The sequence below is a fragment of the Chryseobacterium sp. 1B4 genome, assembly GCF_036631475.1.
Taxonomy (GTDB): Bacteria; Bacteroidota; Bacteroidia; order Flavobacteriales; family Weeksellaceae; genus Chryseobacterium.
In genome coordinates, this window is record NZ_JAPNUF010000009.1 from 57,672 (window position 1) to 115,219 (window position 57,548).

At 37.4% G+C, this 57,548-nt stretch carries 60 protein-coding genes, 1 tRNA gene and 8 pseudogenes (2 of these 69 cut by a window edge); 20 read left to right on the forward strand and 49 right to left on the reverse strand.

Annotated features, from left to right (window positions below; genetic code table 11):
- The 11 genes and pseudogenes from OWR28_RS19355 to OWR28_RS19385 form a co-directional block, all read right to left on the reverse strand.
- Window positions 1-55, reverse strand: partial view of a VanZ family protein gene (locus OWR28_RS19355; protein WP_332388450.1) — the beginning only. It extends 272 nt beyond the left edge of the window; only the first 55 of its 327 coding nucleotides appear in the window; it begins with the start codon at window positions 53-55; its stop codon lies beyond the left edge, outside the window.
- Between the two features lie 25 nt (window positions 56-80).
- Window positions 81-458 carry a glycine cleavage system protein GcvH gene (gene gcvH, locus OWR28_RS19360; RefSeq protein WP_041461925.1) on the reverse strand — a complete coding sequence of 126 codons (378 nt, stop codon included), beginning with the start codon at window positions 456-458 and terminating at the stop codon, window positions 81-83.
- A gap of 107 nt (window positions 459-565) precedes the next feature.
- Window positions 566-4,023 (reverse strand): annotated as a pseudogene (gene sov / locus OWR28_RS27160) (T9SS outer membrane translocon Sov/SprA).
- A 23-nt stretch (window positions 4,024-4,046) separates the two neighbouring features.
- Window positions 4,047-5,117 (reverse strand): T9SS outer membrane translocon Sov/SprA, encoded by a 1,071-nt coding sequence (sov, locus tag OWR28_RS27165; protein WP_494168492.1) that lies wholly within the window; start codon window positions 5,115-5,117, stop codon window positions 4,047-4,049.
- Window positions 5,078-6,184, reverse strand: coding sequence for a T9SS outer membrane translocon Sov/SprA (sov, locus tag OWR28_RS27170; RefSeq protein ID WP_494168493.1), 1,107 nt, complete (start codon window positions 6,182-6,184; stop codon window positions 5,078-5,080). Before sov (OWR28_RS27170) ends, sov (OWR28_RS27165) begins: the two co-directional genes overlap by 40 nt.
- Window positions 6,181-6,669 carry a hypothetical protein gene (locus OWR28_RS27175; protein ID WP_494168494.1) on the reverse strand — a complete coding sequence of 163 codons (489 nt, stop codon included), beginning with the start codon at window positions 6,667-6,669 and terminating at the stop codon, window positions 6,181-6,183. The genes sov (OWR28_RS27170) and OWR28_RS27175 overlap by 4 nt, the downstream gene beginning before the upstream one ends.
- A 32-nt stretch (window positions 6,670-6,701) precedes the next feature.
- Complete coding sequence (gene sov / locus OWR28_RS27180; RefSeq protein WP_494168502.1) at window positions 6,702-7,643, reverse strand: T9SS outer membrane translocon Sov/SprA; 942 nt, start codon at window positions 7,641-7,643, stop codon at window positions 6,702-6,704.
- A 6-nt stretch (window positions 7,644-7,649) separates the two neighbouring features.
- On the reverse strand, window positions 7,650-8,234 hold the full coding sequence (gene ruvA / locus OWR28_RS19370; protein WP_332388108.1) for a Holliday junction branch migration protein RuvA: 585 nt from the start codon (window positions 8,232-8,234) through the stop codon (window positions 7,650-7,652).
- A 197-nt stretch (window positions 8,235-8,431) separates the two neighbouring features.
- Window positions 8,432-10,719: pseudogene (locus OWR28_RS19375) on the reverse strand (NADP-dependent malic enzyme).
- A gap of 16 nt (window positions 10,720-10,735) precedes the next feature.
- A complete protein-coding gene (locus tag OWR28_RS19380) occupies window positions 10,736-11,587 on the reverse strand; it encodes a BadF/BadG/BcrA/BcrD ATPase family protein (protein WP_332388109.1) in 852 nt (283 codons plus the stop codon).
- Between the two features lie 47 nt (window positions 11,588-11,634).
- The gene (locus OWR28_RS19385; RefSeq protein ID WP_332388110.1) at window positions 11,635-11,934 is read right to left on the reverse strand and encodes a hypothetical protein; all 300 of its coding nucleotides are present in this window, start codon (window positions 11,932-11,934) and stop codon (window positions 11,635-11,637) included.
- Window positions 11,935-12,298: 364 nt separating this feature from the next.
- On the opposite strand from OWR28_RS19385, the pseudogene OWR28_RS19390 reads away from it, so the two are divergent.
- The 10 genes and pseudogenes from OWR28_RS19390 to OWR28_RS19435 all read left to right on the forward strand — a co-directional run bounded on the left by OWR28_RS19390 (window position 12,299) and on the right by OWR28_RS19435 (window position 22,211).
- Window positions 12,299-12,756 (forward strand): annotated as a pseudogene (locus OWR28_RS19390) (GtrA family protein).
- Window positions 12,757-12,759: 3 nt separating this feature from the next.
- Entirely contained in the window at window positions 12,760-13,497 is a 738-nt protein-coding gene (locus OWR28_RS19395) for a lysophospholipid acyltransferase family protein (RefSeq protein ID WP_332388111.1), read from the forward strand.
- Between the two features lie 30 nt (window positions 13,498-13,527).
- Window positions 13,528-14,972: pseudogene (locus tag OWR28_RS19400) on the forward strand (MFS transporter).
- Between the two features lie 144 nt (window positions 14,973-15,116).
- Window positions 15,117-16,022: a DUF3810 domain-containing protein gene (locus tag OWR28_RS19405; protein ID WP_332388112.1), complete on the forward strand. Its 906-nt coding sequence runs from the start codon at window positions 15,117-15,119 to the stop codon at window positions 16,020-16,022.
- A gap of 688 nt (window positions 16,023-16,710) precedes the next feature.
- Entirely contained in the window at window positions 16,711-17,181 is a 471-nt protein-coding gene (locus tag OWR28_RS19410; RefSeq protein ID WP_332388113.1) for a hypothetical protein, read from the forward strand.
- Window positions 17,182-17,305: 124 nt separating this feature from the next.
- The gene (locus OWR28_RS19415) at window positions 17,306-17,713 is read left to right on the forward strand and encodes a hypothetical protein (RefSeq protein ID WP_332388451.1); all 408 of its coding nucleotides are present in this window, start codon (window positions 17,306-17,308) and stop codon (window positions 17,711-17,713) included.
- Complete coding sequence (locus OWR28_RS19420; RefSeq protein WP_332388114.1) at window positions 17,710-18,222, forward strand: thioredoxin domain-containing protein; 513 nt, start codon at window positions 17,710-17,712, stop codon at window positions 18,220-18,222. The genes OWR28_RS19415 and OWR28_RS19420 overlap by 4 nt, the downstream gene beginning before the upstream one ends.
- A 193-nt stretch (window positions 18,223-18,415) precedes the next feature.
- Window positions 18,416-20,603, forward strand: a pseudogene (locus tag OWR28_RS19425) (peptidase domain-containing ABC transporter); the annotation flags it as partial.
- A gap of 71 nt (window positions 20,604-20,674) precedes the next feature.
- Window positions 20,675-20,869: a hypothetical protein gene (locus OWR28_RS19430; RefSeq protein WP_332388115.1), complete on the forward strand. Its 195-nt coding sequence runs from the start codon at window positions 20,675-20,677 to the stop codon at window positions 20,867-20,869.
- A gap of 43 nt (window positions 20,870-20,912) precedes the next feature.
- Window positions 20,913-22,211, forward strand: coding sequence for an HlyD family secretion protein (locus tag OWR28_RS19435; RefSeq protein WP_332388116.1), 1,299 nt, complete (start codon window positions 20,913-20,915; stop codon window positions 22,209-22,211).
- Between the two features lie 380 nt (window positions 22,212-22,591).
- Here the strand turns inward: OWR28_RS19435 and OWR28_RS19440 are convergent.
- The 8 genes from OWR28_RS19440 to greA form a co-directional block, all read right to left on the reverse strand.
- Window positions 22,592-22,665, reverse strand: a tRNA-Met gene (locus OWR28_RS19440).
- 44 nt (window positions 22,666-22,709) lie between these two features.
- The gene (locus tag OWR28_RS19445; RefSeq protein WP_332388117.1) at window positions 22,710-23,663 is read right to left on the reverse strand and encodes a TlpA disulfide reductase family protein; all 954 of its coding nucleotides are present in this window, start codon (window positions 23,661-23,663) and stop codon (window positions 22,710-22,712) included.
- 95 nt (window positions 23,664-23,758) lie between these two features.
- The gene (locus OWR28_RS19450; protein WP_332388118.1) at window positions 23,759-24,001 is read right to left on the reverse strand and encodes a hypothetical protein; all 243 of its coding nucleotides are present in this window, start codon (window positions 23,999-24,001) and stop codon (window positions 23,759-23,761) included.
- 69 nt (window positions 24,002-24,070) lie between these two features.
- The gene (locus tag OWR28_RS19455; protein WP_332388119.1) at window positions 24,071-24,286 is read right to left on the reverse strand and encodes a signal peptidase; all 216 of its coding nucleotides are present in this window, start codon (window positions 24,284-24,286) and stop codon (window positions 24,071-24,073) included.
- Between the two features lie 6 nt (window positions 24,287-24,292).
- A complete protein-coding gene (locus OWR28_RS19460) occupies window positions 24,293-26,275 on the reverse strand; it encodes a T9SS type A sorting domain-containing protein (RefSeq protein ID WP_332388120.1) in 1,983 nt (660 codons plus the stop codon).
- A 72-nt stretch (window positions 26,276-26,347) separates the two neighbouring features.
- The gene (clpX, locus tag OWR28_RS19465) at window positions 26,348-27,535 is read right to left on the reverse strand and encodes an ATP-dependent Clp protease ATP-binding subunit ClpX (protein WP_332388122.1); all 1,188 of its coding nucleotides are present in this window, start codon (window positions 27,533-27,535) and stop codon (window positions 26,348-26,350) included.
- Window positions 27,536-27,576: 41 nt separating this feature from the next.
- Window positions 27,577-27,990, reverse strand: coding sequence for an HIT family protein (locus OWR28_RS19470; RefSeq protein ID WP_332388123.1), 414 nt, complete (start codon window positions 27,988-27,990; stop codon window positions 27,577-27,579).
- Window positions 27,991-28,046: 56 nt separating this feature from the next.
- On the reverse strand, window positions 28,047-28,517 hold the full coding sequence (gene greA / locus OWR28_RS19475) for a transcription elongation factor GreA (RefSeq protein WP_002981731.1): 471 nt from the start codon (window positions 28,515-28,517) through the stop codon (window positions 28,047-28,049).
- 109 nt (window positions 28,518-28,626) lie between these two features.
- On the opposite strand from greA, the gene OWR28_RS19480 reads away from it, so the two are divergent.
- From OWR28_RS19480 to OWR28_RS19490, 3 genes are all read left to right on the forward strand, one after another.
- Window positions 28,627-29,082, forward strand: a complete 456-nt coding sequence (locus OWR28_RS19480; protein ID WP_332388125.1) for a hypothetical protein — start codon at window positions 28,627-28,629, stop codon at window positions 29,080-29,082.
- 8 nt (window positions 29,083-29,090) lie between these two features.
- Window positions 29,091-29,540 carry a D-aminoacyl-tRNA deacylase gene (dtd, locus tag OWR28_RS19485; RefSeq protein ID WP_332388126.1) on the forward strand — a complete coding sequence of 150 codons (450 nt, stop codon included), beginning with the start codon at window positions 29,091-29,093 and terminating at the stop codon, window positions 29,538-29,540.
- 265 nt (window positions 29,541-29,805) lie between these two features.
- Window positions 29,806-31,464: a S8 family peptidase gene (locus OWR28_RS19490; RefSeq protein ID WP_332388127.1), complete on the forward strand. Its 1,659-nt coding sequence runs from the start codon at window positions 29,806-29,808 to the stop codon at window positions 31,462-31,464.
- An 82-nt stretch (window positions 31,465-31,546) separates the two neighbouring features.
- On the opposite strand, the gene OWR28_RS19495 is transcribed toward OWR28_RS19490, so the two are convergent.
- The 12 genes and pseudogenes from OWR28_RS19495 to OWR28_RS19550 all read right to left on the reverse strand — a co-directional run bounded on the left by OWR28_RS19495 (window position 31,547) and on the right by OWR28_RS19550 (window position 38,167).
- Entirely contained in the window at window positions 31,547-32,059 is a 513-nt protein-coding gene (locus OWR28_RS19495) for a hypothetical protein (RefSeq protein ID WP_332388128.1), read from the reverse strand.
- A 60-nt stretch (window positions 32,060-32,119) separates the two neighbouring features.
- Window positions 32,120-32,668: a hypothetical protein gene (locus tag OWR28_RS19500; protein ID WP_332388130.1), complete on the reverse strand. Its 549-nt coding sequence runs from the start codon at window positions 32,666-32,668 to the stop codon at window positions 32,120-32,122.
- Between the two features lie 43 nt (window positions 32,669-32,711).
- Window positions 32,712-33,416, reverse strand: coding sequence for a DUF1361 domain-containing protein (locus OWR28_RS19505; protein ID WP_332388131.1), 705 nt, complete (start codon window positions 33,414-33,416; stop codon window positions 32,712-32,714).
- 6 nt (window positions 33,417-33,422) lie between these two features.
- Window positions 33,423-33,683 (reverse strand): hypothetical protein, encoded by a 261-nt coding sequence (locus tag OWR28_RS19510; RefSeq protein ID WP_332388132.1) that lies wholly within the window; start codon window positions 33,681-33,683, stop codon window positions 33,423-33,425.
- Complete coding sequence (locus tag OWR28_RS19515) at window positions 33,653-34,642, reverse strand: DUF4153 domain-containing protein (protein ID WP_332388133.1); 990 nt, start codon at window positions 34,640-34,642, stop codon at window positions 33,653-33,655. Before OWR28_RS19515 ends, OWR28_RS19510 begins: the two co-directional genes overlap by 31 nt.
- Window positions 34,624-34,791 (reverse strand): hypothetical protein, encoded by a 168-nt coding sequence (locus tag OWR28_RS19520; RefSeq protein ID WP_332388134.1) that lies wholly within the window; start codon window positions 34,789-34,791, stop codon window positions 34,624-34,626. Before OWR28_RS19520 ends, OWR28_RS19515 begins: the two co-directional genes overlap by 19 nt.
- Before the next feature lie 194 nt (window positions 34,792-34,985).
- Window positions 34,986-35,432 carry a Coq4 family protein gene (locus tag OWR28_RS19525; RefSeq protein WP_332388135.1) on the reverse strand — a complete coding sequence of 149 codons (447 nt, stop codon included), beginning with the start codon at window positions 35,430-35,432 and terminating at the stop codon, window positions 34,986-34,988.
- Between the two features lie 49 nt (window positions 35,433-35,481).
- Window positions 35,482-35,814, reverse strand: a complete 333-nt coding sequence (locus OWR28_RS19530; protein ID WP_332388136.1) for a hypothetical protein — start codon at window positions 35,812-35,814, stop codon at window positions 35,482-35,484.
- 28 nt (window positions 35,815-35,842) lie between these two features.
- A complete protein-coding gene (locus OWR28_RS19535; RefSeq protein ID WP_332388137.1) occupies window positions 35,843-36,133 on the reverse strand; it encodes a hypothetical protein in 291 nt (96 codons plus the stop codon).
- Window positions 36,134-36,198: 65 nt separating this feature from the next.
- Window positions 36,199-36,489: a winged helix-turn-helix domain-containing protein gene (locus tag OWR28_RS19540; RefSeq protein ID WP_002981743.1), complete on the reverse strand. Its 291-nt coding sequence runs from the start codon at window positions 36,487-36,489 to the stop codon at window positions 36,199-36,201.
- A 90-nt stretch (window positions 36,490-36,579) separates the two neighbouring features.
- Window positions 36,580-37,197: a hypothetical protein gene (locus tag OWR28_RS19545; protein WP_332388138.1), complete on the reverse strand. Its 618-nt coding sequence runs from the start codon at window positions 37,195-37,197 to the stop codon at window positions 36,580-36,582.
- Between the two features lie 206 nt (window positions 37,198-37,403).
- Window positions 37,404-38,167 (reverse strand): annotated as a pseudogene (locus OWR28_RS19550) (enoyl-CoA hydratase/isomerase family protein).
- 253 nt (window positions 38,168-38,420) lie between these two features.
- On the opposite strand from OWR28_RS19550, the gene OWR28_RS19555 reads away from it, so the two are divergent.
- From OWR28_RS19555 to OWR28_RS19565, 3 genes are read left to right on the forward strand one after another with little or no spacing between them, the layout of a single operon-like run.
- Window positions 38,421-38,972 carry a phage tail protein gene (locus OWR28_RS19555; protein ID WP_312288603.1) on the forward strand — a complete coding sequence of 184 codons (552 nt, stop codon included), beginning with the start codon at window positions 38,421-38,423 and terminating at the stop codon, window positions 38,970-38,972.
- 38 nt (window positions 38,973-39,010) lie between these two features.
- Entirely contained in the window at window positions 39,011-39,628 is a 618-nt protein-coding gene (locus tag OWR28_RS19560) for a T9SS C-terminal target domain-containing protein (protein ID WP_332388140.1), read from the forward strand.
- Window positions 39,629-39,663: 35 nt separating this feature from the next.
- Window positions 39,664-39,831: a T9SS type A sorting domain-containing protein gene (locus OWR28_RS19565; RefSeq protein ID WP_332388452.1), complete on the forward strand. Its 168-nt coding sequence runs from the start codon at window positions 39,664-39,666 to the stop codon at window positions 39,829-39,831.
- A gap of 83 nt (window positions 39,832-39,914) precedes the next feature.
- Here OWR28_RS19565 and OWR28_RS19570 read toward each other — a convergent pair whose 3' ends face one another.
- Together OWR28_RS19570 and OWR28_RS19575 are read right to left on the reverse strand one after the other, a co-directional pair.
- Entirely contained in the window at window positions 39,915-40,601 is a 687-nt protein-coding gene (locus OWR28_RS19570) for an SMUG2 DNA glycosylase family protein (protein WP_332388141.1), read from the reverse strand.
- Between the two features lie 4 nt (window positions 40,602-40,605).
- Window positions 40,606-41,382, reverse strand: a complete 777-nt coding sequence (locus OWR28_RS19575) for a DUF4241 domain-containing protein (RefSeq protein WP_332388142.1) — start codon at window positions 41,380-41,382, stop codon at window positions 40,606-40,608.
- A gap of 173 nt (window positions 41,383-41,555) precedes the next feature.
- On the opposite strand from OWR28_RS19575, the gene OWR28_RS19580 reads away from it, so the two are divergent.
- Entirely contained in the window at window positions 41,556-42,227 is a 672-nt protein-coding gene (locus OWR28_RS19580; protein WP_332388143.1) for a CPBP family intramembrane glutamic endopeptidase, read from the forward strand.
- 101 nt (window positions 42,228-42,328) lie between these two features.
- Here OWR28_RS19580 and OWR28_RS27185 read toward each other — a convergent pair whose 3' ends face one another.
- Complete coding sequence (locus tag OWR28_RS27185) at window positions 42,329-42,493, reverse strand: bacteriocin-like protein (RefSeq protein ID WP_433988098.1); 165 nt, start codon at window positions 42,491-42,493, stop codon at window positions 42,329-42,331.
- 573 nt (window positions 42,494-43,066) lie between these two features.
- Here OWR28_RS27185 and OWR28_RS19585 point away from each other — a divergent pair.
- The 3 genes from OWR28_RS19585 to OWR28_RS19595 are packed head-to-tail and all read left to right on the forward strand — an operon-like array spanning window position 43,067 to window position 45,742.
- Window positions 43,067-43,963, forward strand: a complete 897-nt coding sequence (locus OWR28_RS19585) for a hypothetical protein (RefSeq protein ID WP_332388144.1) — start codon at window positions 43,067-43,069, stop codon at window positions 43,961-43,963.
- 10 nt (window positions 43,964-43,973) lie between these two features.
- Window positions 43,974-44,822 carry a hypothetical protein gene (locus tag OWR28_RS19590; protein ID WP_332388145.1) on the forward strand — a complete coding sequence of 283 codons (849 nt, stop codon included), beginning with the start codon at window positions 43,974-43,976 and terminating at the stop codon, window positions 44,820-44,822.
- 38 nt (window positions 44,823-44,860) lie between these two features.
- Window positions 44,861-45,742: a hypothetical protein gene (locus OWR28_RS19595; RefSeq protein WP_332388146.1), complete on the forward strand. Its 882-nt coding sequence runs from the start codon at window positions 44,861-44,863 to the stop codon at window positions 45,740-45,742.
- 75 nt (window positions 45,743-45,817) lie between these two features.
- On the opposite strand, the pseudogene paaZ reads toward OWR28_RS19595, so the two are convergent.
- From paaZ to paaC, 15 genes and pseudogenes are all read right to left on the reverse strand, one after another.
- A pseudogene (paaZ, locus tag OWR28_RS19600) lies at window positions 45,818-48,311 on the reverse strand (phenylacetic acid degradation bifunctional protein PaaZ).
- A gap of 103 nt (window positions 48,312-48,414) precedes the next feature.
- Window positions 48,415-49,242 (reverse strand): alpha/beta hydrolase-fold protein, encoded by an 828-nt coding sequence (locus OWR28_RS19605; protein WP_332388147.1) that lies wholly within the window; start codon window positions 49,240-49,242, stop codon window positions 48,415-48,417.
- Between the two features lie 365 nt (window positions 49,243-49,607).
- Window positions 49,608-50,201 carry an acyltransferase gene (locus tag OWR28_RS19610; RefSeq protein ID WP_332388149.1) on the reverse strand — a complete coding sequence of 198 codons (594 nt, stop codon included), beginning with the start codon at window positions 50,199-50,201 and terminating at the stop codon, window positions 49,608-49,610.
- A 101-nt stretch (window positions 50,202-50,302) separates the two neighbouring features.
- The gene (pcaF, locus tag OWR28_RS19615; protein ID WP_332388151.1) at window positions 50,303-51,508 is read right to left on the reverse strand and encodes a 3-oxoadipyl-CoA thiolase; all 1,206 of its coding nucleotides are present in this window, start codon (window positions 51,506-51,508) and stop codon (window positions 50,303-50,305) included.
- A gap of 51 nt (window positions 51,509-51,559) precedes the next feature.
- The gene (locus OWR28_RS19620) at window positions 51,560-52,087 is read right to left on the reverse strand and encodes a DUF6624 domain-containing protein (protein ID WP_332388152.1); all 528 of its coding nucleotides are present in this window, start codon (window positions 52,085-52,087) and stop codon (window positions 51,560-51,562) included.
- Window positions 52,084-52,254, reverse strand: a complete 171-nt coding sequence (locus OWR28_RS19625; protein WP_332388153.1) for a hypothetical protein — start codon at window positions 52,252-52,254, stop codon at window positions 52,084-52,086. The genes OWR28_RS19620 and OWR28_RS19625 overlap by 4 nt, the downstream gene beginning before the upstream one ends.
- Window positions 52,255-52,295: 41 nt before the next feature.
- A complete protein-coding gene (locus OWR28_RS19630) occupies window positions 52,296-52,697 on the reverse strand; it encodes a hotdog fold thioesterase (protein WP_332388154.1) in 402 nt (133 codons plus the stop codon).
- A gap of 9 nt (window positions 52,698-52,706) precedes the next feature.
- Window positions 52,707-53,015, reverse strand: coding sequence for a hypothetical protein (locus OWR28_RS19635; protein ID WP_332388155.1), 309 nt, complete (start codon window positions 53,013-53,015; stop codon window positions 52,707-52,709).
- 15 nt (window positions 53,016-53,030) lie between these two features.
- Window positions 53,031-53,498 (reverse strand): hypothetical protein, encoded by a 468-nt coding sequence (locus tag OWR28_RS19640; protein ID WP_332388156.1) that lies wholly within the window; start codon window positions 53,496-53,498, stop codon window positions 53,031-53,033.
- Between the two features lies 1 nt (window position 53,499).
- Window positions 53,500-54,633 carry a 3-hydroxyacyl-CoA dehydrogenase NAD-binding domain-containing protein gene (locus tag OWR28_RS19645; protein WP_332388157.1) on the reverse strand — a complete coding sequence of 378 codons (1,134 nt, stop codon included), beginning with the start codon at window positions 54,631-54,633 and terminating at the stop codon, window positions 53,500-53,502.
- A gap of 82 nt (window positions 54,634-54,715) precedes the next feature.
- The gene (locus OWR28_RS19650) at window positions 54,716-55,516 is read right to left on the reverse strand and encodes an enoyl-CoA hydratase/isomerase family protein (protein ID WP_332388158.1); all 801 of its coding nucleotides are present in this window, start codon (window positions 55,514-55,516) and stop codon (window positions 54,716-54,718) included.
- Between the two features lie 163 nt (window positions 55,517-55,679).
- Window positions 55,680-56,143, reverse strand: a pseudogene (paaD, locus tag OWR28_RS19655) (1,2-phenylacetyl-CoA epoxidase subunit PaaD).
- A 95-nt stretch (window positions 56,144-56,238) separates the two neighbouring features.
- Entirely contained in the window at window positions 56,239-56,757 is a 519-nt protein-coding gene (locus OWR28_RS19660; RefSeq protein ID WP_332388453.1) for an alpha/beta fold hydrolase, read from the reverse strand.
- On the reverse strand, window positions 56,697-56,972 hold the full coding sequence (locus OWR28_RS19665) for a hypothetical protein (protein WP_332388159.1): 276 nt from the start codon (window positions 56,970-56,972) through the stop codon (window positions 56,697-56,699). The genes OWR28_RS19660 and OWR28_RS19665 overlap by 61 nt, the downstream gene beginning before the upstream one ends.
- Window positions 56,960-57,548 carry the 3' portion of a 1,2-phenylacetyl-CoA epoxidase subunit PaaC gene (gene paaC, locus OWR28_RS19670; protein WP_332388160.1) on the reverse strand. Its footprint extends 161 nt past the window's final position, so the window shows 589 of its 750 coding nt (coding positions 162-750); its start codon lies off the right edge, out of view; it ends in the stop codon at window positions 56,960-56,962. The genes OWR28_RS19665 and paaC overlap by 13 nt, the downstream gene beginning before the upstream one ends.

The following is a 57,548-nucleotide window of genomic DNA, read 5'->3' on the forward strand; positions in this document are numbered from 1 at the left end:
TTTCTTCTCCGGGTTTGAGAAGCATATAAGTAAGAAATGCCCAATAAATGGGCAGTATCTTACTAAATATTTTTGAAATCTTATCCAATGATCGCTTTGTAATCATCTGCAGAAAGTAACTCTGACTGATCTGCCCCATCAGCAATTTCCAATTTGATGATCCATCCGTTTCCATAAGGATCTGTATTTAACAGCTCAGGCTGATCTTCCAGGTCTGAATTAAATTCAATAACCTTCCCTGAAACGGGCAAGAATAGATCTGAAACAGTCTTTACCGCTTCTACACTTCCGAAAACGTCTCCTCCATTAAGGTCATCATCTACAGTATCTACATCCACATATACGATGTCTCCAAGTTCTCCCTGAGCAAAGTCTGTAATACCGATTGTAGCAACGTTACCTTCGATTCTGATCCATTCGTGATCTTTGGTGTACTTTAATTCTGATGGTGTGTTCATTTTTAAATTTTTATTTTGTACAAATGTATTCAAAAATATAGTAGCTTCAAATATCGGATATAAAAAAAGTCCTTCAAAACTGAAGGACTTTTAGGTTTGTATTATTTTTAGAATCCACCTGCGGATTCACCGAATGTAAATGTGGCTGAAATACCTGCTCTGATTGTTGACAGCGGGAAAGCTGTGGAAATCTTATACTTTGAGGTCATCTGTTCGTAGAATACTCTCAGGTTCAGATTCTCAGAAACGTTGTAATCTGCAGACAGTTTAATGTTCATTAATCTTTGTCCTCCTGTGACCTGAGCATCATTTAACAGGATATTCATAATGGATGTTTTACTGTCTCTTAATGAAATATCTCCTCTGATGTTAAGATCACTTCCTTTTCCTCTTGTTCCTCTTCCTCTGATATTGGCCGTTCCCAATCTGAAGTTTCTGACAATATATCCAAGTCTTACCACGTATTCCGTATTGGCATCTTCAGTAAGCGTCTGGTTTACCAATCCGAGCACCATCATTCTGGTTCTGTTGTACTGTATCCCAAACTGCATGTTGTTTCTCATGGTAACATCTATTCCAATGAGCGGAGAGAAGGATTCTACATATCCGACCTGTGCAAAGGTATATGGATTGATCTTGTCTCCTGCATTTTTGATTACATTACCAGCATCATCTACAGTCTGATAAAATCCGTTCGGATTGCCATGATAGTCTACATTGCTTTGAATACCTGTTGCGGTATAGGTAGCAGTATAAGCATGTAAGATGTCAAACTTCGTGAACTGTCCGCTGATAATCGGGATATTTTTTAACCCTGAATACGTAATTCTCCAGTTTGGTAACGGGAATCCTGATTTTTTAGGATTAGTCATCGGTGTCACAGACTTTCCTTCCATAGCTGCTCTAAAGGCAGGAATTAATACATAGGCATTTCCGATGCTATAATGCTGGGCAAATCCATTGTTATCCAATACTGCTCCAGGGCCTCCCAATTGCTGGGAAAGCGCTCTTGCATTTTCTCTGATCGCCTGATAAACTGCCTGTCCATCTTTAAACGATGTGCTAAGAAGCGTTGTCGTATTGGAATAGGTTGTCAATTCGCTGGCAAATGTAAAGTCCGGATCAGGAACTCCGTTATTGGTATAGTTAAATCCTGTGTGTGAGAAGTTACTGTTAAAAGTGTGCAATACATTCAGGTCAACTCTTAAATCGTTCATCGGCATTACCTGTAAGTCTGCCCTCAATTCTTTGGTAGACATTCTTACGTATGGATCTGTCATATAGTTGGAACCACTCACCCATCCGTTTTCCATTACTGTTCTTCTGATATCTGCCTGTGATCCTAAAAGGAATCCAAGTGTCGGGCCTCCCAGTGTCTGGCCGTATCCATACCAGTTTGGAGCTGATATTAATCCCGGAAGCACTGTTCCGTTTGTTTCATTATAACTTACATTCAGCTGTTTGAAAGAAGTCAGGAAGAATGCTGCACTTTGAAGTGGAGTAAGCCTGTTTTTAAATTTATACTTTTTGTATCTGTATCTGTTCTTTTCCCATTGTTTTGCATACACGTTATTCAGAGAGTCCATCTCCTGTCTTCGCTTCTGCAGTTTTGCATTGATGTTTTTAAAGTAATTAAACTGACCAAAGAACTTAGGAAGATCTGCTGAAGCCGTTGCCTGAATAACATTGGTATTCTGACCCACTGATCCTAAACTCGCTGGCTGGTTAGTGGTAGGATCCACAAATCCAAGCAATGAAGTAGATCTTGCTGCCCAGTTATAAGTAAATCCATATCCTACTTCCGCATCAATGAAATCCAGATAAGGCAGGTACTGGAACGGCAGTTTATAATTCAGCTGCGCTCTGTGATTGTACAATACCGGTCTTCCTGCTCTGAATACATTTCCGAAGATCGACTTATTGTCCATGGAATTCACATCCAGGTTATCATTAAGGGTTCTGGTTGCGGAGTTGATTTCCAGCTTTAATGATTTTGTGAAATTAAATCCTAATCCATACTGCCATCCAAAGAAGAAGTTTCTGTTTTTGATGGCATCAAAGTCACTGTTCATATTTCCGTTCAGGATTGCCTCCACATTTCTGAACTCTAACTCGTTATAATTTCTGTCGATTTCAGTTCTGAAAGAGATTCTTGTAGGTATTGGATTAAAGTTGAATTCCTTCACCCATCTCAGATACTTTGTAGATTTTGCGGTATCGCTGATCATTTTGTTGAAAGGTTTGATCATCCACGGTTTAAATGTGTAGTTGTAATCAATATATCCTCTCAGATACTGTCTGTAATTTCTTTTGGTATAAATATCCCTGTAATAGTCATCGTTATAAACAGCAGTTACAGAAACGTTTTCGATATCATAGAATTTAGGCTTTTTATTTGGATTTACCCTTTCCTTATGCATATTCACAACTCCAATACTTCTCTGCTGGGTATAAGTTCTCGCTACTTTTTTCAGCTGATCTTTATTAGGCGCCTTGCTGAATTCCACATCGGTGTCCAGAGGATTATATTTCGGATCTTCGATAGTCTGTGAGTAAGAATAATTTAACGGAATTTTCACTCCGGTTTTTCCGGAAGGAATTTGTCTACATTAATCGCGGTATTAATACTGAATGCCGATTGGGTAGACTGAGTTCTTTCTGCAGGTTTTGAATCGATATTACCGAAACCAACAGATGTATAGGAGGCATTGGCGTTCACGGTTGCCAGGTCTCCCATATTAAAGTTTAAGCTGGCGTTACCTGCATATCCTCCATCATTCTCAATTTCAGAAAGACGGATTTCGTTAACCCAAAGAACTCTTGTTATAGTGGATGCCCCTCTTGGATCAGAGTTTCTTACCCCAATCATAATAGTGGTAATATTTCCCAAACTTGGTCTACCTTTGATATAAATATTTTTATACGGTTCCTGATATCCTGTGTCAACTGTTCTATTAGTAATTGCAACACCAGATTTGTCTCTCCTGATTTTTGCATCTACAAAGTTCTGAACATCAAAATCAACTTCATTTTCCATTGGCCAGATCTCCATAGGAGCTGTTGCTGTAGTAGGAGTCATTCTTAGAGATGATTCGTACTCGTAATAGTTATCAGTAGCATCGCTTCCGAAACGGATAAAGAATTTGGTATTCTCATCCAGTCCAATTACTCTGTTCAAAGGATCATGAGCATGGACAAACAGCTTCAGCTTTTTGTATCTTCTCATATCCAAAGTCGTATTTTTAAACACTCCTCTTGCCTCAGTTTTAAGATCTTTCACTTTCATGTAAAGTGAGGCCTCATTCTGTCTCTGAGCTCCTGCATTACCACTCAAAACCTGTCTGTCAATTCCCGGAGGCAATACATATGGAGGTTGGTTCAGTGCATTTTCTTCAATATTTACACTTCCTATTTCAAAATTAGGATCTGTCACAGTTCCCGTTCCTTCTTCCGGATTAGTAACATTTAAACTTGCAATCTTACTGGTATATTTTCTCCAGTCTGATCTTACAAGATCCATTGTTCCGAATCTTAAAGTAGACGTTTGATCAAATCCTGTCAGCATTAATCTTGCAAATCTCACATTATTCAATACTGCATCTTCGTGTGTCCTTCTGCTTTATCATAATTCGCTACCGGAATTCTGAACAAATACCATTTAACATCGGAAGACTGCCCGTTCTGGAATGTTGCTTTTACGGTTTTTACATCTACAATATTATTCGACCCAAGTGACAAACTTGGCTGGTCAAGCTTTATAACATATTGGTTATAGTTTTCACTCTGATCAAGGTTGTAATCCTTGTTGATATCTTCAGCATCCGGAGTCTGTGAAGATACATTCAGAGAGTTCGCTTCTGAGTTTCCTTCCGGGTTTCTGAAATACTTGTAACGTTCCACTACCGAAGCAGCCTGACTTCCTGTAAATTTATCAGAAAGGTAGAATACGAAGTCATCCACTGCCGGGTCAGCAATATTGGTTACCGGATTTACAAAGGTATTCCCGAACCTCATGGCTTCCTGATCAGAAGTAAGACCATCATATCCGGCATCCTGAGTTCTTCTGTCATCTCCTTCTGTAGAGAATGCATATAAAATTGGCGGCTGTTTTGGCTGTACTCCCCAGTTTGAATTCGTTGTAGAAGATGGTGTGCCCGGAGTAGGAAGTCCGTTTTCGTACTGCATTTTTCCATCTTTCAGAACATCTTCGGAAACGTTTCCTAAGTGAAGTAAAAGCTTTGGATCAGTTCCCAGGGTTTTACCGTCTGCATAAGGATCCATCATCCAGAATTCAACGTATTCAATATTTGAACTCACAAAGTTCGGAACGCTGATGGATCTCATAATCCCAGCCCACCTGCTTTGTGCCTGTTCCGTTACCGGATTGACGTTATATGGCCCTTTCTCTTTAGGGAAATAGGAAATATCAAAAGTATTCGTAAAGGTTTGTTCTCCTGCTACGAAATCTCTGTTGTTATAAATTTCGGAATATTGCACCCTTCTGGAAGCGTGGTTGGATACAGACTGTGGTGTGATTCCTGCAGGAGCTTTTCCACCGACACCCCAGAATCGCGGATCGATATTATACCATGTTAATAGCCCTCTTCCATATCCACTTGTTATATCATCATTTGCCGGTACCGTATTAAATGGCGGCAATGTATTTTTTCCGGTTTTGAAGCAAGGCTCCATGCTGCCGGTTCTTTTAATGATATTTTAGAAGTTGTCTGTTCAAAATCGTCAATATAAGACTGGTTATTGGTTCCTTTATTCAATCCCGGTAATAAATAGGCGGCTTCCATCTTGAAGTTTAAGTTGGACGGAGCTTCGGTTTTTACCATCGGAAGCTTGTTGGTAAGCCTTGTCAGGTAAGGAGCCTGATTGTTGTACATCAGGTTGATCCCAGCCATGGTATTGTTTACGGCTTCCTGCCCGAAGTTTACTTTCTGGGTCAATGGAGATTCGGAGTAATTGATTACCGTTCCACCTAAGATAAAGTTTTCACTGAATCTTCTTTCCAGGTTTAATCCTAGGAATCTTTTTCTCTGGGTATTAAATGTCAGCTGGTTTTCCAGTGAAATATTGATGGCCTGTCCGGACTGCTTTACATTTTCATTGATGATGGTAACCGTTCCCAGCATATAGTCTACGGTATAGTCTACTCCTTCCGTAAGCTGTACTCCGTTTGCAGCTACTTTCACCGATCCCTGAGGAACGTTTACTGCTCCCAGAGAAATACCTTGCCCCTGAACACCTTTATAACGGCCTTCCATGGTATACCTTTGTGAAAGGTTACTGGAGAGCGCCTGTTGTTTTTGTTTGGTATAAAGATCCTGGAAAACATATTGAGGATCACTTGTACCCAATTTTGATTCCAGATATTTACCGAAGGGCTGTACTTTGGTAAAGATGACTCTTCCTGTTTCCGGTCTGATGGTAAGACCATTAACAAAGTCGAAGATACCGTCTCCTTTACTTCCATCTTTATTATTCTGGATATCGCCATTCATATTGAGGCGGTCCCAGTTAAATAATTTCAGTAAGTTCTGGTCTTTTACAGGAGTATCCGGAAGATAGTTTACTTTACCTCCTGTTTTCGGATCCCTGTAATAAACGTTAAGGATAAATCCATCCGGAGCTACCTGTCCGGCGTCAATAGAGTAAATATTCTTCATCATCAGATCCCACATCGGAGATTGAGTATTGACTTTGTTATTTACTCTCAATACTTTAGTAACCAGTACAGGGCTTTCTTCAGAAAACTCCCTACTTTGTATACTTTATTGCTCCCGTTAACGGTATAGGAGTATGAAACGGCTAAAAGCTGCTGGTCATTAAGTTTTTGGTTTAATGAAATATATCCAAGCTGCGGCTGAAAAGTATATTCATTAGCATTCAGCTTCCTGGCTTTTGTATTGTATATGAATTGTTCCCCGTTATCATAAGGAGTGGGATCACCAGGAAGTACCTGTCCCTGGAAAATAGTACCATAGTTTTTTCCTGCTTCTCTGGTACCGGCTACTTCTGATACTTTATCATATAATCCGTTCAGAGAGTTATCTGGTAAAGTGGCCCCTCCTGCAGCTTCTCCCAGGTCTCTGATCCCGATAATACTTTTCTGATAGGCAAGATTACTGTTCCCCTGATCCAATACCCAAACTTCCAATCTGGTGATGTTGATTGTGGAATTGATTTGCGGATAATTAATCAAAGCATCGTCATACTTGTTCAGGAAATAGTGTCCTAAAAGAAGTGCTGGTTTTCTTCATAGTCAATAGCATTGACTTTAAAGTTATTCATCACACCACCACCCTGAACTACAATATTACGGGCTTCACCCTGCTGCTGGGAAAGGACAACTGTTCCGAATGTTTTTCCTAACTGGAACTCTGTTTTCACCCCGAACAATGACTGGGAACCACGGATAAGGCTGGTTGAAAGCGGCATGTTTACGTTACCGAACTCAACTCTTTTGATTATTTTATCTTCTCCTCCTTCGTTAGGCTTATCTACATTTCCAAGACCTTTGCTTTGAAGATCTTTCCAGCTTCCTTTTGCCTGCCAGACGAGATTCATCCTGTTTTCGAAAGCAAAACCGCTCTGAGTATCATAATTGGCCTTTAACTGAAGATTTTCACCTACTTTCCCCAATAATCCCAGCTGAATTCTCTGATCTATATCAAAGGTAAAGCTGGTCCTGTTTTGCGGCAGGATCATCGGGTTATCTATTTTCTGGTAAAGCCCTGCAAAATCCAGGGATGCATACCCTGAAGGAATGATTTCAATTTTATTACCTCCGAAAATGGTTTCAAAAAGTCTGTTGTTGATCTGTAATGAAGGAATAAGTCCCTTCTTTCTGGCATCGGATCTGTCTCTTCTGAAGAGAAGGTTATATTTATCAGATTTCTCCTTGTAATAGGCTTTTGTCTGGCTGGCAAGCATATATTCTTTATATTCTTCCGGAGACATTGCTGTAGGAGGACCTGTAATGGTATTTCCGATTTTGGGATACACGTAATACATCCCGGTTTTTATATCGTAATAGGCTTCGTACCTCGTAGGGTCAGCCACTTCATATTGTTTTCTTATGATCGCTGTATCTTTCTGTGCCTGCGCAAAAGCACTGACAGACATACACAGGAACGACAGGAACAAAAATATGTTAAGATGCTTAATATTCGCCACCAAATGTTAAATGTTTTTTAAGATTTGTTTAACCAATTCTTCTACGGAGATGCTTGGATTTTGTTTTATAATTTTATCCGCAATCTTCTCACTGGTTCGTTTAGGAATGCCTAAAACTTCTAATGCAGATAACGATTCTTCCTTAATTTTATTATCCGTCATCACAGAAATGTTCGCGTTAGGATCACTGTATTTCTGTACTTTATCTTTAAGATCTACGATAATTCTTTCAGCAGTTTTTGCACCGATTCCTTTCGCTTTTTGGATCAATGCACTGTTTCCGGAAAGTATGGCTGAAGCAATCTCATCAAGGCTCAAAGTTGACAAGAGAATAAGTGCTGAGACAGCCCCCACACCATTAACACTTATTAACAGATTGAACATTTCTTTTTCTGAACGTGTGTTAAATCCAAAGAGAAGATGAGCATCCTCACGAATGATCTGCTGAATAAATAAAAAGGTCTGCTGATTTAAAACCAGCGTTTGTGAGGTCATCAAACTGATTCCCACATAGTAACCAACTCCTTGCACATTAATGACAGCGTAGGTAGGTGTAAGTTCCTGAACTGTGCCTTGTAAAGAAAATATCATTATTAATTTTTAAAACTCCCAAATATAGCAATTTAAACTAATTAATGTTTTCATTTGATCTGCGAATGATTTTTAACTTAAATTTCAAATAAGAATTCAAGGAATTAACATAAAAACAAAAGACTCCAAAATATGGAGTCTTTTTAGTATCTGAACACCTCTTATGGTGTTATTTTTTTAATAATATTTCTATGTCTTTACTGTTTCTTCTCTCTCCTCTGAGCATCAAGAACGGCAATTGTAGCAAGGTTCACAATTTCATCTACGCTTGAACGCATCTGAAGCACATGTACCGGCTGTTTTAATCCCATTAAGATAGGTCCGATTACCTGTGCCACCTTCATCCCTCTCAGGATTTTGTAAGAAAGGTTGGCACTTTCAAGATTCGGGAAGATGAATGTATTGGCCGGTGTTGTTCCTAATTTTGAGAACGGATAATCACTCAGGTGGTCTGCATTCATTGCAAAATCGGGCTGAATTTCACCGTCCACAACCATTTTAGGATATTTTTCATGAAGAATTCCTACTGCTTTCGCAACTTTCTTGGAAGTTTCAGAGATAGCAGCAAAATTTTCAAATCCAAGCATTGCAATTCTTGGTTCAATAGCAAAAGATTTTACTGTAAATTCTGCCATTTTAGCAATATTCACCAGGTCTTCAGCTGTAGGGTTCTGGTTGATGGAAGTATCTGCAAAGAAAATAGGTTTCTTTTCAGACAGGATCATCATCATTGCCGCTACTTTGTCTACCCCTTTATCTTTTTCAATAACTTCTAGAACGGGACGTAAAACGGAAGTGTAGTTTTTAGAGAATCCTACGATAAGACCGTCAGTATCACCATGTCTCAGCATCAAAGGTCCGAAATAATCTCTCTGGCGAACATATCTTTTCGCTTTGTACTCGTTCATCCCTTTTCTCTGACGAAGTTTCCAAAGTGTTTCTCTGTATTTTTTTCTGTTTTCTTTCTGATCATCATCACTTGGATCAATAATAGGCACATCCAGAGTAATTCCGTAACGCTCCATCTGCTCCTTGATGTATTTTTTATCCCCTAAAAGGCTTGGGTAAGCAATTCCTTCTTCATAAAGGATCTGAGCAGCTTTCAATACATTGTATTCTTCAGCATTTCCAAGGGTAATTCTTTTCGGATTGGATTTTGCACGGCTCTGCATCATTCTTACCAATCTTTCATCTCTACCCATTCTGTCTAAAAGCTGGTGCTCATATTCGTCAAAATCCGTAATGGTTTTTCTGGCAACACCACTTTCAATAGCTGCTTTTGCAACAGCGCTTGATACTTTTGTGATCAGTCTGTTATCAAATGGTTTCGGAATGAAGTATTCTCTTCCGAACTGAAGATTCTGAACATTGTATGCTAAAATTACAGCTTCCGGCACCGGTTCTTTTGCAAGATCAGCAATGGCGTGTACCGCAGCCAGTTTCATGGCTTCATTAATTCCTGTAGCCTGTACATCCAATGCTCCACGGAATATATAAGGGAATCCCAATACGTTGTTTACCTGATTAGGATAATCACTTCTTCCTGTAGCCATGATCACATCTTTACGGGTGTCGAGTGCAAGATCATAAGCAATTTCCGGATCAGGATTAGCTAAAGCAAATACGATAGGATTTTCGTTCATGCTCAGCAGCATTTCAGGAGTCATTACGTTTCCTTTTGATAATCCAACGAAAACATCAGAGCCTTTTACAGCATCTTCCAATGTTTCGATATCCGTCTGAGCGATGAAATCCAGTTTTTCAGGAGTAAGGTTTTCTCTTTTATGGTTGATTACTCCTTTACTGTCACACATCAGGACGTTTTCTTTTTCAATCCTAATGAGATGTAAAGCTTTGTACATGCGATGGCCGCAGCACCAGCTCCGTTCACCACCATTTTCACTTTATCAATATCCTTATTGGCAATCTGCAGAGAGTTAATCAATGCAGCAGCAGAGATAATTGCTGTTCCGTGCTGGTCGTCATGCATCAAAGGAATATTCAATTCCTCTTTCAGTCTTTGTTCTATATAAAAAGCTTCCGGAGCTTTAATATCCTCAAGGTTAATTCCTCCGAAAGTAGGGGCAATTCCTTTTACGATTTCAATAAATTTTTCAGGATCTTTTTCATCGATCTCAATATCAAAAACGTTGATATCTGCGAAGATCTTGAACAAAAGTCCTTTCCCCTCCATTACCGGTTTTGAAGCTTCAGCACCGATATCTCCCAGTCCAAGTACGGCAGTACCGTTAGAAATTACTGCTACCAGATTTCCTTTTCCTGTGTAATCATAAACAGTTTCCGGTTTATCATGAATTTCCATACAAGGCACTGCTACTCCCGGGGAATATGCCAATGACAGATCTCTTTGGGAAGAGTGGGGCTTTGATGGGATTACTTCAATTTTTCCTTTGGGTTCTGCTTTATGATAATCCAGCGCGGCCTGGCTAAAGTTCTTTTCGTCACGATTGTTGTTACTTGACATAAAATTTTGTTTTTTGTTAAAGTATATATTTAATGTGGTAATCTACTAAGCTTTCAATTGGTTTCTGAACTACATGTCCCACATTTAAATTAAGTTCTGATGCTACAGAACGTAGTGTATTTTCATAATAATAAGCGATGGAACCGATGAAATTAATCTCAGCTTCATACGCTTCCTCATAAGGGAGAACCTGGTATTCGAAGAAATTTTTCATTTCATCAAAAACCATATCCCTGAAATAAGGATGATCTTTTCTTTCGATTACAAATTTGGTAAAATTCGCCAGATATGCATTGGGTCTTGGAGTATGATACATATTTTTCAATGCATCTTCCACGGTAAGCTGATAATCTGCCTCAAATTCTTCATGAAGGTCTGCAGGCAGCTTTTTCATAAAATATCTGCGCACCAGTTGCTTTCCGATAGCGCTTCCGCTTCCCTCATCCCCTATCAGGAATCCGAGTGAAGGTAATTCTATCTTCACATTTTCACCATCAAAAAAACAGGAATTTGATCCTGTGCCCAAAATGCACACAATAGCAGGTTTCCCGCTATAAGCCGCATATGCAGCAGCCATCAGATCTTCCTTCACAATTATTTCTGCTTTTCCAAAGACTTTTTTCAGTTCTTCTTCTATGGTTTCGCAGTTCTTTTTCACTCCGCATCCGGAACCATAAAAAAATACTTTGGTAATTGAGTTTTTAACCGATATCAGATTGCTATTTTTCTGGATTTCCGGAGCAATAAGCTCCCTGTTGATAAAATTCGGATTGAAACCGATTGTTTCCGTTTTCAGAAAAACTTTCTTAAAGTCATCAAGAATTACCCAATCCGTTTTAGTAGAACCACTATCTACAATAGCAACCATATTTTAGATTTTAATTTAAAGATGCTAAATTATGAATTTATCTTCAATTAGCATTTAAAACAATCTGGAAGCTGTCTAAAATCATCAATGTTTAATCTGTGCTTTTTTTCGTTGAATTGTAAAAGCCAATCTTCTATTTCATCTTCAAGATAGGAAGTCTGTAATTCCATTGCATTGATAAAATCATCAGGCACCGGCTCACCAGTGGAGTTTTCAAGATTCCACAATTCGTTTGACATATTTTCATATTCGGAATACACTCTTTTGAAGCGGGAATTTTCTTTCTCAAGAGCCTCAATATTTTTCTGTTGAAGCTGGAATTTTCTGTATTTGTTTTGACGTTTCATACAAATATTATTAATAATTGGGTCATAAAATGTAGGAGGATATGCTCTTAGCTGCGCACTACAAGATAGAAAAAACCATCAACACAAGGAGTTGAAAATGAATTTATTATCAGGTCTTAATTACATCATTCTGAATATTAAAATTAGACATATTTTTTATTAAAAAAAATATTTTAACAACTTTTTTCAGTGTTTAACATATAGTTATAAATTTGCATATTCATATTGTGAAGGTATATCATTTTGGAAGTTATAAAACCATTATTACAAGCAGGAAACCGTAAGGTATTTATCTGATGAGCTGTAAATCATTCCGGTACGCTATACAATATGTACAAACATGTTTAGTTTTTATATTCATTAAATGAAAGAAATACTCTTACGCCAGAAGCAGGTTTTGTTCTTCATCATTGCAGGAGGACTAAGTGCTATTGTAGAGATAGGCAGCTTTAAAGTTTTCAGCACCTATCTTCCACATTTCATTGTAAAAGAAACCAACTTTTATGGTGTACATTATCCTCTGAGTAATATTTTCTCTACCAGCTGCGGGATTATTACCAATTATTTCCTGAGTATCTGGTTCGTATTTGAAAGGGGAAAGCACTCAAAGAGAAAAGAGTTTGCTTATTTTATGGTGGTATCCTTTTTTCAACACTGCTCAGCTTAGGTTTTTTCCAGATTTTCTACAGTTTCATATTTAAAGATAATATCAATTTATTTTTTTATACCTTGAGCCCGGAAATGATCAGCAAAATTGCTGCGATATTACTGGTTTCCATTCTGAATTATTCAATAAAAAAGAAAGTAATTTTTAACGGTTAGGCTGTGACAAAAATTTTAAATTATCTCTGGAGATTCTGGCTGCTTCTGCTGGCATTTTTTCTGACCGTTACCATCGGAATCCCCGTATATATTTTATCTTTTAATAAAAAACATTATAAATACGGCTATAAGCTGGTCAGAATCTGGTGTTTCGGAATGTTCTACGGAATGGGTTTCAGATATGACCTTATTAAACTCTCCACTCAGGAAAAAGATAAGAATATACCGTATGTTTTTATCTCCAACCACACCTCTATCATGGATATTATGCTTGTCTGCATTTTGTTTCCAGATCATCCGATATGTTTTGTAGGTAAAAAAGAACTGGTAAAGATTCCGATTTTCGGAACTATATATAAAAGGATATGTGTGATGGTAGACAGAGCAAGTGCGCGAAGCCGTGCTGATGTATACCGACGATGCGCTGAAAAGATGGAAGAAGGTAACAGTATTGCCATTTTTCCGGAAGGCGGCGTACCTGATGACACTTCTGTTATCCTCGATGATTTTAAGGACGGAGCTTTTATGCTGTCCTCAAAACATCATTCCCCTATCGCTGTTTATACCTTTATCGGACTCAAGGAAATGTTTCCTTTTGAAAACTCAAAAGGCTATCCCGGAAGAGTAAAGGTGTATTTCAATGGAATTATCGAACCTACTGATTCGCCTAAAGACCTAAAGGCAGAGGCTTATGAGAAAATAAAAAAAACCTTAATGAGGTATTCCGTTGAAAGTAAATAGTTATATTTGTTTGTGAAATCTATAATAAATATGTCAAATTATTCTAAGCAAACCAATTGGGCTCAATTCATTCCGTTGGTTACTGTATTCTTCTTTTGGGGATTTGTAGCAGCCAGTAATGATATTCTGATCCCGGTTTTTCAAAAAGCCTTCAATCTGTCTCAAACCGAAAGTATGCTGGTCCAGATATGCTTTTATGTAGCGTATACTGTAGGCTCCTTAATTTATATGATTGTATCCAAGAGCCTGAAACAGGACTTGATCAACAAAATCGGGTACAAAAACGGTCTCATTGTAGGACTTTTGATTTCTGCACTCGGAACACTGTTGTTCTACCCTGCCGCCAATATGCATTCTTTTCCTTTAATGATCTCCGGATTATTTATTGTAGGTTTGGGATTCTCTCTTCAGCAGATTGTTGCCAATCCGCTCGCTATTGAGGTAGGCCCTACGGAAACAGGATCACAAAGGTTAACAATGGCGGGGGAATCAATAATTTAGGAACTACTATCGGACCACTTATTGTTTCGTTTGCCATCTTTGGTTCTGCAAGTGCTGCCAATACGGAAGCGAGTGTGGAAAGTGTAAAGGTACCTTACCTAATACTGGGAGCAGCTTTTGCCCTTGTAGCTTTAATGCTTAAATTTTCTTCACTTCCAGCAATCACTCCAACCAACACTGAGAGTACGGATGATGCAACTCCGGGAGAACACAGAACTTCTGCATTCCAATATCCTCAATTGGTTATGGGAATGATCGCAATTTTCGTATATGTGGGGGTAGAAGTTTCTACAGCAAGTAACCTTCCTGCTTATATGGAAAAAAGCCTTGGATTTGAAACGAAAGAAGTAGCCCCTTATATTTCATTGTATTGGGCGTCATTAATGATTGGCCGTTGGACAGGTGCTGTAGAAGCATTTGATGTAAATGCAGGCTTTAAAAAAATCTTAAGGTTCCTGGCTCCTTATCTGGCGTTCGGCGTATTTTTACTGGTAAATGCTATTGCCAACCATGATCTTTCTCCTTTCTATGTATATGGATTTATCATCGTTGCTATGATCATCTGTGATATTTTAAGTAAAGGAAACCCGGCAAGAATGCTTTTAATCTTCTCTTTAGCAGGAATTACAGCCCTACTTATAGGAATGTTCACTACAGGAATGGTATCGGTGTATGCATTTACCAGTGTAGGTCTTTTCTGTTCTACTTTATGGCCATGTATCTTCGCACTGGCCATCAACGGACTTGGAAAGCACACTAACCAGGGATCCGGATTCCTTATTATGATGATTATGGGAGGTGGAATTGTAAGTATGTTACAAGGATATATTGCAGATATTACGAATATTCACTTCAGTTATATCGTAGGGGTTATTTGTTTTGCTTATCTTGCATTCTATGCGATCCGTGTGAGTGGAATCTTAAAAGCCCAGGGCATTGATCTTGATAAAATATCTAAAGGCAGTGGTCATTAATATAACAAAGACAATATATAAGAAGAAAAGATTTTGGGCAGGTATATTACTTGCCCAATTTCTTTTGTTTTACGGTTTCTCGAAATCCAAAATAATGATTTCTTTTTTGAAAGTTTTTTTGAATTTCAAAAAGGAATCCACCAGATGCTGTTCAGCTGGATCCCGTTTTCTGTGGGAGATCTGATTTATATTGTATTAAGCATTTTTCTCTTCTATTATGTAATAGCTTTATTCAGGAAGCAGCGGAGACATGATGCGATGATGAAGATCCTGATTATTATCAATGCCTTTTATTTCATTTACCAGGTGTTTTGGGGAATGCTGTACTTCCAGACTCCTGTTATTAAAAAGCTTTCAAGCCAGGAAGAGCCCGATATAGACAAGGCAAAAAAATTAGCCCTGATCTATCTTGAAAAATGTAAGGTTACCAGGCAATCTGTTCATGAGGATAACAAAGGGATTTTCGTAATCACTGACTTGAATTCTATACAAAAGGAAATCCTGTATCAACAGACCAAATTACCTTCTTATATTTCAGATAAAAAAGCTCCTCAGATATTGGATATTAAACCCAGCTTGTTCAAAAATGTAATGAACTTTACGGGAATACTCGGGTACTATAATCCTTTTACTGCCGAAGCCCAATATAACTCTGAATTACCCCATACTTTCATCCCTTTCACCACAGCTCATGAAAGCTCTCACCAGCTGGGGTTTGCAAGAGAGCAGGAAGCCAATTTTGTGGGATATTTAATAGGAATTCATTCCAGCAACACGGAACTGAGATACAGTACCGAATTTTTTACTTTAAAAAGTCTTTTAAGATTTATTGTGGAGGAAGATCCAGCGTTTGTAAAAAATATTCTTCACCATTATTCTCCGGCTATGCAAAGAGACCGTGCTTATGAAAAGAGCTTCATCTCCAGACATCAGGGCTGGCTGGATGACTTCTTTGGATTTACCAACAATCTGTTTCTGAAGAGTAATCAGCAGGAAGGTTCCGTTACCTATTCTTACTTTATAGATCTTCTCTTAAACTATGAAAAATAGATAAAAAAAGAATCGTATCAGGCGATACGATTCTAAAAACACAAATGATGAAAAAAATTTATTACCTTGACTTGTTCCCTCATTCAAGGCGATGTAAAAGTACGACATATTTTATAAATACAAAAACATTTCCATCCTTTTTTAAAACTTTATGAAAACTTTATGATTTTTTAAGTTTTTTGAGTTCATCCGTTCTTATCACAAAACACATCAAATACTGACATTTAATAAACAAAACAGTGCTACAACTTCATAAAAGCTATTAAATATTTACAAAATCAAACGATTGTTTAAATAAAAAATATTCCAGTTTAACTACTTTTTCCTTCGTTAAAAATTGGAGTTATCTCCTATATTCCGTATGATATTCTTATAGAAAAAATGAGATATTTTTAAATCAATTTCGGCTATTGTCTCAAAATAGGCAATTATATTCTGTAAACTAAAATTTATTGTTCATATCTGACTTCTATTCAAAATAATACCTGAAGTTTTTTCCTGAGAAGAGCTAAATCATTTGCTTCATATAAATATTCAGACTGCAATGTCTGGTTTTTGCAATAAGTTATGCAAAATAAAATACTGAGGATCAAATAAAATCTATCAGCAACCGTTTATATCTCACTAATAAAGGAGATTTTTTTTTGTATATTTAAAACATCTGTGTATTTTAGATAAAAATATTAATATGATTTTTGACAAACTAATTAACCACCTAAAACTAGATAAACAGGAATTTATTTTCCAGTTCAACTCACATCCCAATTACCCATCTGCATTGGCATTCAGTGATACGCTGAACTTTATGGGGGTAAAAAATGACGCTTATGAACTTGACAAAGAATATTGGGACGAACTTCCGGAAGAATTTATTGCTATTGTTGAAAATTCATTTTCCCTTGTAAAAAAGTCAGGAAACAATTATTCAGTATATTCTGAAAAAGCAAAAACCTTCGGGAAAGAGGAGCTTTATAATAAATCAACCGATTTTGTACTTCTGTTTGAGAAAACTGAGAATGCGGAAAACAAACTGACATTCAATTTCAAGCCGGTCCTGTACATCATTTTTGCTGCTGTTCTTGCTTATTCTTTTATAAGTCAAACCATTTATGACGCTATATTTAATCTTCTTTCATTAGCGGGGTTTATATTTCCCTGAAATTTTCAACCAGAAATTCGGAAATACCTCTACCGTTATCGGAAGCATATGCGGAGGAGGAGGTACTGCTGCCAGCCAGACAGCCAACTCATGTGATAAAATTATAAAACAGGATAAAACCAGCATTCTAGGTTTAAAATTCGCGGACTTTTCCCTGATTTACTTCACAGGGCTTACAGTATTGGGTCTGTTTTTACCGGCTACAGCTTATATGGTAAAAGCATTTACATTCGTTTCGGTATTAGCAATCGGATACTCTCTGTATATTCAGGCATTTGTAGAAAAAACATTTTGCAGGGTATGTTTGTTGATTATTTCAATCCTTGCAGGGCAACTTGTAATAAGCAGTTTACTTTTCGAGAATCTTTCATTCAGCGTGGGAGCACTTTTACTGACGGTTATCCTGTGGGCACTTGTTTTCTCTGCTGTTATTTATTTCAACACCCTTCTTGAACAAAAAGAAGCACTTCAAAAATCAAATGCGAAAATCTCAGATTCAAAAGAAATTATGAGCTTTTTAAAGATCAAATGATGCAAAATCCGAAAATAGAATTCCAGGATACTGAAACTTTTGCTGTTGGAAAAAGGGATGCCAAACTTCGCATATCAATTGTTTCCAATCCATACTGTGGTTTCTGTAAAGATGCTCATAAACTGGTAGAGGGCCTTTTGGAGAAATATCCGGACAATCTCTCTTTGCAGATGAGATTCAATTACAGCCCTGACAGAGCTCCTGAAAAATATACGCAGCTTATCTCGGACTTAACTTATATTTATCATAACCAACCTGAAAAAGAGTTTTTACATGCAGTGGAAGAATGGTTTGAAACCAAGGATGAAAACAAAATCAATACTCTTGCAGGAGGAAACATAACATCAGAAAATCTTAATCCATTAGTAGAAATGTCTAAAGAAAACAGTAATGCAGGATTAAGCTTTACACCTATCTTTATTATCAATGGATATCAGTTTCCGGACAAGTATGATCGTGAAGATATTTTATTCTTTATTGATGAATTAATAGAGGATGATGAGATTTAATTATTAAATATTATCCATTTAAAAATTTCCCTATCTTAGGAAAAACAAAATAACCATCTGAAAAGGTGTAAAAGAGTAGAAAAACGGTAACAAACGGGGCTATATCCAGTGTACCATTTCATTGAATTATAATTGAATTAAAGCAAAATGTCGTCATTCACTGGCGGCATTTTATAATGAGTAGTAGTTTTGAAAAAAGTTTCCTTTTTATAAGCAGCCGGATACCAAAGACTGCGGTCCTACATGCCTCAGGATTGTCAGTAAGTATTATGGTAAAAGCATATCCCTGCAGCAGATTCGTAACCTTTCCGAGACAACCCGTGAAGGAAGCAGCCTTCTTGGACTGAGCGATGCAGCAGAAAACCTCGGATTCCGGTCAATGGGAGTCCAGATCGATTTCAATACCCTTGTAGAAGAGGTTCCTTTTCCTTGTGTAGCACACTGGAATAAAAATCATTTTGTTGTCGTATACAAAATTGATAAGAATAATAAAGTATATATTTCAGATCCGAGTTATGGACTCATCACTTACACACGGGAAGAGTTCATCAGATCCTGGATCGGAGAAAATGCAAATGAAAATACAGAAGAAGGAATTGTTCTGATCCTTGAAACAACTCCGGCATTCTTCCAGACAGAATTCGATGCTGAGGAAAGTAAAGCCAGCTTTACTTTTCTTTCCAAATATCTCCTTAAGTATAAAACACTTGTTATACAGCTTGCTATCGGGCTTTTGGGAGGAAGTTTACTTTCCCTGATATTTCCGTTTCTTACCCAAAGTATAGTAGACGTCGGGATTCAGAACCAGGATATAAATTTTATCTATGTGGTTTTACTTGCACAGATTATGCTGTTCCTGGGAAGAATGGGAATTGAGACCATCCGAAGCTGGATCCTCCTTCACCTTTCCGCAAGAATTAATATTTCCATCATCTCCGATTTCTTTATCAAACTGATGAAACTTCCTATAAGTTTCTTTGATACAAGAATGACCGGGGATATTATGCAGAGAATAAATGACCACCACAGAATTGAACAGCTTCTTACAAGTTCTTCACTGAATACATTATTCTCACTGGTCAATCTTATTATTTTCAGTATTGTACTGTTATTTTATGATTACAGGCTTTTCCTTGTTTACCTTGTAGGAGCCGTATTGTATGTAGGTTGGATCAGTTTCTTCCTGAAAAAAGAAAAGAACTTGATTATAAAAGATTCTCCCAGGTATCTCAGGAGCAGAGCAAAGTGATCGAACTCATCAACGGTATGCAGGAAATTAAAATGCATAACGCCGAAAAACAAAAACGATGGGACTGGGAATTTCTTCAGGTAAAACTGTTTAAAATCCGGATAAAATCTCTTTCACTGGAGCAATGGCAGTCTGTGGGAGGTAACTTTATCAACCAGATGAAAGATATCCTGGTGAGTTTCCTTTCTGCAAAACTTGTACTAAGCGGAAATCTTACTTTAGGGATGATGCTTTCCGTTCAATATATCATTGGGCAGCTGAACAGTCCGCTTCTTCAGCTTATCGATTTTATCAAGCAGACTCAGGATGCGAAAATTTCCCTTGAAAGATTGGGAGAAATCCACGATAAAGATGATGAAGAAGATAAGAATGAACAATACGTCACAGATATTCCGAAAAAGATATCGAAATCAAAGATATGTCATTCAGGTATATTGGTTCTGATGTACCTGTTTTTGAAAACCTAAACCTTACGATACCTTATCAGCAGACAACTGCTATTGTAGGTGCCAGTGGAAGCGGGAAAACAACCCTGTTGAAACTTTTGATGAAGTTCTATGATCCAGACCAGGGAGAAATCAGAATCGGGAATACCAATATGAAAAATATTTCCCCGAGATACTGGAGAGATCATTGCGGAGTGGTAATGCAGGAAGGTTATGTATTCAATGATACCATTGCCAATAATATTGCTGTTGGTGAAGATCATATTGATAAGCAAAAACTGAGACGTGCTGTAGAAATTGCCAATATCAAAGAATTTATAGAAAGCCTTCCGTTGAGCTATAATACAAAAATCGGCAACGAAGGTGTTGGGGTCAGCGGCGGTCAGAAACAAAGGTTATTCATTGCAAGAGCTGTTTATAAAGCTCCGGAATATATTTTATTTGATGAAGCTACTTCTGCATTGGATGCCAACAATGAGAAAGTGATTATGGAAAATCTTGAGCAGTTCTTCAAAGGCAAAACAGCTGTAGTTATTGCACACAGGCTCTCCACAGTAAGGCATGCCGATAAGATCATTGTACTAGACCAGGGAAGAGTGGTAGAAGAAGGAAGCCATGCTGAGCTGGTAGATTTAAGGGGAGAATATTACAGGCTGGTAAGAAACCAGCTTGAATTAGGAAATTAAACAAGATAAAGTCAGCATATAGCGGAATCCGAAAAGCTTACAGAGTAGGAAAAATAAAACTAATATTAATCATGAAAAATCTAAAAAAACTTTCGAGAAAAGATTTGACATTTGTCAGCGGAGGTGTTATTATCCCGGACAACAACTGCTGTGGATCATGGTGTCTTGGCAGCTGGGTACCATGCCGCATAAAGCATTTTGAATGCCCGCCGGATGCAGACACTTCGCCGCCATCATGGTATGACGGGAACTGCCCAATTATTTAAACTATATTCCCCCTGAAATTGGGAGAAATTTTACCTCAGAACAATGAAAGAAGACGTTTTAGACAATATTGAACTCCGCTCAGAAAGCGTACAGGATATTCTTACCCAGCCTCCGCATTGGATGATCCGCTGGGGAAATACCGTTATATTTATTATCCTCCTGCTTATCCTTCTGATGAGCTACATTATAAAATATCCGGAATTTGTACCCGCTCCCATTATTGTAACTTCTCAGAACCCTCCTGAGAAAATTGAAGCAAGGACCAGTTCTAAAATTGAAAAAATATTCATAAAAGACCATCAGGAAGTTAAAAAGAATGATGTACTGATGGTGATGCAGTCTGCAGCCAATTATAAGGATATTTTAGCGCTGAAAAAACTAGTGGATTCTATTACACCAGATAAATTATACACCTTCCCTATTGCTCAGGCTTCAAGATTTAAGCTGGGAGAGCTACAGGGTGAATACAACAGTTTCGCCAAAGCATTTCAGGATGAAGCACTCTTTACAAGGTTACAGCCTTATGCTCCTGAAAATCTGGCTGCCAACCAGAGTATCTCTGAATATAGAGTAAGAATTGCTACTTTAAAGCAACAGAAAAACCTTGAGTCTATTAAATATGACCTGACTAAGAAAAATTTCAACAGATCTCAGGAACTATTCAACCAGGGTGTTATTTCAGCGATGGAACTTGAAAATGAAAAGATCAAATATCTTCAGGCTCAGCAAAATCTTGAGAATATTAAAATTTCCATATCACAAGTGGATGAAGGGATCTCCAATCTGAATAAAACCAAAAGCGGAACTGCCATTAATACAGAAAAAGACAGAATTACATACTCTTCACAAACCTTACAGCTTCTTGAGCAGCTGCGAAAATCTTTAAAACAGTGGGAACTTAACTATCTGGTAATTTCATCCACAGATGGTGTTGCCAGTTTTCAGCAGTTTTTCGGCGAGAATCAGTTCGTAAAGGTTGGTGAACCTATCCTTTCTATTCTTCCTAAAAATAAAGAAAAGTTAGTAGGCAGAATGTCTGTTCCTACAACAAACTCAGGAAAAATAACTCCAGGTGAAAAAGTACTCATCAAACTGGACAATTACCGATTCCAGGAATACGGTATCATCGAAGGAAAAGTACAGAATATATCGCTTATTCCTGATGAAAAAGGCAATTATTACGTAGATGTTATTTTACCTAAAGGATTAAAAACAAGCTATAACAAAACACTTACATTTGATAAAGAACTTCGGGGCAGCGCAGAGATCGTAACACAGGATCTGCGACTGATTGAACGATTTTTCTATCAGATCAGAAAACTCCTCGGATACCAGGTTTAATAAACCAATATAAAAAAATAAGAGCCGTTCCGCAGATTGCAGAACGGCTCTTACTTTTTTATTTAATTACAGATACTGAAATTACCGTAGACTGTTTAAACAGGCCATTAGGCGCATTATCCGATTCAATAAAGTATTCTGTCATGAAAAACCAGATATTCCAAAATTAAGCTATAGAAAAGCGAATACGGGGATATTTATGTATACCAAGATAAATGCATAAAAGCCATGACAAAATTAACCGGCGGATGTTCCCTGCATCTTCTTACAAGAAGACTAAAATCTTAAAAAAGAAATCTTCTGAAAGAATTAAAAGATGAATCTACGATACTTTTAAAATTAAAAACCGCAATCATTGATTTAATGATTGCGGTTTATCGTAGCGAAGACGGGAATTGAACCCGTGACCTCAGGGTTATGAATCCTGCGCTCTAACCAACTGAGCTACCTCGCCGTTTTGGTGGTGCAAATATAGAAAATATTTCTTTACCTCCAAAATTATTTTAGCTTAAAATATTCCAAAACATCACCAACATGATCTGGTTTGCTGATTATCTTATTGTTAGCATCTAAAATAAAATACGTCGGAGTTGCGTGAATATTGTACGTATCCGTATAACTGCTGTTCCATCCTCTCAATTCCGAGTCATTCACCCATGGAAATGCAGCAATCTTTTTGGTATAGGAATTCTTATCCACATCCAAGGACAGCCCTACAACCTGAATATTTTTTGATTTAAGATCATTGTATTTTTCAAGAAGCTTAGGAAGTTCACTTTCACAATGTGAACAGGTCGATGACCAGAATACGATAACCTTCTTATCTGCCTTTATATCATGTAAAGATTTTGCAGTGGTATTAACGGGTGACTGAAACTTATAATTAGGGAAAACAGCACCCATTTCAGTGTTTGCATTCGATTTTAAGGTAGAAGCAAGCCTGTCGGTAATGGTACATTTAAGATTTTTAGCAAGCGACAGATATTTGTTCTTGTACTCATCCATCTGATATGCATCAAAGATATCAATCAGTTCTGATAATACAGTCTGCCCTCTTGGAGTTTCTACTTTTAAACGGTCTAAAAGTTTATCAACTGAGGCCACAACATTTGTATTTCCTCCTGAATTAAGATAAGCCACCAAAACAGGTCTCAATAATGACGAGCTTTCAAGCATATCACCTGATTTATCCAGAAAGTTGATCATCTCTTCCTGATCTGCTTTTTTGGCTGAATCGGGTGAGTTAGAAATAAATTTACTGTAGTTCGTATTATAATAAGCAATAAACGGATGTTGTACCGCATCAATAGTGCCTGAAGTTCCGGAAAGCCTGTCAATTTCTGTTTTCAGTGCTTTTCCAAAGTCTGTATTGTCTTTATAGTATTCCTTGATCTGTGTCAAAGCCGGCAAAATAAGTTCTTTCTTTTGTGAACCTTCCTGCTGTTTGCTCATCAGATTATTTGCCTCATCAAGATAAGTAACGTCCTTGACTTTATTATTCTGGATATCCAGTTTAAAACTTACGTTCTTATTCTCAGAAATAAAGCTTACCGTATTGTTAGAGCCAGGAAATAAACTTTCATCATTCCCATATAATTGCTGGGGTATTTAAATGTCCATATACCATTCTTACTTTGTTCCTTAGTAACAATAATATCTTTTGAGCCGTTTAATGTATATAGAATTGCGTCCTGATCTTTAAAATCTGCCGGAGTCTGGATTGTAACCGTAAATTGAGCCTGCAGAGCAAATGCAGCTAAAACCGCAGATAGCGTATAAATTTTTTTCATAGAGTAAAAATAAAAAAACTCCCTGAGTAATCAGAGAGTTTAATATTATTTTAATAAAATTTTATGCTTTTACGGTTTTGTACTTTTTGTAAAGTAAACAATAAGTCCAATTGCTACAATACCAAGTACATATACATACATATCAATTGGTGAGGCGGGCGATCCTGTACCATTTCCTCCGGTACCACCTCCAGTTGGGATTGCTGGTTGCGGCGGGGTCTCTGCATTAACCAGAGATACAACAATTAGGAAAAAGGCTAATACTAGTTTATTAATAGTTCTCATATGTGCTTATTTTAAGATTTTAGTGTTAACAGTTTCTCCTTTATCAGAAACGATTTTTACAATGTAAGAGTTTTTAACTGAGCCATCAAGCTCGATTACAAAATCTCTGGATGCATCAACCGCTTTTTTAGAGATTACCAGTTTACCGCTCATATCATAAACCTGAATATCCGCTTTTTTCCATTTTGGATCAAATCTAACGATGTAATTTGTAACGGATGGATCGTAAACAACAAGTGTTCTGGAAATACCAGTAGCTGTTTTATCTACAGCCAAAGTAATATTACTTGGCTCACCATAATACAAATTAGCTTCCTCATTTGTTACAGGCACAACATCACCTTGTTTAACCTGTACTAAATTTCCATTCTCTGCTTTATAGTAGAAACCAATTCCTGAAGATAACTGGTGTGTACCAGCCGGAATAAGCTCTGCATTTTCTCTGATCTCGAATTTATAAGATTTAACCTGATCAAGTTTATAGTTAACTAACTTAACATTTTTACCTTGGAAGTTATTCTCATTAGCTTCGTTAATATATAACCAATAGTTAGTATGGTTGTTATCATACCCTCCATTCAATGCTTCTTCGTAAGTACCGATAATTCTGCTGCCTGCTGAAGCCTGAACTGATGCAGCTGCAGAAATCTGGTGCCCTGTTGTGAAAGATGGAGAAACAGCATAATATGTTCTCGAAATTTCATTACCATTCGCATCAAGACCAATTACTCCAAGCTGTTTTACTGTATTACTGTTAGTTTTACCAGTAGACATTTTAGCTGCATTTACATCATAGTTAGTTCCTGCTGCTCTTGCTGTAGATTTGAATCTTCTCAAGGTGTTAAAGTTTAAAGTCTGAGCCGTATTGTCTCTTAACTTTATTTTAAACGACTGCATTGGTTTGATTACAACATTATCTACATCCCCTACAGCGGGAGCTACTCCGTCACCTGTTGTTACAAAAGTAACAACCTTAGAACCTGTAGCATATGTAGAACCACCTGGAAGAGTAACGATAGTGCCTGGATCATACTCAACTCCCCAGACATTTTTCACAGCATTACCATCAGATCCTGTAACGCTTTCAGTATATCCAATATTAGCTAAATCCAAATTGGTAAGGAAAGGGTTTCCAAACTGATAGATATTCTGGCCAAATGTTGCTGACCAATTATTACCGTTGGTACTTTCAAACAAATCATCAAGATAAGTATTGTACTTCTCATTGTACTGGTTTACACTATTACCGCCAGTTCCGAATACAACATTAGAAGCGCCGATATTAGATTTCCCTGCATTCTGTAAAGTTATAGTACCAGCATACGGTGCGTATGGCTTTCCATTAATATTGAATACAGTTCCGGATGCTGGAGCACTCGGATTCCAGTCATTATTACTAACTTTCAGCATATAATAGCCTGAACCATCCCAAGTAACTGAAGTTGGAGCTAGATTTAAAGTAGTAACTGAAACGGCATTAGCATTATCCCATTTTAGAATAGGGTTACCATATCTGTTGGTATTAAAAGTCTTACCAAGTTCAGTAGATAATGAATTAAAGGCTTTGCCGGAAAAAGGCAGAGCAACTTGTTGGAAATAATTACCACTACCCTGTCTTGTAGTTCTGTATTCTTTGGTTACAATACCAGTAATGTTGGACTGGGATAATCCGTCGATGTACAACTGGCCATACGTGGAAGTAGCAAAAGAAGCAGGGGTATTAAGTCTTAAGATAATATTTCCGCCATCAGTCTTATCAGAACCGGTAGCATCTATTGTCTTAAAAGCGTCTGTACCAGATCCTACAACCATTATATTTCCATGCACGTCCAAAAGGCCACTCCCTTTTGTTTGTACACCTCCACCGCTATAAACTAGGGTGCCTTCGCTCACATACATATTAGCATTAGTGTCAACATGACATAGTATCTGCGCCTGAACAGAATAACTAATTGCTAAAAGACCTATAGCAAATAAACTTTTTCTCATTGTATAAATTATTTGTGTGTTAATACAATCTTCACCCGCAAAGGTATTATTATTTTTCTAAAAAAAAATATTTTATCTATTAATCAAAACATTATCCTCCGTTAAGATGATCTCTTTCTCCTCTCCTATTGAAAACATATAGTCTTCTAGAACTTTTTCGGTAGTACCTCTAAGGCCTCTCGCCCCTAGTCCTTTTTCGATAGTTTCCTCTACGATTTTTTCAATTGCTCCGTCTGTAATAACCAAATTGGTGCCATCCATTTTAAAAAGTTCCACAAATTGGTTCACGATAGAATTTTTGGGTTCCTTCATAATTCTTACCAAAGTCTCTTTTGTGAGTTTATCAAGGTAAGTGATGATTGGAAATCTTCCTAAAAGTTCCGGAATTAATCCGAAAGTACGAAGATCAATCGCATTAATATTTGTTAATATATACTCATCTTCATCAGTCTTATTGATTTTTTCAGAACTGAAACCGATGGCCTGCTTGTTCATTCTTCTTTCAATGATCTCTTTGATTCCGTCAAAGGCTCCTCCTGCAATAAAAAGGATATTCTGCGTATTTACCTGGATATATTTCTGATCCGGGTGTTTTCTTCCTCCCTGAGGCGGAACATTTACAATGCTTCCTTCCAAAAGCTTCAGCAATCCCTGCTGTACTCCTTCTCCGGAAACATCTCTTGTAATACTCGGGTTATCTGATTTTCTGGCGATTTTATCAATCTCATCGATGAAAACAATTCCTTTTTCCGCTTTTTCAACGTCATAATCTGCCACCATCAGAAGTCTTGAAAGGATACTTTCAACATCTTCCCCCACATAGCCTGCTTCTGTTAAAATAGTAGCATCCACGATGCAGAAAGGAACATTAAGCTCTCTGGCAATCGTTTTTGCCAAAAGGGTTTTACCTGTTCCGGTTTCCCCTATCATGATAATATTTGACTTTTCAAGCTCCACTTCCCTGTTTTCGTCCTGAGCATGAAGCAATCTTTTATAGTGGTTGTACACAGCAATTGAAAGCTGCTTCTTTGCCTGATCCTGACCAATTACATACTGATCAAGAAATTCTTTGATCTCCTTTGGTTTTTTAAGCTCCTCCATATTTTCTGCAGGCGAATATCCTGTTTTGGATGCACTGTCTTTTACAATAGCATGTGCCTGCTCTATACAATTTTCACAAATAAAACCATTCTGCCCAGAAATCAGCATCTGTACTTCATTTCTTTTTCTGCCACAGAAAGAACATTGGTTTGAGTTCATAGGATATAATATATGTATATGTTAAAGAAAATCGTAAAAAATTACTTTTTTACGATTTTCCGGTTGTTAAAATTAATAATTGAGTTTTGAATCTCTGTATATTCTTCGTTCGTTAATTTTAATCTCTCATTTCTGAAATTCATGTCTTCCATTTTGTTTAAAGGAATCAGATGGATGTGTGCATGAGGAACTTCAAGTCCTACCACCGCTACTCCTACTCTTACACATGGAATTGCAGTTTTGATCTTCTTGGCTACCTCTTGGGCAAATCCCCAAAGGTTTTTGTATTCTTCACTTTCAAGATCAAAAATCAAATCCACTTCTTTCTTAGGTACTACTAAAGTATGTCCCTTCACCAAAGGCATTGCGTCTAAGAATGCGATAAAGTTTTCATTTTCTGCAATCTTATAAGAGGGAATTTCGCCATTGATGATTTTTGTGAATATAGTGCTCATTTTGTCAGAAGTTTGGGTTAGATATTTTAGAAGTTAGAAATAAAAGAAATATCAGACTATAAAGAAATGTCTAATACTTCAAAAGACAGTTTGTTTCCGTTCGGTAAAGTGATTTCAGCAGTTTCGCCTATAGCTTTTCCTAACAGACCTTTTGCGATAGGTGTGTTCACTGAAATCTTTCCTGTCTTCAGATCGCTTTCATTATCCGGTACCAATGTAAATACCTGCTCCTGCTTGGTAGCATTGTTTTTAAGTTTCACTGTTGTTAAGATTGAAACTTTTGAAGTATCTAATTGGCTTTCGTCTATAATTTTAGAAGTAGAGATGACGTCTTTCAACTTGGAAATTCTCATTTCAAGCATACCCTGCGCCTCTTTGGCCGCATCATATTCTGCATTTTCAGACAAATCGCCTTTGTCTCTGGCTTCTGCGATCTGCTGAGTAATTTTTGGTCTCTCCACAGTTTCCAACTGTTCCAGCTCAGCTTTCATTTTCTCTAAGCCCTCCTTAGTTACATAGCTTGCCATAATTTTCAAAATTTAGTTTTAGTATAAAAAAATAATCCGACATTTGCCGGACAATGTTTTCGTGTTGTAATCGTTTAATTTTTACAAATATATAAAAATTTAAATTGAAATGAAAAAAACTTTTTCAATCTTATCTATTTTCAGTTTATTGATTTTCAGTAATTTAACCATAAACTCATGTGGAAGCAGAGAAGATACGGTGAACTGCTTCCCGAATGTTCCTATCAATGTATCCCTTAACCTGAACCTGCCGGCGTATTACCCTTTGAACAATATCAACGGCTGGATCTACGTCAATGAACAACAGTCCGGAACCAGAGGATTAATCATTGTCCGAACAGCAAACGGATTTAAAGTATACGACAGGAATGCTCCTCATATATGTCCTGACAGCAATACAACTCTGGAGGTGAAAGACAATATTTCTATTGTATGCCCTCAGGATAATACAAGATGGATTTTAAGTACGGGACAGCCGGAATCGGGAGCTAAAACATCTCTTCCTCCCAAAACGTATCCGTACAGCTATGATGCACCAAGCAAAACTTTAAATGTTTACTATTAGAATATCAAATGAAGATCATTATACAAAGAGTCTCTGAAGCCAGTGTGAAGGTAGACGGAAAAACTGTCGGTGAAATCGGTAAAGGACTGATGCTGCTGGTAGGTGTGGATGAAAATGATGAAAAAACAGATGCAGACTGGCTTGTACAGAAGGTTTTAAACCTGAGAATCTTCGGGGATGAAGACGATAAGCTCAATCTTTCTGTGAAGGATATTTCCGGAGAAATCCTCTGCATCAGCCAGTTTACATTGATTGCCGATTACAAGAAAGGGAACCGCCCTTCTTTTATAAAAGCTGCGAAACCTGATAAAGCAGTTCCTCTTTTTGATTACTTTAAAGAAGAAATAAGCAAATCCGGATTGAAAACAGAGAGCGGAATCTTCGGGGCAGATATGAAAGTATCCCTGATCAATGACGGGCCTGTGACCATTGTAATGGATTCTATTACCAAAAGCTAAGCAGAGAAAGACAAAAGTGTAAAATATATCCAATACGTTTCATCAATTGAAGCGTATTTTTGATGAGTAAGTATAAAATTTGCGCTCTTAAACCTCACAGGTTTTGAAAACCTGTGAGGTTATCACCCAAAAACAAAAAAACCTTTATACAAAAGAAAAGAGTAAAAAGTTTAAAATTAAATTCACAAAAATGTGATTTGTTTTTTATTTTATTACTATTTTTGGTGCAAATCAAAACTGATTCACAACCATTTAACAAAATAGTATGAAAACAAAAATCAACCTTTTCGCATTGTTTGCGTTCTGCTCTTCCCTGTCTTTTGGCCAGGACAGCCAGCACAGGATGGCTAATGATCAAAATTCAGTTATTTATGTATGCTTTTCAAAAGGCATCAATTCTGAAAAAGCAGCGTTCAGCCGAAACGCTGATCTGGAAAGATTTTCAAGAGAGCATCACATTTCGTTTAAGTATGATCTTGATTTTACGGACAATAAGCTTGATGAAATGGCCAGAAACAGTAAAGCCATCGGAAATTCCACAGAATCTGTAGAAAAGCTGAAAAGAATCTATAAGGCTGATCTTCCTCTTCAGAGCACAGAAACAGCAGAAAAAATCATCCGGACTCTGGAAAGGTTTCCGGAAATAGAATATGTATCTGTGATGAGCGCTTCTCCCGTTGAACCTCCTTTGGTCAATACTTTTGTGGCTACTCCGGATCTGGAAAGTCTTCAGACTTACCTGAACGACAATCCGGGTATCAATGCAAAATATGCATGGTCAAGAGGAATTACCGGACAGAATATCCGTGTAAGGGATGTGGAATATGGTTTTTACAAAACACATGAAATGCTTTCCAATCAAAACTCTATACAGCTTGAGCCCGGATATTCTCCTAATGCAGGATTAGCGAATAATAATTACCGTGACCACGGGACTGCAGTGGTAAGTATTTTAGGTTCAATTAAAGATAATATCGGACTTACAGGAGCTGCTTACAGTACTTCTGAAATAAAGGGCTATATGGAATGGACCACTGTGGGATACAACAGAGCTTCTGCAGTGAGCAGATCTATCAACGCATCACAGGCCGGCGATATTATTTTATATGAAATGCAGACTGGCGGAAAAGACGGCCAGTATTGCCCTGCTGAGTATGACCAGGTCATCTGGGACCTTACAAAAGCGGCTACTGATTCAGGAATCATTATCATTGCAGCTGCAGGTAATGGCAACCAAAATCTCGATGATCCGTTTTATGCCAGCTATCTTGCAAGAGGAAACAGCGGAGCCATCATCGTAGGCGCCGGATCTCCCAATACCACCCATTCAAAGCTGAGCTTCAGTACTTATGGAAACAGAGTGGATGTTCAGGGTTGGGGAAGCAGTGTGCTGGCAGCAGGCTACGGATCTTATGCAAAATATGACAATGATAATAACAGAACCTATAATTATTTCAGTGGTACGAGTTCTGCTACGCCGGTGGTGTCTTCTGCAGCTATTCTGATCCAGTCTTTTTACCGCCAGACAACAGGACAATATTTAACACCTACGGCGATGAAGAACCTTTTGATTTCTACGGGAATTCCGCAGGGAGGAACTGTGACCGGCCAAAAGATAGGTCCTCTTCCTAATGTGAAGAATGCCATACTTCAGCTGGAAAGTAAATTTGCCACCCCTGTTAAAACCTTATCTGCATTAGAAGTTAAAATTTATCCTAACCCATCCAGCAATTCTATTGCGATTCAAAGTGTGGAAAATAAAAAGCTGGATTTTGAGATTATCAACCTTCAGGGGCGTACCGTGATAAAAAACTCAGTTTTGCCTGATGAAAAAATTGATATTTCACAACTGCCTGCAGGTCAGTATATCATTAATATCAATGAAGGCCAGAGAAGAGTTGTTGAGAAATTTACAAAACTTTAAAAATTTTTATACATTTTACTTCACATTAAACCCTCTTCCGGAATTCCGGAAGAGGGTTTTTAATATCAATTTTTTATCTGTATTATTGTGCAGGAACGCTGTTGAAGTTAAGCGCTACTTTTATATTCATATCCGAAGAGGTCTGATTCTTCAGTTCATAAACTGTTCTTACCGTCAATCCGGAACTTTTTACAATTTCATCAAGGAATCCTGTATCATTCAGATCCAGATTTAAGCTGGAAGAATTGGTGGATATATTGGAACGTGATGCGACCAGTCTTTCTCCTGTTCCGTTGGATGAAACATAGATCTTAACGGTTTTAAATGCGCTCAGATTACCTCCTGAAGGAGATGCAACAGAAATTTTTGCATCTGATATTCTTACATCTTTAATCTTTGCATTATTATTACCTCCAAACCATGTCTGCACATTGGTAGCTGTAGCAGTGGAAGAGACTTCTTTATCAGCAGGTACTCCCGTAGATACCAAGACATTCGTTGTGTATGGAAATGTATTCTGAACCAGCGACTGTACGGTTCCGCAACTTACGAGTACTGCTGAGGCGGCCATTGCTGTTAGAACTATATTTTTCATAATTTTAAATTTTTAAACTTCAGAGTTTAGTTTGCAGAAATTGTACCAAATTGATTGGTTTTATTCTACAGTTACGGTAAAGCTTCCTTTGGTATTTCCGGAAGCCATATTACTTTTACCTATAATCAGCCATACTTCTCCTTTTCCGGGAGTGTCATAAGTAATTTCCCTTCCGAAGGGACCATCGTAATTCCCATTAGGCAGTCTTATCTGATTGAATCTGATATTGAAATCTTTTTCTTTTGTAGAAATTTTTGCTTTGATATTCGGACGGTCATAATGGGTCAGTTTTAAAACTAAATCCTGATCATCTTTTGTAAATTCTTCCCCTATAGTAAAAGGCAGCTGGCTGGCATCAGCAGTTCTTATAATCTGCCCCTCTTTTTCATCTCTCATTACACCTTTACGAAGAACTTCTTTGGTGGCCGGGGCATTGTTAATAATTGAATCTCTTTTGATCAATGCAGCAGAATCAGTTTTCACAGCAGAGTCCGGCATTTCTGTGACGGCTGTAGAGTCTTTATCCGGAACACTGGTCACGGCAGGCTCTTTTTTACAGGCAACAATCATCAAAGGGATTAACAATAAGCTTTTTTCATAATAATTCATTTTAAAAGTGGTCAACCAATATTCTGTTGAGCTCAATTAAATGCTAAAACTGTTCCAATTCATGCAACGGTTTATTTTCAGTTTCAATTACTTTTTCATTATCTGTTCCCACCCATCTGAATGTGAAGTACATAAAATTGAGCATGATCCCCATCAGAACAGTGACACCCCAAGTCTTTGTATATTCCATCGGATAGATGAACCTCACTACAATATCAGAGAAAAGACCAAAAGGATTATTAAGCACATCCCAGCTGTTCCATCTCAGAAACCTTCCCAGATAAACTCCAAAGCTGCTCATAAAAAGGAAAAATAGGATTAAACCGGTAATGAAATTTCTGCCGGCATAATCTGAAAGACGCTGTTCAATATCGTTAAGACTTATAAAACCACAGATCAGACCTGTCCAGGCATAAGAAAGAATCACAATCAGGTCATACCAGATCGGGATCCCGTTTCTTGCTCTCAGATGAAAAAGATCTGTAAGGATATAGGGCGAATTGGGGAAAAACAAAATCCAGACTATAATGATAAAGGCCAGCGAGATTTTGCTTCTGATAGTAAAAGCCTGAATCAAAGAACTTAATAATAAAGGAATCCATGCCAGAAAGAGGTTCCAGTTGAGGAATAAAAACACTTTTGTATCACTGATGCAGTATCTGAAAACCGAGAGGCTGAAACAAAATACGGTCATCAATATAAGGAGCATACTGATTTTAAATCTTGAAGATCCTGTAAACTTTTTCATGATCAGTTATTGAATGGTTTGATAATAGATAATTCTGGAAAGAAACGTTTTGGATGTTTCATTTTTTACTTTATTCAGCAGTGTCTTTTTAAGCTTCTGATCATTTTTTTCATCTGCATACTTCAACAGGGCTTTTTCACTGAAATTAACGGATGTCAAATGATAGTTCACTGCAAAATCTTTTCTTTTCATATTCTGAGCAGTAATAAAACCACCCCAATTGAAATAGCTGCACACTAAAACGGTTCCGTAAGCATACCAGACCATCGTATTGACAAGGAAAATATTTCTTTTTGCTTTTGAATTTTAATGAAGGTTAAAGCCAGGCCGATCATTGATAAAACAAGGAAAGCAAAAACTCCCAGCCTTTTGTAGGTAAAACCGTAATTAACGATATATTCATAGTTTTTAAGAACTGCAGACAAAACAAGAATAGCATTGAGGAAAATCCAGATTTTAGTTAATATTTTTAATAGGCCGGCTTTCGGATCAAAATTAAATCCTGATTTAAAATAAAACATGATCACCAGAATAGCCATTACAATAGACATAATCACTGCATTTACTCTTTCATGGGTTTCTTCTGACAACTGAACGGGTGTTTTTACCGTTTCATAAAACTGTTCGTAGTTGTACGTAATAATAAAGAATACCAACAGAATATTCAGCAAAACAAAGGAAATCACTCCGCTCATTCTTTCTGCATCAATGTCAAGGAAAGAATAGGTAGCCTTCGGGATCCGGGAATTTTTTGGAAACTCATTATCCAGAACATGATTATTTTTGTAAATCAGTTTTTCTACGGCATAGTTCCAGTAATTGAAGGCAATAAAGAATCCTAAAACAGACAGACAGAATACTTGCCATAGATTAATATCAAGCTCATAATCTGTGAAAAGAGCCGCAAAATGATCGCTTCCTGCAGAATAAATTCCAAAGAAAACGGAAACCAGCACCAGCGGGATCAGAATGAAAGCCAGTGTTTTCTGCCATAACCCGGGAATATTCTTCTTAGGCAGCCATTCATCAAAACTGAAGAAACGGCAGAATGATGTACAGCAATTCACCACAAAAACCGGAATTAAAAAGAGAATTTTTAATCTTCTGTTCCTCAATTTATACCCTAGTAAAAGCAATGAGCTTACGACTGCAATAAAAGACGGGAAGTCTCCAAACCAGGTAAATGCAATGCTGGACAGGATGCTTGTCACAAAAAGGGTGTACAAGGTTCCGGTCCTGTTTTTTCCTCCGTTCTGAACAGAGTCAGTACAGCATAGGCAATCCCAAGAATCCCAAGGTTCAGCCCTACTTCCTGGTCATAGAAGACAATAACAAACAAGAGGGCTGTAAGAAATATATAATGATGTGTTTTCATGAGGTTAATTTTTAAAGATTTAAAATTTAAAGGATCGAAGGATTTAATTTTACAGATATAATAAAATCCGAATATCACGAAAAATCCAGCTCTTGTAATGCAAAATAAAAGCAGTAAAGATGTACCCAACAAAAAGGAGATTAAAATGTCTTCTCCCCGGTGGACTGAATTTATTTTTGCCACTATCTTTAATCTTAATGAAGTGGTATTGTTTCTTTCTGTTGAATGAAATCCTTCACATGCTCAAAATTCTGCCAGAGCAGCCCTTCAAAATCCCAGTGATGAAAAGCCCTCATATTCTGACCCTTTTTGTAGGCTTTGATATAAATTTTCACATATTCCGGAAGGATAATTGTTCCTAATACGATTGCAGCCAGGAGATGTGCATTGAGCTTGCCGTTTCCGAGGAGTAAGTACTGCATGGCAATTTCATCTTCGAAGTTGGTTCCGCAGCCGGTAATCAGATGGTGAACATCATGGTTTTCCATTTTGGGAATCATTGAAAACCCGTGTTTCATGTAAAATTCACCGAGCTTTCTCCCTAAAGAATCATCCTGGAATTCCAGCAGCTGTTTTTCATTGAACTGCCATTGCCTTTTTTCTTTTAAAATATTTTCTGTAGAGTTTTTGAGTTTTATCATACACAAATAGCAGAAACTGAACGCGTATTTTTTTCATAATGTATTTATTTTAATGTAGACTATTAAGTCCTATGGCTGTGTAAAGAATTGCAACGGGTATATTTATCAAAAGAATACCAATAGCTTTCAGACATTCATTCAATCTTGATCTGTATATGCAACCATAGATCAAAAGCCCCAGTATCACCAGTATGTTTAAAAATGCTCCAAAAATTAGCAGCATATATCCTCCTATTGCAAATTCTTCCATCCTTGTTGTCAAATACCCGATAAGGCAGATGCTTCCCAAGACAAAGCACAAACCAAACAGAGACTTTCCGAAGTATAGAATTTCCTGACCTTTCATCATTTTTTGATTTATTATTTCTGAACCTTTCATCATTATTTAGATTTAGTAAGCAAACAAAATTTTAGCTTCCTGCAATCGGACTTCCAAAAATCCCTACTGCCAGTTCGAGCCAGATCAGTGCAAGAGCCAGCACAATGAAAATGCAGATCAGAACTTTCTGACTTTGTTTTTTGATTTTGTGTCTGACCCAATTGATCAAAAATGCTGTTGTAAAGAGTAAAATTCCCGCTATCAGAAAATCTGAAGGCGACCAGTTTACCTCTTTAGAAAATAGATTTCCCAACAACGGAATACTTAGCAAAACCAAAGGAAGGGCATAAATTGCAACTGTTTTTTGTTTTTGTGTCATCATTTTATTTGATTTTAATATTATAAAGCACTTTGTATTTCAAAGTTTATTTTCAAAAAAATATAGAACTACCGTCCCAATAATTTTTCAAGAGCATTAAGATGTTCAGTAAAAGCCTGCCTTCCACTCTGCGTAACACGATAAGATGTTTTAGGTTTTTTTCCGACAAATTCTTTTTTCACTTCTATATATCCTGCTTTTTCGAGTGCGTTGCTATGGCTGGCCAGATTTCCGTCTGTAATTTCGAGCAGGCTTTTCATTTCAGAAAAATCAACCCAGTCATTCACCATAAGAACGGACATAATGCCCAGTCTTACACGGCTTTCGAATTCTTTATTGAGTTGATTTATTTTGATCATTTTACTTTATCTTATTTATTCTGCAATATTTCCTGACACCATTTATGGAGTTTTATACTTGAGGCCAAACTTATAAACTACTTGTTCTGATTACTTATACTTCTTATGCATAATTAATCCATAGATAATATGCAAAACCCCGAAACCAATTGCCCAAAACACTAATCCCCATCCTAAAATAAATAAAGAAATAAGTCCCAAAACAATCTCAAAATATCCCAGATATTTTACATCCGTTAATGTATACCGTTCTGCTGCCACCAGAGCCAATCCGTAAAAAATGAGTGTAGCCGGAGCAATGAAAACGAAAAGATGATGATAAAGAAGTGCCAGGCAAAAAACTCCTCCAGCAATCAAAGGAACCGCAAAGGTAATCAAAAGTCGCTTTGTTGTGGCATCCCACATCTTCAAACCTTTCTTTTTACTTTTATAAGCTGTAAAAATATATCCGCTAAGGACAGCTACCACCAAAATAACGATTCCAATCAGAACAAGTTCTTTCACCAGGGCAGGCCCTAAAATATTCCTGTCCCCATCAAAATAGCTGATTCCTTCTCTCTGGAAAACAAAATACACATACACAGCTCCGATAATTGCTGTTAAGCCTGCAACAACTCCGGATAATCCGCTTAAAGAAATAAATCTGGAAGAACGCTCCATCATGGAACGGATATGGGATAAGTCTTCGTGATAGTTTTTTGAATCCATAAAAAGAACTTTGAATTACAAAGTTATAATTTATTTTCAATTTGCCAAGTTTTTATTTTAAAATTTTGGTATTTATATTCATTTCTTAAAACTCAGGACAATCCAAACAATAATATTATATGGGACAAAAAAATCCGGAGAAACACAATGCTTTCTCCGGATGGTATGTTAGATTTAGAATCTTCTGTTTAAAGTACAATAAAAAATTACTTCGCTCTCAATCTTTCTTTAATCGATTCAATATTTTTCTTTGCAGACTCTTCAAGGATAAGACTGGCACTCATGTGAATTCTTGCAGGCATTAATTCATTGAAATGGTCTGTTCCTTCCCATGACACTTTTTAATTAATACCAATGCATCACTGCTTCTTGAAGCCAAAGTTTGTAAAAATTTTTCCAGCTTTTCATCCATTTCCTGAATAGTATCTGAAACCGAATGGTAGATATTATGCTGTTCAGCCCATTCAGCAGATCTGAAATCAGCATCAATAGCCATTGCAGAAAATTGTGATTTGCCGATTTTTCTTTCCACATAAGGACCGATAACAAAGGGACCAATTCCAAGATTGATTTCGGTAAGTGCCAGCGCTGAATCTTTTGTGGCAAAACAATAATCTGCCCCACAGGCAATTCCAACACCTCCACCGGTAGTTTTACCCTGAACTCTTACAACTACAATCTTTCCGCAGTTTCTCATCGCATTCAAAACTTTAGCAAAGCCTCCGAAAAATTGTGTAGATGCTTCCAGTTCTTCAATTGCTAAAAGCTCATCAAAGCTTGCTCCTGCACAGAATGCTTTCTCACCTTCACTTTTAACCAAAATAGCTTTCACCTCATCTTTCGCTCCTTCTTCAAGAATGGTTGCTGCCAGTTTTTCTAAAATTGCTCCCGGCAAAGAATTACTTTTAGGGGTACCGAAACTGATCTCGGCAATATTATTTTTAATTTCTGATGCTACAAATTCGCTCATTTTTATTTTTATTGGATTCTTACAAAAATACGAAATACAGCTCGTTCAGAGAAACTTAAATCTTATATTTTCTTTTAAACAATGCATAATTCGAGACATTATTACGTAGAAATACGGAGTTTTTAATTTGGTATTTTCTACTCTAGTACCTGCATGCTATTAATCGTTCCTTTGAAACAAGAAATAATAACCCATGGCGGCATCTGAAAAGCCATTAAAAGAGTAAGAAATTTAAAACTAAAAACATATTATCATGGACGAGTACATTGGAATTGTAAAATTATTTGCAGGAAATTTCGCGCCGAGAGGCTGGATGTTTTGCGACGGAAGCTTAATAAGCATTTCAAGAAATTCTGCTTTATTTTCTATTTTAGGAACCACTTACGGCGGAGATGGCATCACAACTTTTGCTCTTCCCAACTTAAAAGGACGTATGGCTTTAGGTGCCGGGAATGTAAACTCCGGTGAAAACTATCCTTTGGGAATAGTATCCGGTACAACACAAAATACACTTTTATCATCAAACCTTCCAAGTATAGGAGCCGGATTCCAGCTTAAAGTAGCCAATAAGAATGCCAATTCGTCTACTCCTACAGCCACCTCAACAATTGCCATCTCAGGAACGCAGGTGGGAAGAGATTTCAATGCAGTACCAAGTTTCGTGAATGATGCCAACCCTGATACAACGATTAATCCGCTAAGTATTTCTTTTACAGGACAAGGTTTACCGTTGAATAATATGCCTCCATATCTTGGCTTAAATTATATTATCTGTGTTGAAGGCATTTATCCGCCAAGAGATTAAGATCCTTTTAACCAACCTAACATTTAAAACAAAACATCATGAAAAGCACTACTTTTTTAGCAATCTGTAGTCTGCTCATTTCAATTTTCTCATTCGGGCAGACCAGTACAGAACTATTTGAAACGGAATCCCACGGGAGTACAAGCTTCACCGATAATGGAGTCATTTTCAATATCATTTCACATGTAAGTGTTTTTGACATCCAGGGGAATTTCCCGGGAACAGGCTGGAGCGGAACAATGAATGATAACCGGTATATTGATAATTCCAATGATTCTCAGTTTCCGCCCTCATTCAGTATTAAAACTACCTCTAACTTGTTTAAGGTAAACCGATTCTGGATGTATCTTTCTGCATTGAATCTGGATCTCAATGTAATAGGAACCCTGACCGTTACCGGAAAGCTGAGTGGAGTAACAAAATTCACACAAACCAAAACTACCGGATTTGCGACAGGCTTAGGGTCCACCAATGGATATACCCTGATAGATCTTACCAACCTAAACGGCCAGAATTATTCAAATATCGTGATTGACGAATTGCAGATCACTGCAGGCGGCGCCTTCCGGTATGTAGGTTTTGATGCCTTTACCTGGGTAAAAGACAGCAATCTGGTATTAGGTACATCAGAAGCTAAAAGCACTCAAAAAACCTGACTGTTTATCCCAACCCAACCAACGGCCCTCTTTCTATCAACACTGAAAAAGCCAATGAAGCTAAAGTATACAGCCTTGACGGTAAATTGCTGAAAACGGTACAAACCCAGAAAGGGAATAATGAAATCAATATTTCAGAATTTCCGAAAGGAGTTTATATTATCAAAACAGCAACAGAATCCACCAAAATCATTAAAAATTAATATCAGGAAATTGCACATAAGTTCCATATCCCTTAAAGATTCTAATTCATAAATGACAAATCCCTTCATCGGAAGGGATTTCGTCATTTTTTCAACGCTAAAATGTATTTGTCTATATAAAGCTGTTTATCTTTTGATTTGTACTGCTGAATATATCTTGGATGTTCCAGAACGGTCATGGTATCGAAGAGTTTGGCTTCTTTATTCAGTTTTGAAAGAAAATCTGCATTCTTTTTACCCAGGATAAAAACTTCTGAAGTGTCCAGATTAAGACTGATATGCTTCTTCAGAGATTCGATCATAAAGTCTTTTACAAAATTGAAGAGCTCCTTGTCATCATAATAATTGGCATTAAGCCATCCGTTTTTGGTTTTCCTCACAATCGCCAGCGGAAAAGGAGAATTGATATAAATATCCTTATAAAAAAGATCTGCACCGCCATATTCTTCAATCATATCATACATGAATACGGAAGAGACTTCATGGGTGTATGCTGACTTCATTTTGATTCCGCAAACACTTTCAAGTCTTTTTGTATCGGTAAACGGAACTCCCGTTACTCCTGCTCCATGACGGCTTGGATTAATTCCAATCATAAATTTCCTTTTAGCCGGGTCATCATAGTATTTATGATAAAATTCCTGCATGACCGTTAATGTTTCCGGATTATCCAGATATGGATTCAGGACTTCAAACCCCTCTGGCAGGTTTCCTGTATAGCTAAGATTCTTATTGAAATGAATGACATGGTCTGCAAAAGTTGTATTCATGAAATTATTGCTTTAAAAATATAAAATTATCCGGCTGTTCAGAATCCTCATCATCGTTGTCTTCTTCCTCTTCTTCGGACAGCATAAGTTCAATATCAATAAAGTGAATATAAAGGCCTGATATTTTTCCCTGAACATCATAAGCAAAGTAAACAGGATAAAGGCCATCACCCAAACCACTTGCAAAGATAGGAATATGGTATTCCGTATTGGGAACCTTCCAGTTGATCCAGTCACCAAGATCTCTCTGATTTTTAGGGTTTTCTTTGTAGCTTTCAGCAAAGAGTTCTGCAAAATAATCATCATAAATATTATCAACATTCAATTCTGAAAGAAACTTCTCAACAAAAGGAACCACCTCAGGATCTGTGATACAGCCTAATCCTGCATCTACTGCAAACCCGAAATACTCTCCTTCACTGACACCTTCAAGATTTTCGGTTCCAATCAATGCTTCCCGGTAAAGTACGGGTTTTTCTTTTGTAAATTCTACTTTCACAGCAGCATACCGGCTTCCCCATCCTTCTAATTTTGCTACAGCAACCGTTACAGGAAAGTCTCCTTTGGGAACATCCACAAAATAAGGTTTCTCATCTGCATTCAGATAAACCAGCGGATCTCTCACGATTACTTTTCCGGAAGGCAGGGAAACATTTCCGATCTCCATGACTTCAATGCTCTGTCCCATAATCACCTCTGAAGTAAAATAACTATCAATATCTACAGGAGATGTGAGAATTTCCTTTACTTCTTCCCATTTTTGCATCCAGCTTTCGTTCATTGTTCTTTATTTTATGATTGAGTTTTAAAAATACTGTTTTTTTGCAAGAGAAGGAAAAGACTAAAGCAAGGAACTGTTAATTAAAAAATTAAATCATTTCATTTCCGGCTTATTTTTTTATTATCTTCGTTTTCAATGAAATAACTCTTTCATTCAAATAAAACTTATAACCAATGATTGGAATTATAATTGAGCTTATCATTTCCTGGATGCTCCTTAAGTTTGGGGCCAAAAAGGATCTTTCTGTTTTAGGATTTAAACCAAGCCAAAGAAGATTAATTCATTGGTGTATCGGTTTTCTGCTGGCGGCAGCGGTCTGCAGCCTTTATCATATCATGACAACAGCCTTTATCAGCAACAGCTGGATCCTGAATAAGCAATTGACATTCTCTGCTGCATTAATAAGCTTGTGGTGGGTTGTAAAGTCGGTGCTGTTTGAAGAGCTACTTTTCAGAGGTGCATTGCTTTATCTTGCTATTGAAAAATGGGGAGCTACTAAAGCCTGTATTCTTTCTGCAATCTGTTTTGGCATCTATCACTGGTTTTCTTATAATGCTTTCGGAAATCCTTTTCAAATGGGAATTATTTTTGTGATGACTGGTATCTTTGGATGGATGCTGGCTGTATCTTTTGCTAAAACGAGATCCATGTATTTTCCTATAGCCATTCATCTGGGCTGGAACCTGGTTAATATTATTGTATTCTCAAACGGTCCGCTAGGTAAACAGCTCTTCATGAAAGCCAATGAGACCCATCTTGAAGGAATTCCATCACTGCTTGTATTTTTGTTCCAGATCTTCGCTTTACCTCTTTTGGTATATAGTTATTTCAAGCTTAAAAAATAAATCTCACAGTATCAAACACAAATAATTTTTAACAAAAGATATAAGAAAAGCTGCAAAACTCAGGGGATTGCAGCTTTATGTATTGTTTACAATTAAAAAATCTAAGAATCAGCGCATATATAACATGCCCTGGCAATATCCGGCCATCTTCCTGGAAGGCAGCAGGTTCCGGGAGGACAGGGATTAAGGGTACAAGACCAGTTTGGTCCGGCTCCTTTAAGAGATCTCAACTCATGTCTTGAAAGTTTTTTTAAGCTTTTCATCATAATTAGTTTTAATGTTGTCTCCTACTCTATATGCTTTTCGGATTACGCTTATTAAAGATAACAATTTTCATCCAGAAAAACATTATAATTAATTGATTAAAAACCGATTCCGGACTTCCTAAATAAGATTCCCAGACTTATTGATCGTAGAAAAAAATCTATCAGCCTGTCGATGTATATCTTAACACTATTTTTTGTAAGTATTTAAAAAATTTTCACTTTTGACAAAAATTTAAAACACTCTGGCTGTGGCACATATATTATTATAATCGAAGATTCTAAAAGCACATTAATGATGAGAAATTAAACTGTTGTTATGCAAGTTATGGTTCTTTTTCAAGCGAGTCTCTTGTCAAATACCTGAGTAGAAATTGAAAAATTCTAAATTTTGTTAAATCCCTCAAAAGCAAAATTTAAGGCCCAAACAGATTTGTACTCATCATAACCCTAATAATCAGCTTCCTAAGACATGTTTACTTTTAAATCCTGAAAACTGATTTTTAGAATGTCATTACTATTTAAAAATAGTGACTTATTAAATTGTATTAATTGCCTAAAATTCTAAATTAAAATATGATCAAAAAAAAACACAAATTATTAATACTTCCTTTTTGTTTCCTTATTAATACACTCAATGCGCAAATAGGTATAGGAACAAATAATCCATTGGGAAGTTTACATGTAGATGGTGCAAAAGACAATCCCACTTCAGGTGTACCAACACCAGCACAACTTTCTAATGACATTATTGTAAATAAGACAACAGGTTTTATTGGAGCCGGGGTTCTAAATCCGCAAGTTCAGTTGGATATGAGATCCGCAGGAAGTGAAAATTCACTTGGGTTAGGGACAACCACTATGTCTGCTGCTGCGGCGGGTGCAGGTGCTACACGGTATGATGTAAACAATATACCGGCAGGAGCTAAAATTCAGGTATCTGACGGCATAGTATGGAACAAGGTTTATCTTGCCCCTCAAAAAGCAGTTATTGTGGTCCGTAAAATAGCAAGCCAGTCAATACCGACAGCAACTCCTACCACTATTACTAACTGGAGCGAGGTACGTGATATGAGCAACAGCTTTGATCCAATCACCGGTGAATTTACAGCTCCCCGAAACGGAACTTATACCTTTCTGTTAACATTTAATTTCACAGGTGCTGTTATTAATGATGGTTCCAGAGTTGAATCCCAATTTTATAATCCTACTACAGGTATTGTTCTTGCCAGCGTATATAAAACTTTCGGCCAATCTATGACAGGTACAGCTGATGATGCAAATTCTACACGTTCTACACAGGCTGGAGGATCAAGTACCGTTACCCTTACTTTAACTGCAGGTACCAAGGTAAGTGCCAGATTGTATCAGAATCTTACCTCAGGAGCTATTCCTCTCAGAGTTACCAGTAACTCATCAGATCCTGCCAATCCGGATGATGGATTTAACAATCTAACTATAATAGAACATTAAGATATAGATCATGAAAAAGAAAATCAATATCACTTATAAGCTATTCTCTTCTATTTTATTTTTTCTGGCCATTAAAACAGCAGCCCAGGTAGGTTTTTTCACCCCTAATCCTGCACAGCCTCTGCATATAGATGCCGGAAAAGATAATGGTTCTGCTCCTGATGCTACAAAAATATCTAACGATGTTGTCATTACATCAGAGGGTCAGATAGGAGTTGGAGTTCTAAATCCGGTTACCAAGGTTGATCTCAGATCTTCAAACGACCAAAGAATTATTGGTTTGGGCAGCAATACACAGAGCCCTTCTTCAGCAGGTGGAGGAGCAATACGTTATAATACCGGTGGATATTTAGAATATTCTGATGGCGAGCAATGGATTGCATTACCACTCACCCCTCCGACTAAAGCGCTGGTAAATGCCAGTAACAGCTCTGCACAAAGTATTCCCAGTGCAACGACGACAACCATTACCGGCTGGACAGAAACAGTTGATTCAGGTACAGCAGTAGGCGGAGATTTTGATCCAAGCACCGGAATTTTTAAAGCCCCACGTGATGGTTTCTATCTTGTTTCCTTCAACATTACTCTGGCCAACGGAAATATACCTAAAAACACTTTTATAGAAACCACGATAGAAAGCAGCCAGAACACGAATAACATTCCCGTATTTAAAACAGTAAATTCTTATCCTGCCTTTCAGGCCGGTGCAGTAAGTAATTTTATAAGCGGTAATTGTAATGCTATTTTCAATCTTAAGAAAGATGATACTATAAAATTTACGGTGAAGCATAATATAGGCAGTGCACGAAGCATTTTAAATGACAATAAATTAAATAATTTAAGTATCAGTGAATTGTAATACACATCATGATGAAATCAAAGAATAAAATAAAAAGATTGATTAGTATTTTTATTGCTTTATCATTCAATATAAACTATATCAATGCTCAAATAGGAATAGGATTATCCAATCCAGCCAACCCTGTTGAAATTAAGACAGATGCAGGGAACATTATTATTGATAATTCCGGAAAAATAGCCACATTAGCTGCTAACCCAAAAGTAGCGCTGGATCTGCGCAACAATGTAAATGGTTCTGTAGCTATCGGAAACACTACTAAAACAGCAGCGCAGGCGGGTGCAGGTGCATTACGATATGTAGCAAGCCCTGCCATTGGTGTAAAGGGCTATCTGGAGTTTTCCGACGGTTCAAACTGGGTGAGCTTTTTTCCTAAAGGGAAACCGCGTATCATTGTAATGGCAAGCAAAACAACTCAGGATACTTATGTATTTGAAAGTGCTACGCCTTCAGAAATAGGAACTAAATCCGGCATTGTTCAAAGAAGATCTTCTTATTTAACTAACTGGACTGAGAAATTTGACTCGGACTCAGGGGTTCCCACCTCAAATTTCAATCCGGCTACAGGTGAATTTGTAGCTCCGCGTGATGGTGTATATTTTGCAACTTTTACTTTCGCATTACAATCCAGCCAGGTCAATACAGGATCAAACAATCAGACTGAAGCAATATGGGAAGTCAGAAATCCGGGGGGTACAATCACCCAAAGGATAAAAACAAATAATGGATATTCTTCTGATACAGGAGCAAGTCCCAATGCTGTACCAGTAGGGTCTTCATGTACAGTAAGCGTATATTTAAACAAGGGTGACAAATTAAGACCTTTTACCTGGATTACAGTAGCATTTGATGGTACAATCAGCCAGTTTGATACTTCAGGAAACGGAGCTTATAATTCACTTACAATAGTTGAACAGTAATCGATTGATATTTGATTACATAAAAAAAACAGCAGTTTACTTAACTGCTGTTTTTTATTTTATATTTAGTTTTAGCTAAATCAATCCAAACTGCTGGAAGTGGTGAGTAAAATGCTTTCTGTGCATCAGTTCCCACATTTCTTTGTTCAGTTTTCCGAATACATAATTCATGTGTTCTGCCTGTGGATTTTCTTTGTAATAGATCACAAATTTCTTCAGATTATCCATGAATGACTGCTTTGCAGCTTCCAGGCTTTTGTGGGTAAGTTCAGGAAGCGAACCATCCTGCGGAAGGAAAGGAGCTGTGAATTCTTTCGGCATTGCTCTGTGATTATAAAGCGAGTCCTGCCATTTTTCAATATTTTCTTCCGGAGTGAAGCATTTTTCTGCTTCAGGCTCTCCGAAGCTTACCAGTACCGCTTTTTCCAAATGTTCAATCATCTGCTGAGGAGACATTTTTCCCCAAAGCGCAGGAGTGCTTTCTGTTAATCCGTTCAGTATTTTCTGAACATTTTTCACATTCAGATCAATAAAAGGAGACTGCTTAGCTACCAATGTCAGGATTGTTGCCACGCAAACGACCTCATCTCTTTGGTTTACTACTTCCACCAGCCATTTTACAACACCGGAAGGGATATTTCTTCCTTTTACTCCTCTGTTTATTTTTTCTTTTGCCGTTAAATAAACCGTGATGGTATCTCCGGCATATACAGGTTTGAAGAAGCTGCAGTCTTCCAATCCGTAATTGGCAATAACAGGCCCTTTTTTACCTGAAACAAATAATCCTGCAGCAGCTGAAAGAATGAAATATCCGTGGGCAACAGTTTTATCGAAGATAGTACCTGTTAAACTTGTAGCATCTGTATGGGCATAGAAATGATCCCATGAAACATTGGAGAAGTTTACGATATCTGCCTCTGTAACGGTTCTTCCTGCCGTTTCTAAAGAGTCTCCTACTTCCACTTCCTCAAAATATTTCTGGAAAGGATGTTTATCCGAGAATTTTTTCTCCGCTCCCTGCTGATAGATCTTGGTAATTGCTTTCAGTACATCCGGTGATCCCTGAATAGCTGTTTTCTGCAGGAAGAAATGAAGACCGCTCAGACCGCCCATTTCTTCGCCGCCCCCTGCTCTACCAGGACCTCCGTGCATTAATGTCGGAAGTGGAGAACCGTGGCCGGTACTTTCCCTGGCGTTATCTCTGTTCAGTACAAAGATTCTTCCGTGCTGGGAAGCCATTTTCCATGAAGTTTCAGCGATGAAGTTCTCATCATGAGAAACGATAGATCCCACCAGGCTTCCTTTTCCTCTCTTTGCCAGCGCAGCGGCTTCTTCAGCGTCTCTGTACGGCATTAATGTAGATACAGGTCCGAAAGCTTCTACATCATGAGAGATATTCTTTTCGAAAGGCTTATCGTTCAGGAATAGTTTAGGGCTCATAAATGCTCCGTTTTCGTAGTTCGCATCTACCAGTTCATGCTTTCCGTCATAGACAAGTTCGGTTTCTGATTTTAACAGGTTTACTTTTCTCAGAACTTCTTCATACTGCTGTCTTCCCACTAAAGAACCCATTCTGGTTTCTCTGCTTAACGGGTTTCCGATTTTTGTCTGATCCAAAGCTTTGGACAAAGCATTCTGAACATCACCGATTAAATGCTCAGGAACGATAATTCTTCTGATTGCTGTACATTTCTGACCAGCTTTTGTGGTCATTTCGTTTCGTACTTCTTTAATGAATAAGTCAAATTCAGGAGTTCCCGGTTTTGCTTCCAATCCCAAGATAGAACAGTTCAGGGAATCTGCTTCCATGTTGAAACGGACAGCATTTCCGGCAACAGAAGGAAGTGATTTTAATTTTCTTCCTGTATGGGCAGAACCTGTGAACAATACAGAATCTCCATCCTGTACATAATCTAAAATATTCCCTGGCTCACCGCAAACTAACTGAACAGCACCTTCAGGCAATACTCCGCTTTCAATCATATCCTGAAATACCGCATTGGTAAGATAAGATCCGAAAGGAGATGGCTTTACAATGGAAGGAACACCTGCCAGTAAGGAAGTGGAAAGCTTTTCCAGCATTCCCCACACCGGAAAGTTATATGCGTTAATTTGTATGGAAACGCCTTCACTTGGTGTTAAAATATGGGTTCCCAAATGAGTCCCGTTTGCAGAGATTTTCTGTGTATCTCCGTCTACCCAGAACGGAGTATTGGGAAGCATTCTTTTGCCAATCCGGAATAGGTAAAGAAAGTACCGAAACCTCCTTCGATATCTACCCACGAATCCACATGGGTAGCTCCTGTTTTGTAGGATAGTTCGTAGTATTTTTCTTTCTTTCCAGCAGGTAAAGGGCTACTTTTTTCAACATTTCCCCGCGGTCGTAGAAAGTCATTGAAGAAAGGTTTTTGTATCCTACTGTTCTTCCGTAGTCAAGAGCCTGTTCAAAATTAAGGCCTTCTGTATCGGAAACAGCTACCTGCTCTCCTGTAACGGCGTTGTACAAAGGGACTCCGGTTCCGGTTCCTTCCACCCATTGTCCATAGATATAGTTTTTTAACTTTTCCATAAAATATTTAATTTATCAATGTAGCAGTGTAACAGCTTATCAATAGTTGTTTGCTATGGATTTATTGTTACATTTTCACATTGGTATATTGTTACATTTATTTTTATTTCGGTTCCTGATAAGGAAACATTTTCACCAATCCTTCATATAAACTTCTGTGAAGAATGGTTGCGTGATTATCTGTTTCCATCATTTTATATTCTAATGTCCAGTTTTTCTTTCCTGCTTTTTTCAAAACATCATAGAAAGCCTCAGCATCTTTCACCATCACAGGATGTTCTCCTTTCCCTACGGAAACATAAACGAATTTTTTAGTATCCGAAGATTTTGAAAGCAGCTGTGGAGCCTGTTTTAACAGACTTTCATCATCCCACCACAAACTTGGGCTAATGATAAAATAGTTATCAAACATTTCCGGTTTTTTCAAAAGGATTTCTGTTGCCAGAAGTCCACCCAAAGACTGACCGAAAAGGTATTTATCTGTAGTTTTGAACTGGCTTTCAACATATGGTTTTAACTCCTTTTCCATAAATTCAATAAACTTATCAGAATGTCCCGTTGTAGGGTAATCTTTCTGTAAGTCTTTTAAATCCGTATGAAAAGTAAAGTCCCTTTTTCTGTCTACATTAGCCACTCCCACTACAATAGTTTCCGGCATGGAATACATCTGATTAAAGAACTGTACTAATCCTGTCACGTGAATAAAGTCTTCGTTTATACTTCCATCCAGCAGATAGATTACCGGGTATGATTTTGTTTTATCATATCCCTGCGGAAGATAAATATTCAGTGTTCTGTCTTCATTTAATGTTTTGGACTTAATGGTCCTTACTTCTCCTATTGTAAGCGGTTTTGTAGCAACAGTCTGTGCTGAAAACGTACACACCACCGCAAACATTATGCTGCATGCAATTGCAATTTTTTTAATCATATTTATTTTTTGTTAAACCTAACGGGTTTTAAAAACCCGTTAGGTTTAATTATTAGCCATTATTCAAAATTTAAAAAGTCATATTCAATAGTAGATTGATGATAATTTCTAAAAACTTCTACCGAATCAAAATACTGCATGATTTCCTTTCTGTTCAATTTACTTTCTTTTTCAGGATTCAAATATGAATTATATGAAGAATGCTTCCATTGATCAATTTTATTTACAAATCCGTGATTAACCGGATTATTATGGATGTAATGGAGAGCCTTCAATAAATATTTCTCATCTGATATTTTCTTTCGTTTTACCGCATTCAGAAAAAGAGCTCCTTTCTATTATACCTAACAGGTTTTCTTGTATACTTATTTTATATCATCCCAGATACTGTAATCCACAATTTTAGTCGGAGTCTGCTGAACATATTCCGTAAACGGCTCACAAGGCAGAATAGCTTCTTTCCCTTCTCTTGCCAGTTCCTGATATAGTTTAGTTCCTTCTGTTTTCCAGTGAATCATTTCATCGGAAACATCACGGATAATTTTCGCAGGGCTTCCTACCACTAATTTTCTTGGTTCACATCTGAAATTAGCCGGTACAAAAGCCAATGCCCCCACAATACTTTCATCACCGATATAGGCTTTGTCCATTACCACAGAATTCATTCCGATCAGACAGTTTTTTCCGATGTGTCCTGAATGAATGATCGCACCATGTCCGATGTGTGCAGATTCTTCCAGGATAGTTTCTATATTTGGAAAGACATGCAGGGTACAGTTTTCCTGTACGTTAGCTCCGTCTTTAATGATAATTTTCCCCCAGTCGCCCCGGATTACCGCATTGGGACCAATATATACTTCTTCACCTATTTCTACATTCCCGATAATAACTGCCTGCGGATGAATGTAAGCAGATGGCTTTATAATGGGACGAATCCCGTGGTATGAGTAGATGTTCATAGAATTTTAATTTAATATACCAATGTAACAATATAACAGTCTAGCAATAGATTCAATATTGTTACATTGATAAACTGTTATATTGTACATTATTTAAAAAGCTACACTTTTTCGATTACCATTGCATATCCCTGTCCGACACCGATACAAAGGGTACACAATGCATATTTTTTATCCTGTTTCTGCAGTTCTATGGCCGCAGAACCTACAATTCTTGCTCCGGAGACCCCAAGTGGGTGACCGATTGCAATGGCACCTCCATTCGGATTTATTCTTGTGTCGTCATCTTTTAAACCTAAACTTCTGGTTACAGCCAGTGCCTGTGCTGCAAATGCTTCGTTTAATTCGATGATATCCATATCCTCAAGGGATAGATTTAATCTTTTCAACAACTTTTGAGTGGCTTCTACCGGACCGATTCCCATAATTCTTGGTTCAACTCCGGCTACTGAAGATCCCAGAATTTTTGCTTTTGGTTTTAAACCATATTTTTTAACTGCTTCTTCGCTTGCTAAAATCAAAGCAGCTGCACCGTCATTCATTCCTGAAGCATTTCCGGCAGTTACCGTTCCTTCTTTTCTGAAAGCAGGACGAAGTTTTGCCAACCCTTCCATAGATGAAGACGGTTTAATGAATTCATCTTTTTCGAAAATGACCGGATCGCCTTTTCTCTGAGGAATCTCCACTTTTACAATTTCTTCTGCCAGCCTCCCGCTTTCCTGAGCTTTAGTAGCTTTCTGCTGAGACCAAAGGGCGAATTTATCCTGATCTTCCCTGTTGATCTGGTGGATATCCGCTAAATTTTCAGCGGTCTCTCCCATTCCGTCAACACCATACATTTCTTTCATTTTAGGGTTGATAAAACGCCATCCGAAAGTGGTATCAAACATCTGGCTGTCTCTTCCGAAAGCAGCGCTGGGTTTTGACATTACATACGGAGAACGCGTCATATGCTCCACCCCTCCTGCAATATAAATTTCTCCTTCTCCTGCAGCAATGGAACGGAATGCATTGGCTACCGCAGACATTCCTGAAGCACATAGTCTGTTGACCGTTTCGCCACCAATTTTATAAGGAAGACCAGCCAGTAAAAGCCCCATTCTTGCTACATTTCTGTTATCTTCACCCGCCTGATTGGCACATCCGAAAATAACGTCCTCAATTTCCTCAACAGGAACTTCTGGATTTCTTGCTACCACTTCTTTGATCACAATAGCAGCAAGATCATCGGCTCTTACTTCTGATAATCCTCCCTGCAGTTTTGAGATGGGAGTTCTGACATAGTCTATGATGTATACGTTGTTCATAATTATTTTAATATAACAATCTGATAATGTAACAGTATAACAATACCGGATTTATTTGTTTTTATTTCTTAGTTCTAAAGCCTGTTTTAAAGTGTAAGGTTCATATTTAAAGTCTGGTCCGAACATTCTTTTGGCATTTTCTTCAAGAGTAGAATCGAAGCCTGCTTCTTTTCTTCTTTTATTAACATTTTTGAGATCTTTTACCGGCCATACAAAACTGACAAAGACTTGCTTTCCATCTTTATCTTTTGTCATTTCACCTTTTCCCTGTGTTCCATAAATCTGTTCTTTGTCTTGCTGCATCAGATAACGGTCTTCCATCATAGCAACCCAGGTGAAAGGAATTTCCTTCTTTTTTCCAGCTTCTTTAATGAGAGGCAGATATTTTCCAATTTTTGTTGAATGCTGGATGACATACCAGGCCGCCTGATTGGCAGGTTCTCCTACCAGTGTTTTTCCCGGATAGCCATATTGAGCAATAATATTTTCAATTTTCTGGATGTTCAGACTATCGTGTTCTGCCACCAACATCCAGTTTTTCTTTTTGAATTCTTCTTGGTCAATATTCAGATCTTTCAACAGCTGCTCTTTTTCTCGGGAGTGATCGCAGTATCAAAAAGCATTCTATACCCCTGATCCACCTTCATAATAGCATCAAGTTCTTTTTTCAACACTTCGTTCACTTTCTGCTGGGCATTAACGAGAAGCGCTGAAATCCCAAAAAGTAACATCAATATTTTTCTCATTTTGGTTAATCTGGTGTTTGGTATTAGGTTTTATAAGTCGGTTACTTTTTTCCTATTTTGTAAACTGTTCCTACAAATTTTGCAATCAGCTCCTTATTTTGATTGGTAATCTGAATGTCATAAACAGCTGTTTTCCTCGTATCATTGACCAAAACACTTTCTGCTCTGAAAACATCACCTTCTTTTCCTGCTTTGGTAAAATTAATGATACAGTTCAATGCTACAGCAGCATCTCCGGTATTGTTGGAAGAAAATGCCAGTGCCGAGTCTGCAAACGCAAACGTAACTCCGCCATGAACTGTTTTAAGGCCGTTCAGCATATCTTTCTTGATCGGCATTTCCAGTAAACAGTAATTTTCTTTTACTTCAATCATTTTGATATTCATCCACTGGGAAAAATAATCCTGATTGAACATATAATCTGCAACTTGTTTTGGATTCATTTCTATTAATTATATGTTTGTTATTTCTTCATACAGCCCATCGGATAATCTGTCGTAAACATTCATTGTTTTACCCAGAATGATCTGTTCATAGGAAAGATGTTCTGAGTCTGATGAATTTTCAGAGGGATAGGATGCGTTTAAATCAATTCCATTTTCGTTGGCTAATCTTTTGATCAGCTCTTTATATTTTTCATTAAACTTTCCGAGTAACTCAAGTCTTTCCTGTTCATCAACAGAGGAGGCTTCCTGAATTAAATATTGTTTCTCAATTAAAAGCCTGGTTTCCAGCTCTGCCCTGAATTCATCTATATTCATGATAATGACCTAATTTTATTTATTAATAATCCTATTCAAATCTTTAATTCCATTTTCATAAGATTTTTTGAAATAAAATTTAATTACGAAATAGATTATTGTATAAAGCATAGCAATTGGTAATAATAATGCTAATGCTATTGCTCCAGCTTGAAAACAATTAACAATTATCGCAAAAACCGGAAGAATGCCCCAAACAAATAACATTATTCTAAAAGTTCTATGAAATTTTGAATTCAACTTTATTATTGTCTCATGTTCCTTTTGAAACAATTGACCTTCAAAAACACATAAAGCTCCCAATGGTACCTCGGCACTTATTACTTTAAAAAAATTTTTCTCTGTATATCCTCTTAAAAATTTATTAGTGCGATTCATTGTTAGAGAATAACTTTTCTCACTATTGCTATTTATATTTGATAAAATCTTTTCAACAGAGTGTAAAGATTTTATTTCATCATATCTTTCAGGAAAATATTTCATATTACATTTTCTTCAACAAAGGACTTTGTCTATACCTTTCTTCCTGATATTCTTCATAAAGGTTTTGTAAGGTTTCGGATATTTTTGCATACCCTATTTCTTTCCCCCAGCTTAATAAACCTTTTGGATAGTTTACGCCTTTCTGCATGGCCAGTTCAATATCTTCGTCATTGGCAACTCCTAACCTTTTAGCCTCTACAGCTTCATTGATCAGCATGGAAATAATTCTTAAAAAGATCTGCTGGTATAAAGCATCGTCTTTCTGAGCTACAGGTTTTTCTGCTCCTTCGCTGTAATCGTAGAAACCTTTTCCCGTCTTTCTGCCGTGAAGTCTGGCTTCAGACATCCTTTGCTGAAGTAATGATGGTTTGTATTTCGGATCGTAGAAATAATCTTTGTAAACGGTAGTTGTTACGGCAAAGTTTACATCAACCCCAATAAGGTCCATCAATTCAAAAGGTCCCATTTTGAAGTTTCCTAAAATTTTCATGGCATCATCCACCTGTTCTGGTGTTGCGATGTTTTCTTCAACAATTCTTAAGCCTTCCCCATAATAAGGTCTGGCAATTCTGTTGACAATAAAACCTGGAATATCTTTGGCAATAACAGGAGTCTTCCCCCATTCTTTCATGAGGTTGTAGATTTTTTCTGCTAATGTATTTTCTGTTAATAAGGATGGAATAACTTCCACTAAAGGCATCAATGGAGCCGGATTGAAAAAGTGAATTCCGATGAAACGCTCCGGTTTCTTTAGTTCTGCACCAAGAGAGGTGATAGAGATAGAAGAGGTATTGGAACTAAGGATACAGTTTTCTGAAATATAATTTTCAAGCTCTGTAAACACTTTGGTTTTGATCTCTTTGTTTTCGATAATAGCTTCTATAATCAGCTCACAATCTTTGAAATCCTTCAATTCTGTAGCAATGGAAATATTAGCTAAAATTTCAGTCATTTTCTCTGCCGAAATTTTTTGTTTATCCACCAATCTGGTGAGTGTTTTTTCCAGACCTACCGTTGCCGTTTCTACTTGGTTTGCGTTGGCGTCATACACCCATACTTTGCATCCGTTCGTTGCGGCTACCTGTGCAATGCCGATTCCCATTGTTCCGGCACCGATAATTCCAATATTTTTCATTTTGTACAATGTAAAATGTACAATGTAAAAAGTATTGATTTGTGTACATGGTACATTTTACTTTCTACATTGTACAATCTTTTTATTTTCCTTTATAATTAGGTTTTCTTTTTTGTAAGAAGGCGTTTACACCCTCGATGAAGTCTTCTGTTTCTGCAGCTTCCTGCTGAAGATCTCCTTCCAGTTCAAGTTGTTCTTTCAAGGTATTGTTATAAGAATTGGCAAATGCTTTTTTAGTAAGCTTGATGGCTGCTGTCGGCATGTTTGCCATTCTTTCAAGGATTTCCATAGATTTTGGAACAAATTCTTCTTCACTGAAAACTTCTGCTACAAGACCATAAGCTTTAGATTCTTCTGCAGATAATTTTTTACCTGTAAATGCTAAATAGTTGGCCAATTGTCTACCTAAAAGCTTCGGTAAAAAGTACGTTCCTCCTGTATCTGGAATCAAACCGATATTTGAAAATGCCTGGGCAAAATAGGCTTTTTCATTCGCCAAAACAAAGTCAGAGATCAAAGCCAGCATAGCCCCAGCTCCTACTGCTGGACCGTTTACTAAAGCAATAACCGGTTTTTTGCAACGGGTAACTTCCATTACCAAAGGGTTATAATAGTCTACCACAATTTTTCTGATGATGTCATGATCATGGTGTTCCTTTCCTACCACAAAAGCTTCATCCAGATTCTGACCTGAGCAGAACGCTCTTCCTCTTCCGGAAATGGCAACACATCTTACGGTTTCGTCTTCACTGCATTCTTTGACAAAGTCTCTGAGATCTGATAAAGCCGGCTTTGTAAGGGCGTTCATCGTTTCCGGTTGATTAAGATATGCGATTTTAAGCTTTCCGTCAAAATGCGTTTCAATATCGAGTTGTGTATACATAGTTTTTATTAATTTATTATTTAACAACGCACTAATTTAACAATATAAATTCATGTAACCACCTAAGATTTTAACAATCTAACAATACCATCGTTATGCTCTGCATATTCGTCAATTTTATTGATGGGCTATGGTTAATTCATTGTTTGCAGTTATTGCATTATTAATGACATTTAAAATAATCAAAAGGCTCCAGGCAGTCCAAGCATTGATAAGAGGCCTTACACAATGTAGAACCGAATCTGCTGATCTGCTTGGTATGTTCAGAACCGCAACGCGGACATTTTTTCGGTTTCCCGATGTGGTGTTCGTCTGCTCCTTTTTCGGGAGGCGTGATTCCGTACGCACGAAGTTTTCTCTCGCTTCATCCGTTAACCAGTCTGTTGTCCAGATCGGAAACATCTTGGTCACTACTTTTGCTTCCCATCCGTTTTCTTTCATCATTTTGATAATATCCTCTTCAATGGTAAACATAGCGGGACAGGCAGAATAAGTAGGTGTAATGATCACTTCACAGGTATTTTCACCTGTAACCTGTGCATCTCTTACAATTCCTAATTCCACAATATCAATCACCGGAATTTCCGGATCGGGAATTGTTTTTAATAAATCTAAAAGCTGATTCATATTTTATTTTTTATCAGAATCAAGGATTCTTTTCATTGCTTTCTGATAATCTAAATTATCTGTTATGCCGTTGTGATACTGATCTTTCAATATAATCAGGCTATCATCTTTTTAAAATTATTTTTAAGTTTTAAAGATGCCTTGTAATTAATAACCTCATCTTTATCACCATGAAAAATAATTATCGGTGACTTAACTGTTTTTAAATATTCACCGGTTTCAAAATTATACTTCAGTAAAAACTTCGAAAGAAATGAGAATTTCCGACTCATTTCATCTTCTGTGCTATAGTATGGAGCCTGTAAAATAAGCAATTTTGCATGATGCTCTGACGCCAGTTTTGCTGCCAGTCCTGTTCCTACAGAATACCCTAAAATAATAATCTTATTCTCCGGATATCGTTTCAAAAGTTCTTTATAAGCAGTATCAACATCCGACAAAAGCTGATCTTTATTGCTGATTTTACCTTCACTTTTTCCATAGCCCCGGTAATCAGGCATAAACGTGTCATAGTTCATGCTCCGATATAATTGAGTTACTTCTCCCCAGTCTTTTATTGACCCTCCGTTTCCGTGAAGATAAAAATGACTCCTTTTGGATTTTGGGCTCTGAATAAAACAGAACTCAAATGCTTTCCATCCTGCGTTTTGATAGGTATTTCATCAAAATCACCATCAAATGTAAACTTGTAATTTTCCGGTAACTTTTCAGGATAAAAAATAATTTTCTCCTGATAGAAATAAATACCAACACAAAGTATCACATATGCTGCAAGAAAAAAGCCAATATCCCAAGAAGCAGCTTCTTCATAATTTATTACCACGTACATCCAGGATACGCTCTCTGCATATACTGAAGCTCACAAAGAATATATCCAAAATATTCCGTGTGATATCCTGTTCTTGATTTTGGCTGCATGAAAGGATTTTCAGGATATTCTAAACCGAAATCTGCAAAATCTTTCTTTGTAATCGCAAGGAATTCTTCATAAAGAGCATCTGTATCCGGAGCAATATTCAAAGCTGCAAGATCTTCCTCTCCTTCTGTTTTCGCGAAAAGACCTTTTGTATATTCCCAGATATTTTCAACAGCTTTTACCAAACGGAATTTGCTTTCTTCTGTTCCCTGAGCAAAAATTTTCATCCAGGAAGCAGCGTGAGTATAATGATATCTTACCTCTTTTAATGATTTCTGAGCGATGGCGGCCAATTCTTCATTAGCAGAATTCGATAATGCTTCATACATCAGTTTCTGATATACTGCAAAAACATAAACTTTCAGAATCGTTTGTGCATAGTCTTCATTGGGAAGTTCTGTCCAGTGGGCGTTCAGATACTCGTGCTCATATCTTAAAAACGCAATATCATCTTCACTTTTTCCGTTATCAATCACCCTTGAAGCGTAC

Excerpts from the sequence above, each read along its gene's own strand:
- OWR28_RS19540 (WP_002981743.1), bottom strand. The coding sequence starts at position 36,489 with ATGATCAAAATAAATCAACTCAATAAAGAATTCGAAAGCCGTGTAAGA.
- OWR28_RS19490 (WP_332388127.1), top strand. The coding sequence starts at position 29,806 with ATGAAAACAAAAATCAACCTTTTCGCATTGTTTGCGTTCTGCTCTTCC.
- OWR28_RS19505 (WP_332388131.1), bottom strand. The coding sequence starts at position 33,416 with ATGAAAAAGTTTACAGGATCTTCAAGATTTAAAATCAGTATGCTCCTT.
- OWR28_RS19605 (WP_332388147.1), bottom strand. The coding sequence starts at position 49,242 with ATGATTAAAAAAATTGCAATTGCATGCAGCATAATGTTTGCGGTGGTG.
- OWR28_RS19420 (WP_332388114.1), top strand. The coding sequence starts at position 17,710 with ATGATGCAAAATCCGAAAATAGAATTCCAGGATACTGAAACTTTTGCT.
- OWR28_RS19590 (WP_332388145.1), top strand. The coding sequence starts at position 43,974 with ATGAAAAAGAAAATCAATATCACTTATAAGCTATTCTCTTCTATTTTA.
- OWR28_RS19645 (WP_332388157.1), bottom strand. The coding sequence starts at position 54,633 with ATGAAAAATATTGGAATTATCGGTGCCGGAACAATGGGAATCGGCATT.
- OWR28_RS19380 (WP_332388109.1), bottom strand. The coding sequence starts at position 11,587 with ATGGTTGCTATTGTAGATAGTGGTTCTACTAAAACGGATTGGGTAATT.
- OWR28_RS19530 (WP_332388136.1), bottom strand. The coding sequence starts at position 35,814 with ATGATGAAAGGTTCAGAAATAATAAATCAAAAAATGATGAAAGGTCAG.
- OWR28_RS19510 (WP_332388132.1), bottom strand. The coding sequence starts at position 33,683 with ATGGTCTGGTATGCTTACGGAACCGTTTTAGTGTGCAGCTATTTCAAT.
- OWR28_RS19445 (WP_332388117.1), bottom strand. The coding sequence starts at position 23,663 with ATGAGCAAACAGCAGGAAGGTTCACAAAAGAAAGAACTTATTTTGCCG.
- clpX (WP_332388122.1), bottom strand. The coding sequence starts at position 27,535 with ATGAACTCAAACCAATGTTCTTTCTGTGGCAGAAAAAGAAATGAAGTA.
- OWR28_RS19630 (WP_332388154.1), bottom strand. The coding sequence starts at position 52,697 with ATGAATCCAAAACAAGTTGCAGATTATATGTTCAATCAGGATTATTTT.
- OWR28_RS19650 (WP_332388158.1), bottom strand. The coding sequence starts at position 55,516 with ATGTATACACAACTCGATATTGAAACGCATTTTGACGGAAAGCTTAAA.
- OWR28_RS19430 (WP_332388115.1), top strand. The coding sequence starts at position 20,675 with ATGAAAAATCTAAAAAAACTTTCGAGAAAAGATTTGACATTTGTCAGC.
- OWR28_RS19500 (WP_332388130.1), bottom strand. The coding sequence starts at position 32,668 with ATGAATTATTATGAAAAAAGCTTATTGTTAATCCCTTTGATGATTGTT.
- OWR28_RS19575 (WP_332388142.1), bottom strand. The coding sequence starts at position 41,382 with ATGAACGAAAGCTGGATGCAAAAATGGGAAGAAGTAAAGGAAATTCTC.
- OWR28_RS19665 (WP_332388159.1), bottom strand. The coding sequence starts at position 56,972 with ATGTACGTGGTAATAAATTATGAAGAAGCTGCTTCTTGGGATATTGGC.
- OWR28_RS19610 (WP_332388149.1), bottom strand. The coding sequence starts at position 50,201 with ATGAACATCTACTCATACCACGGGATTCGTCCCATTATAAAGCCATCT.
- OWR28_RS19545 (WP_332388138.1), bottom strand. The coding sequence starts at position 37,197 with ATGGATTCAAAAAACTATCACGAAGACTTATCCCATATCCGTTCCATG.
- OWR28_RS19460 (WP_332388120.1), bottom strand. The coding sequence starts at position 26,275 with ATGAGAAAAAGTTTATTTGCTATAGGTCTTTTAGCAATTAGTTATTCT.
- OWR28_RS19435 (WP_332388116.1), top strand. The coding sequence starts at position 20,913 with ATGAAAGAAGACGTTTTAGACAATATTGAACTCCGCTCAGAAAGCGTA.
- OWR28_RS19640 (WP_332388156.1), bottom strand. The coding sequence starts at position 53,498 with ATGAAATATTTTCCTGAAAGATATGATGAAATAAAATCTTTACACTCT.
- OWR28_RS19625 (WP_332388153.1), bottom strand. The coding sequence starts at position 52,254 with ATGAGAAAAATATTGATGTTACTTTTTGGGATTTCAGCGCTTCTCGTT.
- OWR28_RS19410 (WP_332388113.1), top strand. The coding sequence starts at position 16,711 with ATGATTTTTGACAAACTAATTAACCACCTAAAACTAGATAAACAGGAA.
- OWR28_RS19635 (WP_332388155.1), bottom strand. The coding sequence starts at position 53,015 with ATGAATATAGATGAATTCAGGGCAGAGCTGGAAACCAGGCTTTTAATT.
- greA (WP_002981731.1), bottom strand. The coding sequence starts at position 28,517 with ATGGCAAGCTATGTAACTAAGGAGGGCTTAGAGAAAATGAAAGCTGAG.
- OWR28_RS27185 (WP_433988098.1), bottom strand. The coding sequence starts at position 42,493 with ATGATGAAAAGCTTAAAAAAACTTTCAAGACATGAGTTGAGATCTCTT.
- OWR28_RS19570 (WP_332388141.1), bottom strand. The coding sequence starts at position 40,601 with ATGAATACAACTTTTGCAGACCATGTCATTCATTTCAATAAGAATCTT.
- pcaF (WP_332388151.1), bottom strand. The coding sequence starts at position 51,508 with ATGAACAACGTATACATCATAGACTATGTCAGAACTCCCATCTCAAAA.
- OWR28_RS19525 (WP_332388135.1), bottom strand. The coding sequence starts at position 35,432 with ATGATAAAACTCAAAAACTCTACAGAAAATATTTTAAAAGAAAAAAGG.
- OWR28_RS19560 (WP_332388140.1), top strand. The coding sequence starts at position 39,011 with ATGAAAAGCACTACTTTTTTAGCAATCTGTAGTCTGCTCATTTCAATT.
- OWR28_RS19405 (WP_332388112.1), top strand. The coding sequence starts at position 15,117 with ATGCTGTTCAGCTGGATCCCGTTTTCTGTGGGAGATCTGATTTATATT.
- dtd (WP_332388126.1), top strand. The coding sequence starts at position 29,091 with ATGAAGATCATTATACAAAGAGTCTCTGAAGCCAGTGTGAAGGTAGAC.
- gcvH (WP_041461925.1), bottom strand. The coding sequence starts at position 458 with ATGAACACACCATCAGAATTAAAGTACACCAAAGATCACGAATGGATC.
- OWR28_RS19455 (WP_332388119.1), bottom strand. The coding sequence starts at position 24,286 with ATGAGAACTATTAATAAACTAGTATTAGCCTTTTTCCTAATTGTTGTA.
- OWR28_RS19535 (WP_332388137.1), bottom strand. The coding sequence starts at position 36,133 with ATGATGACACAAAAACAAAAAACAGTTGCAATTTATGCCCTTCCTTTG.
- ruvA (WP_332388108.1), bottom strand. The coding sequence starts at position 8,234 with ATGATATTTTCTTTACAAGGCACAGTTCAGGAACTTACACCTACCTAC.
- OWR28_RS19385 (WP_332388110.1), bottom strand. The coding sequence starts at position 11,934 with ATGAAACGTCAAAACAAATACAGAAAATTCCAGCTTCAACAGAAAAAT.
- OWR28_RS19580 (WP_332388143.1), top strand. The coding sequence starts at position 41,556 with ATGATTGGAATTATAATTGAGCTTATCATTTCCTGGATGCTCCTTAAG.
- OWR28_RS19470 (WP_332388123.1), bottom strand. The coding sequence starts at position 27,990 with ATGAGCACTATATTCACAAAAATCATCAATGGCGAAATTCCCTCTTAT.
- OWR28_RS19585 (WP_332388144.1), top strand. The coding sequence starts at position 43,067 with ATGATCAAAAAAAAACACAAATTATTAATACTTCCTTTTTGTTTCCTT.
- OWR28_RS19480 (WP_332388125.1), top strand. The coding sequence starts at position 28,627 with ATGAAAAAAACTTTTTCAATCTTATCTATTTTCAGTTTATTGATTTTC.
- OWR28_RS19520 (WP_332388134.1), bottom strand. The coding sequence starts at position 34,791 with ATGAAAACACATCATTATATATTTCTTACAGCCCTCTTGTTTGTTATT.
- OWR28_RS19495 (WP_332388128.1), bottom strand. The coding sequence starts at position 32,059 with ATGAAAAATATAGTTCTAACAGCAATGGCCGCCTCAGCAGTACTCGTA.
- OWR28_RS19555 (WP_312288603.1), top strand. The coding sequence starts at position 38,421 with ATGGACGAGTACATTGGAATTGTAAAATTATTTGCAGGAAATTTCGCG.
- OWR28_RS19450 (WP_332388118.1), bottom strand. The coding sequence starts at position 24,001 with ATGAAAAAAATTTATACGCTATCTGCGGTTTTAGCTGCATTTGCTCTG.